The 57,671-nt window shown below is 42.0% G+C and carries 48 protein-coding genes (1 of these 48 only partly in view); 24 read left to right on the top strand and 24 right to left on the bottom strand.

The features are described from left to right. The 3 genes from rlmD to cysM all read right to left on the bottom strand — a co-directional run. Nucleotides 1-31 carry the beginning of a 23S rRNA (uracil(1939)-C(5))-methyltransferase RlmD gene (gene rlmD, locus ACP7AE_RS07765; protein WP_426242309.1) on the bottom strand. The gene continues 1,511 nt to the left of window position 1, outside the view, so the window shows 31 of its 1,542 coding nt (coding positions 1-31); its start codon is at nt 29-31; its stop codon lies beyond the left edge, outside the window. Between the two features lie 88 nt (nt 32-119). Next, nucleotides 120-944 (bottom strand): 3'-5' exonuclease, encoded by an 825-nt coding sequence (locus ACP7AE_RS07760; RefSeq protein WP_426242307.1) that lies wholly within the window; start codon nt 942-944, stop codon nt 120-122. Nucleotides 945-991: 47 nt separating this feature from the next. Beyond that, a complete protein-coding gene (gene cysM, locus ACP7AE_RS07755) occupies nt 992-1,975 on the bottom strand; it encodes a cysteine synthase CysM (RefSeq protein ID WP_426242305.1) in 984 nt (327 codons plus the stop codon). A gap of 487 nt (nt 1,976-2,462) precedes the next feature. On the opposite strand from cysM, the gene ACP7AE_RS07750 reads away from it, so the two are divergent. The 10 genes from ACP7AE_RS07750 to tsf all read left to right on the top strand — a co-directional run bounded on the left by ACP7AE_RS07750 (nt 2,463) and on the right by tsf (nt 15,856). Then, a complete protein-coding gene (locus ACP7AE_RS07750) occupies nt 2,463-5,996 on the top strand; it encodes an ATP-binding protein (RefSeq protein WP_426242303.1) in 3,534 nt (1,177 codons plus the stop codon). 161 nt (nt 5,997-6,157) lie between these two features. After that, a complete protein-coding gene (locus ACP7AE_RS07745; RefSeq protein WP_201501991.1) occupies nt 6,158-6,970 on the top strand; it encodes a crotonase/enoyl-CoA hydratase family protein in 813 nt (270 codons plus the stop codon). A 317-nt stretch (nt 6,971-7,287) separates the two neighbouring features. Further along, a complete protein-coding gene (locus tag ACP7AE_RS07740; RefSeq protein WP_426242300.1) occupies nt 7,288-8,547 on the top strand; it encodes a multidrug effflux MFS transporter in 1,260 nt (419 codons plus the stop codon). A gap of 363 nt (nt 8,548-8,910) precedes the next feature. Further along, nucleotides 8,911-9,798 (top strand): substrate-binding periplasmic protein, encoded by an 888-nt coding sequence (locus tag ACP7AE_RS07735; protein WP_426242298.1) that lies wholly within the window; start codon nt 8,911-8,913, stop codon nt 9,796-9,798. A 68-nt stretch (nt 9,799-9,866) separates the two neighbouring features. After that, a complete protein-coding gene (locus ACP7AE_RS07730) occupies nt 9,867-12,080 on the top strand; it encodes an ATP-binding protein (protein WP_201539773.1) in 2,214 nt (737 codons plus the stop codon). A 62-nt stretch (nt 12,081-12,142) separates the two neighbouring features. Further along, entirely contained in the window at nt 12,143-12,505 is a 363-nt protein-coding gene (locus ACP7AE_RS07725) for a response regulator (protein ID WP_045443633.1), read from the top strand. 29 nt (nt 12,506-12,534) lie between these two features. After that, nucleotides 12,535-12,984 carry a chemotaxis protein CheX gene (locus tag ACP7AE_RS07720; protein ID WP_045443636.1) on the top strand — a complete coding sequence of 150 codons (450 nt, stop codon included), beginning with the start codon at nt 12,535-12,537 and terminating at the stop codon, nt 12,982-12,984. A gap of 41 nt (nt 12,985-13,025) precedes the next feature. Next, nucleotides 13,026-13,475, top strand: a complete 450-nt coding sequence (locus tag ACP7AE_RS07715) for a chemotaxis protein CheX (protein WP_045443639.1) — start codon at nt 13,026-13,028, stop codon at nt 13,473-13,475. A 352-nt stretch (nt 13,476-13,827) separates the two neighbouring features. Then, a complete protein-coding gene (gene rpsB, locus ACP7AE_RS07710) occupies nt 13,828-14,625 on the top strand; it encodes a 30S ribosomal protein S2 (RefSeq protein ID WP_045443642.1) in 798 nt (265 codons plus the stop codon). Nucleotides 14,626-14,971: 346 nt separating this feature from the next. After that, complete coding sequence (gene tsf / locus ACP7AE_RS07705) at nt 14,972-15,856, top strand: translation elongation factor Ts (protein WP_045443645.1); 885 nt, start codon at nt 14,972-14,974, stop codon at nt 15,854-15,856. Between the two features lie 212 nt (nt 15,857-16,068). Here the strand turns inward: tsf and ACP7AE_RS07700 are convergent, their stop codons facing one another. The 4 genes from ACP7AE_RS07700 to hflX form a co-directional block, all read right to left on the bottom strand. Then, nucleotides 16,069-16,881, bottom strand: coding sequence for a lytic transglycosylase domain-containing protein (locus tag ACP7AE_RS07700; RefSeq protein ID WP_045453808.1), 813 nt, complete (start codon nt 16,879-16,881; stop codon nt 16,069-16,071). Nucleotides 16,882-17,287: 406 nt separating this feature from the next. Next, on the bottom strand, nt 17,288-17,977 hold the full coding sequence (locus tag ACP7AE_RS07695) for an LrgB family protein (protein WP_201539772.1): 690 nt from the start codon (nt 17,975-17,977) through the stop codon (nt 17,288-17,290). A gap of 22 nt (nt 17,978-17,999) precedes the next feature. Beyond that, nucleotides 18,000-18,434, bottom strand: a complete 435-nt coding sequence (locus tag ACP7AE_RS07690) for a hypothetical protein (RefSeq protein ID WP_045443651.1) — start codon at nt 18,432-18,434, stop codon at nt 18,000-18,002. 386 nt (nt 18,435-18,820) lie between these two features. Next, nucleotides 18,821-20,284: a ribosome rescue GTPase HflX gene (hflX, locus tag ACP7AE_RS07685; protein WP_426242294.1), complete on the bottom strand. Its 1,464-nt coding sequence runs from the start codon at nt 20,282-20,284 to the stop codon at nt 18,821-18,823. 304 nt (nt 20,285-20,588) lie between these two features. Here hflX and ACP7AE_RS07680 point away from each other — a divergent pair, with 304 nt between their 5' ends. Continuing rightward, nucleotides 20,589-21,389 carry a lysophospholipid acyltransferase family protein gene (locus ACP7AE_RS07680; protein WP_060490440.1) on the top strand — a complete coding sequence of 267 codons (801 nt, stop codon included), beginning with the start codon at nt 20,589-20,591 and terminating at the stop codon, nt 21,387-21,389. Between the two features lie 170 nt (nt 21,390-21,559). On the opposite strand, the gene ACP7AE_RS07675 is transcribed toward ACP7AE_RS07680, so the two are convergent. Beyond that, nucleotides 21,560-22,600, bottom strand: a complete 1,041-nt coding sequence (locus tag ACP7AE_RS07675) for an aldo/keto reductase (protein WP_426242292.1) — start codon at nt 22,598-22,600, stop codon at nt 21,560-21,562. 50 nt (nt 22,601-22,650) lie between these two features. Then, nucleotides 22,651-23,148: an FKBP-type peptidyl-prolyl cis-trans isomerase gene (locus ACP7AE_RS07670; RefSeq protein WP_201615432.1), complete on the bottom strand. Its 498-nt coding sequence runs from the start codon at nt 23,146-23,148 to the stop codon at nt 22,651-22,653. Nucleotides 23,149-23,296: 148 nt separating this feature from the next. Between ACP7AE_RS07670 and ACP7AE_RS07665 the strand changes: the two genes are divergently transcribed. Together ACP7AE_RS07665 and ACP7AE_RS07660 are read left to right on the top strand one after the other, a co-directional pair. Continuing rightward, nucleotides 23,297-23,968, top strand: a complete 672-nt coding sequence (locus tag ACP7AE_RS07665) for a DUF1294 domain-containing protein (RefSeq protein WP_426242290.1) — start codon at nt 23,297-23,299, stop codon at nt 23,966-23,968. Between the two features lie 216 nt (nt 23,969-24,184). After that, nucleotides 24,185-24,796: a glutathione S-transferase family protein gene (locus ACP7AE_RS07660; protein WP_426242288.1), complete on the top strand. Its 612-nt coding sequence runs from the start codon at nt 24,185-24,187 to the stop codon at nt 24,794-24,796. Between the two features lie 160 nt (nt 24,797-24,956). Here ACP7AE_RS07660 and lspA read toward each other — a convergent pair whose 3' ends face one another. The 4 genes from lspA to ACP7AE_RS07640 all read right to left on the bottom strand — a co-directional run bounded on the left by lspA (nt 24,957) and on the right by ACP7AE_RS07640 (nt 31,209). Further along, on the bottom strand, nt 24,957-25,604 hold the full coding sequence (lspA, locus tag ACP7AE_RS07655; protein ID WP_426242286.1) for a signal peptidase II: 648 nt from the start codon (nt 25,602-25,604) through the stop codon (nt 24,957-24,959). After that, nucleotides 25,597-28,443 carry an isoleucine--tRNA ligase gene (gene ileS / locus ACP7AE_RS07650; protein ID WP_426242284.1) on the bottom strand — a complete coding sequence of 949 codons (2,847 nt, stop codon included), beginning with the start codon at nt 28,441-28,443 and terminating at the stop codon, nt 25,597-25,599. The genes lspA and ileS overlap by 8 nt, the downstream gene beginning before the upstream one ends. A gap of 425 nt (nt 28,444-28,868) precedes the next feature. Then, nucleotides 28,869-29,426 (bottom strand): protein disulfide oxidoreductase, encoded by a 558-nt coding sequence (locus ACP7AE_RS07645; protein WP_426242349.1) that lies wholly within the window; start codon nt 29,424-29,426, stop codon nt 28,869-28,871. A 145-nt stretch (nt 29,427-29,571) separates the two neighbouring features. After that, on the bottom strand, nt 29,572-31,209 hold the full coding sequence (locus ACP7AE_RS07640; RefSeq protein ID WP_045443666.1) for a carbon-nitrogen hydrolase family protein: 1,638 nt from the start codon (nt 31,207-31,209) through the stop codon (nt 29,572-29,574). A 629-nt stretch (nt 31,210-31,838) separates the two neighbouring features. On the opposite strand from ACP7AE_RS07640, the gene ACP7AE_RS07635 reads away from it, so the two are divergent. Beyond that, nucleotides 31,839-32,468: a BLUF domain-containing protein gene (locus ACP7AE_RS07635; RefSeq protein ID WP_426242282.1), complete on the top strand. Its 630-nt coding sequence runs from the start codon at nt 31,839-31,841 to the stop codon at nt 32,466-32,468. Between the two features lie 95 nt (nt 32,469-32,563). Here the strand turns inward: ACP7AE_RS07635 and ACP7AE_RS07630 are convergent, their stop codons facing one another. Beyond that, the gene (locus ACP7AE_RS07630) at nt 32,564-33,934 is read right to left on the bottom strand and encodes an FAD-binding oxidoreductase (protein WP_426242347.1); all 1,371 of its coding nucleotides are present in this window, start codon (nt 33,932-33,934) and stop codon (nt 32,564-32,566) included. 553 nt (nt 33,935-34,487) lie between these two features. Between ACP7AE_RS07630 and serA the strand changes: the two genes are divergently transcribed. Together serA and uraH are read left to right on the top strand one after the other, a co-directional pair. After that, nucleotides 34,488-35,714, top strand: coding sequence for a phosphoglycerate dehydrogenase (gene serA, locus ACP7AE_RS07625; protein ID WP_426242280.1), 1,227 nt, complete (start codon nt 34,488-34,490; stop codon nt 35,712-35,714). 408 nt (nt 35,715-36,122) lie between these two features. Beyond that, nucleotides 36,123-36,554 carry a hydroxyisourate hydrolase gene (uraH, locus tag ACP7AE_RS07620; protein WP_426242278.1) on the top strand — a complete coding sequence of 144 codons (432 nt, stop codon included), beginning with the start codon at nt 36,123-36,125 and terminating at the stop codon, nt 36,552-36,554. A 109-nt stretch (nt 36,555-36,663) separates the two neighbouring features. Here uraH and ACP7AE_RS07615 read toward each other — a convergent pair whose 3' ends face one another. Next, nucleotides 36,664-37,749, bottom strand: coding sequence for a rhodanese-related sulfurtransferase (locus ACP7AE_RS07615; protein ID WP_426242276.1), 1,086 nt, complete (start codon nt 37,747-37,749; stop codon nt 36,664-36,666). Between the two features lie 319 nt (nt 37,750-38,068). Here ACP7AE_RS07615 and ACP7AE_RS07610 point away from each other — a divergent pair, with 319 nt between their 5' ends. Next, nucleotides 38,069-38,260 (top strand): hypothetical protein, encoded by a 192-nt coding sequence (locus ACP7AE_RS07610; RefSeq protein ID WP_193007888.1) that lies wholly within the window; start codon nt 38,069-38,071, stop codon nt 38,258-38,260. Nucleotides 38,261-38,324: 64 nt separating this feature from the next. Continuing rightward, nucleotides 38,325-39,044: a PmeII family type II restriction endonuclease gene (locus tag ACP7AE_RS07605; protein WP_426242274.1), complete on the top strand. Its 720-nt coding sequence runs from the start codon at nt 38,325-38,327 to the stop codon at nt 39,042-39,044. On the opposite strand, the gene dcm is transcribed toward ACP7AE_RS07605, so the two are convergent. The 4 genes from dcm to metX form a co-directional block, all read right to left on the bottom strand. Further along, complete coding sequence (dcm, locus tag ACP7AE_RS07600) at nt 38,990-40,264, bottom strand: DNA (cytosine-5-)-methyltransferase (protein ID WP_426242272.1); 1,275 nt, start codon at nt 40,262-40,264, stop codon at nt 38,990-38,992. The two genes, ACP7AE_RS07605 and dcm, sit on opposite strands and share 55 nt — an antisense overlap. A gap of 346 nt (nt 40,265-40,610) precedes the next feature. Beyond that, complete coding sequence (locus tag ACP7AE_RS07595; RefSeq protein WP_045443681.1) at nt 40,611-41,192, bottom strand: tetratricopeptide repeat protein; 582 nt, start codon at nt 41,190-41,192, stop codon at nt 40,611-40,613. A gap of 560 nt (nt 41,193-41,752) precedes the next feature. Continuing rightward, a complete protein-coding gene (gene metW / locus ACP7AE_RS07590; protein WP_045443684.1) occupies nt 41,753-42,370 on the bottom strand; it encodes a methionine biosynthesis protein MetW in 618 nt (205 codons plus the stop codon). Next, nucleotides 42,367-43,797 carry a homoserine O-acetyltransferase MetX gene (gene metX, locus ACP7AE_RS07585; protein WP_426242345.1) on the bottom strand — a complete coding sequence of 477 codons (1,431 nt, stop codon included), beginning with the start codon at nt 43,795-43,797 and terminating at the stop codon, nt 42,367-42,369. The genes metW and metX overlap by 4 nt, the downstream gene beginning before the upstream one ends. A gap of 488 nt (nt 43,798-44,285) precedes the next feature. Here metX and hemH point away from each other — a divergent pair, with 488 nt between their 5' ends. Both hemH and ACP7AE_RS07575 read left to right on the top strand, forming a co-directional pair. Then, nucleotides 44,286-45,305: a ferrochelatase gene (gene hemH / locus ACP7AE_RS07580; protein ID WP_426242270.1), complete on the top strand. Its 1,020-nt coding sequence runs from the start codon at nt 44,286-44,288 to the stop codon at nt 45,303-45,305. A 193-nt stretch (nt 45,306-45,498) separates the two neighbouring features. Continuing rightward, nucleotides 45,499-46,314 carry a BPSS1780 family membrane protein gene (locus ACP7AE_RS07575; RefSeq protein WP_426242268.1) on the top strand — a complete coding sequence of 272 codons (816 nt, stop codon included), beginning with the start codon at nt 45,499-45,501 and terminating at the stop codon, nt 46,312-46,314. A 90-nt stretch (nt 46,315-46,404) separates the two neighbouring features. Here ACP7AE_RS07575 and ACP7AE_RS07570 read toward each other — a convergent pair whose 3' ends face one another. Further along, entirely contained in the window at nt 46,405-46,737 is a 333-nt protein-coding gene (locus ACP7AE_RS07570) for a hypothetical protein (protein ID WP_426242266.1), read from the bottom strand. Between the two features lie 162 nt (nt 46,738-46,899). Between ACP7AE_RS07570 and ACP7AE_RS07565 the strand changes: the two genes are divergently transcribed. Next, nucleotides 46,900-48,204 carry a right-handed parallel beta-helix repeat-containing protein gene (locus tag ACP7AE_RS07565; RefSeq protein ID WP_426242264.1) on the top strand — a complete coding sequence of 435 codons (1,305 nt, stop codon included), beginning with the start codon at nt 46,900-46,902 and terminating at the stop codon, nt 48,202-48,204. Nucleotides 48,205-48,269: 65 nt separating this feature from the next. Here the strand turns inward: ACP7AE_RS07565 and ACP7AE_RS07560 are convergent, their stop codons facing one another. The 3 genes from ACP7AE_RS07560 to ACP7AE_RS07550 form a co-directional block, all read right to left on the bottom strand. Then, nucleotides 48,270-49,055: an SDR family NAD(P)-dependent oxidoreductase gene (locus ACP7AE_RS07560; RefSeq protein WP_426242262.1), complete on the bottom strand. Its 786-nt coding sequence runs from the start codon at nt 49,053-49,055 to the stop codon at nt 48,270-48,272. 294 nt (nt 49,056-49,349) lie between these two features. Continuing rightward, nucleotides 49,350-49,898 (bottom strand): hypothetical protein, encoded by a 549-nt coding sequence (locus tag ACP7AE_RS07555; RefSeq protein WP_426242260.1) that lies wholly within the window; start codon nt 49,896-49,898, stop codon nt 49,350-49,352. Between the two features lie 251 nt (nt 49,899-50,149). After that, nucleotides 50,150-51,310, bottom strand: a complete 1,161-nt coding sequence (locus ACP7AE_RS07550) for a hypothetical protein (RefSeq protein ID WP_426242258.1) — start codon at nt 51,308-51,310, stop codon at nt 50,150-50,152. Nucleotides 51,311-51,402: 92 nt separating this feature from the next. Here ACP7AE_RS07550 and ACP7AE_RS07545 point away from each other — a divergent pair, with 92 nt between their 5' ends. The 3 genes from ACP7AE_RS07545 (at nt 51,403) to ACP7AE_RS07535 (ending at nt 54,503) form a co-directional block, all read left to right on the top strand. Beyond that, nucleotides 51,403-52,176: a hypothetical protein gene (locus tag ACP7AE_RS07545; RefSeq protein WP_426242256.1), complete on the top strand. Its 774-nt coding sequence runs from the start codon at nt 51,403-51,405 to the stop codon at nt 52,174-52,176. A 72-nt stretch (nt 52,177-52,248) separates the two neighbouring features. Continuing rightward, a complete protein-coding gene (locus ACP7AE_RS07540; RefSeq protein WP_426242254.1) occupies nt 52,249-53,340 on the top strand; it encodes a restriction endonuclease in 1,092 nt (363 codons plus the stop codon). Then, nucleotides 53,337-54,503, top strand: coding sequence for a hypothetical protein (locus ACP7AE_RS07535; RefSeq protein ID WP_426242252.1), 1,167 nt, complete (start codon nt 53,337-53,339; stop codon nt 54,501-54,503). The genes ACP7AE_RS07540 and ACP7AE_RS07535 overlap by 4 nt, the downstream gene beginning before the upstream one ends. A 100-nt stretch (nt 54,504-54,603) precedes the next feature. On the opposite strand, the gene polA is transcribed toward ACP7AE_RS07535, so the two are convergent. Next, entirely contained in the window at nt 54,604-57,594 is a 2,991-nt protein-coding gene (gene polA, locus ACP7AE_RS07530; protein WP_426242250.1) for a DNA polymerase I, read from the bottom strand. Between the last annotated feature and the right edge of the window lie 77 nt (nt 57,595-57,671).

The following is a 57,671-nucleotide window of genomic DNA, read 5'->3' as shown; positions in this document are numbered from 1 at the left end:
TTGTAGACGTTTTTGAATCGGTGGGTTGCATAAACCTGCCTTAATAATAAATGATAAATAACTAAAAAAATGAGGATAAACGCGATGTCTTATAACGCGCCTTCATATAACTTCACTTGTTATGATGTGGGCGCAGATGACCAATCAGCGATGAAGTCTTGATGGCGAGCATGACCATCCGCTTGGGTATATTTTACTAAATAGTCATAGCTCTGCTGCTGCCAAGCGTCAAAATCTTGTGAGGATAACTGTCCAGTTAAACGCAACCAGCGCAAATAGATTAGCCATGTATTCATGACATCAGACTCGCAATAAATAGACAGCGTTTGCCAGTCATTAGTGCTGACAAGCTCACCAACCATACTACCGTCGACAGCTGTTTTACCCGGTAGACCATATAAGCTTGCGACAATATCCATGGCTTCGCGGCGGCTGGCACCGTACTGGCTAAATCTGTCCATTAAATCAAGGTGACGCGTGTGGAAGCGATTGACGTAATTATCAAAGCGCATGTTTTTGATGCGCTCGCCTTCTTCAAATAACCATGGCGCTGATAAATCGTATTGCATAGCCCGATATATCAGTACAGGAATATCAAAACCTGAGCCGTTCCAACTAATAAGCTGAGGCAGTTTTTCAAGGTCACTAAATGCCCGAAAAAATTTGGCAAGGATGTCTTTTTCACTAAATTTATCAGCGGTCAATGAGAACAACGAAAAATTGCCATCTTTGATATATAACGCTGAGATACAGACGATACGCTGCAGTGGCAAGCGCATAAAATCATGCCCAGCTTCTTGTATTCGAAGCGCTGTGAGTGCGCTCAATGCATCTGCATCATTCAACTCTGCCAATTGCGGATAGATACGGCGCGCCGCATCGGTATCAGCGACAGTTTCGATATCAAAGACCAATATAGGGTCGGATGGTAGAGCTTGTGACATAAGAAATCCTGATTGAATCAACTAAACTTAGCAGCGTTGTCTGTGCGTTAATTAACTTCTATATTGTTATCGACATTGCTGGCGTCAATATTGTCGTCGTGAATATTGTATAAACCCGTCGACAAATAACGATCGCCGCGATCACAGACAATAAAGGCGATGACAGCATCAGGGTTTTCTTTAGCGACTTGTACGGCAGCCCATGCTGCAGCACCTGATGAAACGCCCGCGAAAATACCTTCGGTTTTGGCCAGTTTGCGCATATAAACTTCTGCGATACGCTGATCCACATCCATGATTTCATCAACCAAATCTGCGTTAAAGATACCCGGCATGTAAGCTGCAGGCCAGCGGCGAATACCAGCAATCGAAGCTTCTTCATCAGGCTGTAGTCCAATGATTTTGATATCTGTATTTTGTTCTTTGAGGTATTGCGATACACCAGTAATGGTACCAGTGGTGCCCATTGAGCTAATAAAATGAGTGATTTTTCCTGCCGTTTGCGCCCACAGTTCAGGCCCTGTGGTCAGGTAATGGGCATGACTGTTATCAGGGTTATTAAACTGATCTAATACGATGCCTTTGCCATCTGCTTGCATTTGCAGCGCCAAATCGCGTGCGGCTTCCATGCCTTCATCCACCTCGATTAACGTCGCACCATACGCAATCATAGCGTCTTTGCGCTCTTGAGTTGAATTGGTTGGCATCAGTAGCGTTATCGGATAGCCACGCATCGCCGCGACCATGGCTAAAGCGATACCAGTGTTGCCACTCGTGGCTTCAATCAGCATGTCGCCCGCTTTGATATCACCGCGCTGTTCTGCTTGATAAATCATATTAAATGCAGGACGATCTTTAACAGAGCCCGCTGGATTGTTACCTTCAAGCTTGGCCAGTAACGCAGCACCATTGGTCAGCTGCTCTTGCTCAGGTAAGCGCTGTAATTTAACCAATGGCGTCTGACCGACGCAATCGGCAAGCTTGGTGACTTGAGTAATGAAATTAGGGTTGGAGATAGCCGTTGCGGACATAAAGTATCCTTGTTAATTTTTAAAATTGATTTTTAATTACCGTTTATTTTTTAATTGTCATTTTGATTTTTGAATAAATATCTTGATACGGCTGCTATTGAGTGAAGTGATTGTTAATGACATTTCTGTCGCTTTAACCAAATAGCAATAAATGAAAAGTTGCGTCATTATATCATTTTGTTTTTGGCTACGCTGAAGGCATCAAGAGATTTTGGTAAATGAGTGGTGTTTAAAAAGGGCTGGACAGTTAAAATGCCTTTGCGTCATAGCCACTCACCATGATCGATGAAATGCGTTATAGTTATGGCAATATATAGGTACGGCAATAACAAGAACCATTAAATTTTATCATGGGTAGGCAGTTATTATTTTTAAAATGACGATAGCTTTGAAATGAGAATAGCCCCTAAAAAAATTATGATTGGCTAACACCGCTTACCGCCGCTATTGATTCATAGTGCAATTTTCTGTAGAGAGTAAAGCTAGCATGGCATACAAAAAACGTTTTGATACTAGCAGTGCGTATGGCCAGTTGATTATATTGGTGTTTTTACCCATTTGTATCTTGGCAGCGGTGGGCGGTATTTTGGTCTTTTATGAGACCATGCGTGCCAGCAATTCCGAACAAGAAGTATTGGCGGAGGCGGTGCTGATTCGTTATACCCCAGCGATTGCAGAGCTAATCCCTGAGCTGTTAGCGCAAGATCGCCAGCAAGCAGACGGCGAACCCAATGCGGATGGCGAAGTCAGAGCAAATGATGCCACTCAAACGACCATCACGAAGCTTGAGGAAATCCAAGATAAACTGGGTCGTATGCAGTCCGAGCAACATGTACAGCGTATTGCGATCATCAATGAAAGCAATCAAGTGCTCGCCGCAGTCGGCTATGGACTGAACGAAGCATGGCCTGTAATAGACACAACAGAGAAGTTTTTATCGCAGCAACCAACACCTATTGGAACCGCTTATGGCAGTGTGTTAGGGGAGTTTGAAGGACAAAAACTGTGGCTGCTCGTCGATATGGACAATGAACCACTCTATATCGCCCGCTACCGTATCGCCATGGCATTAGTGATTACTGGCTTGTTCACTATTTTGATTTTATTGCTGAGTTTAAATATTTATTCAAAGCGCTGGATAGCACCAATTTATGAGCTACGTTTGCAGTTGCAGCGTACCCATGTTGACAATCTGTATCAGCCTATTCCCGTTGAGTCAGATGGTGAGCTGAACTTATTACAGCAAGATTTGGTCAAAACGCTACGCCGCTTGCATAGGAGCTTTCAGGAATTAAAAGACCATGCCGAGCAAACCGAGGATGATTTGCGCCTTGCTTTTGATGAGATGGAAATGCAAAACATCTCTATTCGTAATGCACGTGATGCGGCAATTTCAACCAGCCAAGCCAAATCGGCATTTTTGGCCAATATTAGCCACGAGCTGCGCACGCCATTAAACAGTATCGATGGCTTTATCAATTTGCTGGCAAGGCATGGCGAATTGAACCCTGAACAAGATTTGTACGTGCAAACCATACGTAAGTCATCAGCACACTTGCTTGCCTTGGTTAACGATGTTTTGGATTTCTCTAAGATTGAAGCGGGCAAGCTGGTACTTGATCGTCATGAGTTTGACCTTTATGACACCATTTATGACGTGGTCGATATGCTTTCGCCTGTATCCGCAGAAAAAGGTCTGCGCATGGCGGTGCTGTTTTATAATGATGTACCGATGCGTATTAATGGCGACGCCCTGCGCCTCAAGCAAGTATTGACCAATATCGTCGGCAATGCGATTAAATTTACCGACAGTGGTGATGTGGTAGTGCGTGTCAGCTTGGATGATCATCGTGATAATTATCTCATGATCAGTGTGCAAGACAGCGGTAAGGGCATCTCTTTAGCCGATCAAAAGATGCTGTTCCAAAGCTTTAGCCAAGGCGACCCTTCAATCACTCGTCAGTATGGCGGCACAGGGTTGGGGCTCGTTATCTCCAAGCAATTAACGCGGCTGATGGGCGGTGATATTGGCTTTCATGATAATGCTCAAGAGAATATTGCCAATCAGGGCGCAACGTTTTGGTTTCGGATGCCAGCACATGTCGATGTATTGGAAGCGGCTACAGGACAGACGATTGAGCTACCGGTCTTGGCTCCATTGGCGAGTGAGACCGATGAGTTTAATGTATTGGTATGGATCAATCATACCGCCTCTATCCAAGTGCTCAAAGCCAGCTTGCAATATTTGCCGATTAAATTGACCCAAGCCAACTCCTTACCGGGCGTACTTGAGTCATTAAAAGAGCATGGTAATTATTGGGATTGGGTCATCGTCGATGATGATACCCAAGACGATATGATGGCATTACTCAAACAAATTCGTCTGCATTATCAAGGTAAGCTTGCGGTATTTGGCTATCAAGTTGCTGCCGATCAAGCATTATTAAATCGTTATCATGCCAATATTTTGTATGAGCCTTTAGACAAAAGACAGCTTTATGCCATGCTCGACACCCAAAACCGCAGTACCAAAAAAAGCGTGCAAGAACCGCGCTGGACAGGGGTGACGGTTCTGGCAGTCGACGATCATCTGCCTAATTTGTTGGTGCTCGATGCATTGCTCAGTGAGCTTGGTATTCAGGTCATCACAGCGAGTAATGGTTTTGACGCCATAGAAATTATCAGTAAACAACAAACCAAAAATATTAAAACCACAAAGAATGATAAGCAAAGTCTGTCGAATAAAACGCAAATCTCTAAAGCTGAAACGCACGATGAGGTAAACAAAAAATCAAATAGTACGCTTTATGAAGAGATGAATACCGACGATAAAGGCGCTACTCAGGATAAAGGCCATATTGATCTAATATTCATGGACATCCAAATGCCGCGTATGTCAGGGCATGAAGCCGCAAGACAAATTCGTAATATTGAAAATGATGATAGCCGTATCCCGATTATTGCATTGACTGCCCATGGTTTGGCTGATGAGCGAGACAAACTGATCGCCAGTGGCATTAATGACTATGTAGGTAAACCCATTAGCCAGCCTCAGTTGTTACAAGTGCTGCAAAAATGGCTTGGACGTACAACGACAATGCCGCAGTTAACAGCGTTGCCTGATACCAATATGGACAGTACTGATGTGCAGACCTTCGATTTATCAAAAGAGAATTCACACTCTACCAACTCACAAAATGGGGAGGCTGAAACGTATTCAACGTGGCCATCAGACTCTACAACTATTGCCTATCCTATGGTGAAAGGGGATGAAAATAACCGTCATAGCGGTTCTAATACAATCAATCAGCCAAAAATAACGCGTCCTTTATCATTGAAGAAAATTCGTGATAACTACTTGCGAGACAGCCAACCTCGTGAGGATTATAGACGCGAAACACCGCGTGACACCCAGCCACGCTATGAGAACTTGCGCTTACATAAACAAGGACAGTCGCCACTATTAAAGCCATCGGAAACACCGATAAATAGTGCTCACAACGGAGTAGCAACGCCTACAGATTCACACATATATGCGCAAGAAACAAAGAGTTGGGACAGCAGTCACCACCATTTAAGCCATCACTCTTTGGGGGCTAACGAAGGTGATGGGTTTGCTATTTTAGATTGGCAAGACGCGTTGACCCGCTCAGCGAATAAGCCCGACTTGGCAGCCAAGCTTATCATTATGATGCTTGATACGATCAATGATGAAAAGCAGGCACTGACGCAAGCGTGGGACGCCCGTGATCGCAGTATGCTAGCGCAAATTGCCCATCGCATCTTAGGCGGCAGTCGTTATACTGGTGTGCCGCAATTACGTCAGGCCAGTCAAGATCTAGAAGATAAGTGCTTGTTGAATGTCCAACACACCACACCTGCGCAGTTTGCCATGCTTGAGCCATATTATGCTGCATTAATAACAGCGTTAAATAATTTGCAGGCGCTAGATTTGTCAGCCTATCCTCAGCTCAATTATCATCGTTTGAGTGAAAATGATATGACGTGGAAAATGATTTAGAAATGATGGTTTTATGACATTAACGGTGAATCGAATCGTTGCAGTCAGTTATTGATGAGGTAGCGTCGTAACAAGGCTGTTAATATTGTTGCCATCAGCTTTAGACGTATCGGCATCGTATTTAGATGCCATTTCTATTTTATTCATGAATAAGGATTGTTATGAACGCGATTGCCACTTACCAATATGAAACCTTACAAGTTAGTATGACCGACAATATACTCACGGTAACCTTAAATCGCCCACACAAAAAAAATGCCATGAGCTTTAAAGTGGTGAAAGAATTGATTGCCGTTGCAGAACGCATTGGTAAAGATAAAACGATACGTGCGGTGATCCTAAATGGTGCTGAAGGCACGTTTTGTGCGGGCATCGACTTGGGTGATTTAAATCATCCAAAAAATCAAGCGTTCGCCGTTTGGGAGCTGATAAAGCCATGGCAGAGTTCATTCCAGCGTGTTTGTCTGGTATGGCGCGATGTGCCTGTACCGGTCATTGCCGTACTAGAAGGCTATTGTATTGGTGCAGGTCTTCAGCTAGCGCTGGCTTGCGATGTGCGTATCAGTCATCCAGATTGCAAACTGTCTATTATGGAAGCTAAGTGGGGGCTTGTACCAGACATGGGTTTGACGCAATCGGCGTTTGGCGTGGTACGTGAAGATGTGCTAAAAGAGCTTGCCATGAGTGCGCGTATCGTAACTGCCAGTGAGGGCAAAGCATTGGGTCTTGTCAGCCATTGCAATGAAGCGCCACTTGAGCAGGCGCAAAAGCTCGCTGCTGAATTTGCAGAGCGCTCTCCTGATGCGGTGTTGGCGAGTAAGCGTGTGGTCAATGCTATGTTCCAGCAGCCAGCCACTACTTTATACAAAGAAAAAGTATGGCAGCTTAAAATGATGCTCGGTCGTAATCGCAAGCTTGCGTTAAGAAAAGCCAAGCAAGCCAGTACGGCATTTGGCAAGCGCCAGTTCCGCTAAATATCTTTTACTAATTATGCCGCTATGCTAACGCTCAGACCTATTTTGACAAATTATTGTGATTGTTTTTAGTTGTTATTGTTTGTTTTATTCACATCATACCTCTATTGAAATGTGAGCGGATAGTACGATATATCACTATCCACTTGCGCGGCTGTATGCAAATGTGCACTAATGGTGGCAATGACCCTTGTTTTCAGTATTGAGTAAAGACTAAATATTAAAGACAATGGAAGCCTGAGTAATACAATAACAATCACTAGAGTGTATTGAACCTTTATAAAAATTCAATACACTCTATATAAAATGGTCTGAATATGTCTGCTCCAAAATCCTCTCTACCCAATCGACCCGTTGCTTCTGAGCGTGTACGCTCTGCTGATTTGCCTGTTGCATGGATTATGATGCTTGGACTTATCGTGGCAGTGGGGCCATTATCTATTGATATGTATCTGCCTGCATTACCATCTATGGCAGATGACTTTGGCGTATCCACAGCCTTTATGGCCAACTCTGTTCCTGCCTATTTTTTAGGCTTGGTATTTGGTCAGTTATTTTATGGACCATTTAGTGATCGTGTTGGTCGCGTTAAGCCTTTATATATCGGTATGACGCTATATGTCATCGCCTCCATTATTTGTGCGACTACTAATAACGAGTATGTATTGTTTGTTGGGCGGACGATGCAAGCGCTTGGTGCGTGTGTCGGCGCGGTGGTCACTCGTGCTGCGATTCGCGATCGATTGACTGCTAAGCAAACCGCAAAAGCCTTTTCTATTATGATTTTGGTGATGGGTTTAGCGCCGATATTAGCCCCATCGCTTGGTGCGCTATTTCTACAGTTTTTTAGCTGGCACTCTATTTTTTGGTTTTTGGCTGCTTTTGGCACGTTGAATTTATTGCTCACAAAGTTTTTCTTCTTTGAAACGTTGACTGAAGAAAATCGTAATGTACGTCCTGCAAGAGAAGTACTGAGTCAATACTGGGACTTATTAAAAGACCCGACGTTCAATTATCCAGCGATTGGTGGCGGCCTGCTGATGGGGGCGATGTTTGTTTATATCAGTTCAGCCTCTGAGCTGATTATGGATACCTATGGGGTATCCGCCACCCACTTCGCTTGGCTATTTGGGATGAATGCTGCTGGTTTTGTGGGTTTGACTCAGCTGAATCAGTGGCTTACCAATCGCTTTCGTATTTTGAGTATTTTGCGCTTTGGTGCAATGATGCAGGTTATTTCTGCAGGCGTGCTATTTGTAATAGGTCTATTTTTGGGTACTGATGCTTGGCTTCCACTGGTGCTGGCTTGTATTTTCTTCTGTATCGCAGGTTTAGGTCTTACCCAGCCAAATGCTTCTGCTATTGCGCTGGCCTTTCAAAAACGCCGAGCGGGCATGGCAAGTGCGCTACAAGGCTCGCTTATGTTTTCAGTCGGTATCTTTGGTGGGTTATTATTAAACCTATTTCCAGTTAATCCCGTACTCAAAATTGGTATTGCGATGTTCGCTTTAATGAGTCTTGGCTGTTTTTTAATTTGGCAGATAGATCGTAATTTAAATCTGGACGATGCGGAGTAAGCCATAGACTTTATAAGTCTTGCACTAGCATCTTAAAAGGCGTTCTTAAAAGGCATTCTTACATTGATTATGTAGGGATGCTTTTTTGTGCTTTTTATTTTATTTTCTGCCTAAAACTGTGCATAAAACAAGACCATATTACAAGTTTTTAGTCATATGGGTAGACTTATGTACGCCCTTAATATCCTTTATTTGCCATATATAACAAATTGTGGTTAATAACCAAACATAATTATTGCAATCGCAAAGGTAGGCAAGTATTATCCACGTAACTTTTTGTAAGTAAATATTGTGAAGATATTACCTAACCTTTCTAAATTGTCATTTATTGATATATATAACGTAAAGTTTAAAGGATGAATTATGAAGCAATTATATAAACTATTGCCAATTGTATTTAGTATAGGACTGTTTGGCTGCGGTAACTCTTCCACTCAAGAAAATGCCAATTCGACTGGGACGCCAGTAACAGAAAATAAAGATAATTTTGTCAGTGATTTGCCTGATACGGCACCAGTTATTAAGGTCGGTACCGAAGCAAATTACGCACCTTATGAATTTAAAGATGAATATGGAAATGTAATTGGATTCGATGTGGAACTCATGCAATATATTGGTGAAAACCAAGGGTTTAAAGTTGAAGTCTATAATGATACTTGGGAACAATTATTTGGTAATTTAGATAATAAAAGTCGGGATATGGTAGCAGCAGGTTTAACTTATAGCAGCGAGCGTGCCAATAAATATTTGCTTTCTGACGCCTATGCACCTCTTCCTACTAGCCTTGTATACTTAGAAGACTCATTAGATATTAAGTCGTTAAATGATCTTAGTAATTTAAGGGTTGGTGTATTGAGTAACTCAGAGCCTTATGAGTATTTTTTACAAGGTAAATACACTGTAGGTTCTTTAGAACAATATCCGACAACATTTGCAGCAGTGGAAGCTATGGCACAAGACAAGGTCGATACAGTTGTAGATGATTCGGGTGTACTCCGCTATACCTTAAATGACTTGCCAAGCCTAAAACCGCAATATTTCGATTACGAAAATATTAGAGCAGATGGTGCTCGCAAAGTTTTTCTTATTGATAAAAGCCAACCTGATTTGTTGAAAAAAGTAAACGCAGGACTGAATGAATTAAAAGAAAATGGTACTTATGCAAAACTAACTACTAAATGGTTCGGAACAGATTTAACTAAAGCGTCATTGCAGCAGCAACAGATATTGAAAAACACTCAAGGGCAGTAGTTATAGAACACATTATCTTTAAATAAACAGTAAATATTAATTTATCTATACATTAAAAGGAATATGCTATGACTGTTTCGACTCAAAACGCTAACTCCCGTTATCGTGGTTTGATTCTGTCGATTGCTGCCTTCTTGGCATTGATTGGGATACTGCTTGCCTTTACGTTTTATACTTCAAGTGTTCTCGAGCGAAATACTACGTTAGTAAATATATCTAATAAAACTGCTAATAATGCTCAGGCTATTATTAAGGATTTGTTCGACTTACAAAGTAGTGTAGGCGAGCATATCAATTCTCCTCATCAAAAGCGAGTGAGAGAAAGACTAGAGAGTAATACTCAAGAGATTAATCAATTGCTCACTAGTATGCGAGAAGGTTCAGAATATATTGATGATGCTGGTAATGCTTATCAGATCCCAAATATCACGACAGCGACTGAAGTTGCTGCTTTAGAAGAAGCGCAGCAAGACTGGGATAAACTAAAGCCACTTATCGCAACTTATCTTGAGGGCGCTAGTGATATTCGAGTAGATTCTTCGGATGAACTGGCATTGGCTTATGAACAAGCTAAAACATCTAGCCTACGTATGAATGATGCTTTAGATAGACTAACTAGTGAAGTTTATAGCGAAACCGAACGCCAAGCGACGACGATTCGTCTTATTCAGGTACTTGGTGTTGCCGCCATCTTTACCTACTTTCTAATCTTTGTATTCTTCTTTGTACGTCGTTTACGTGAAACCGATGCTGAAGCGTTCGCTGCTCGTCGCGAGACGCAAGAAATTATGGAAACGGTAAATACGGGTCTATTCTTGCTTGATAAAGACTTGAATATTGGTCAGCAGCATTCTCGCGCACTGAATGATATTATCGGTGAAGACAGATTGTCAGGAGAGAACTTTACCAACGTTTTACGTGGGCGTATTTCTGATAAAGATCTGAAAACCACACAGCAATTTATTGAGCAGCTTTACAATCCACGCGTTAAAGAAAAATTGGTAGATTCTCTCAATCCACTGCACAAAGTCATGCTACACAACAATGCTGGTGATAAAGCACAGAATAATCGCTTCTTAGACTTCAAGTTCTCACGTGTTTATGACAACAAAGACATTGCCCGTATTTTGGTCAACGTCAACGATGTATCGGATGCCGTATATTTAGAGCAGCGTCTAGAAAAAGAGCGTTCGCAAAATGATATGCAGATTGAGATGCTCACCACGATTCTAAATGTAAATCCAAAGATTATTAATGAGTTTATTGATAATACGCAGATGCATATTGAGAAGATGAACAATATTTTGAAAAATCCTGGTAGCTCACAATACGAGCTTGAGGGCAAACTAAAAGCCATCTATCGCGAAATGCATAGCTTAAAAGGTGAAGCTTCTGCGCTAAAACTGCATAGCTTTACCAAGATTGCCTCAGATGCGGAAGACAAACTGCACGCATTGCAAAACCAAGGTCAATTATCTGGTAACGATTTCTTGCCATTGGCCGTACATTTGGATGACTTATTAAGCCTATCAAATACCATCGCGACCTTGGGTGAGCGCATTAACCGTTCAGCACCAGCGACTGCACCAACTGCAAATGGGTTAGATGACAATAGTGCTCAAAACAGTATGTCAAAAACGGTGGCGACTGACAGTCAGACATCAAATCCTTCAACCAGTATCATAGATACTGATATCGGTCAGGATATCGACCTAGGTAATGAAGCACCTGATGATCATTTGTCTTTTTATAAAGCATTTGCAAAAGATATTGCCGCAAGACAAGGCAAGCAAGTAGAGCTAAAGAGTAATACGCTGATGCAAGCGGACATACCAGCACATCTAGTAAAGCCGATTAAAGAGATTAGCATTCAACTACTACGTAATGCCGTGGTGCATGGCATTGAAGCGCCAAGTGTTCGTCATTCGATTGGTAAGACTGCGGTTGGGACGATTGATTTAGAACTAAAAGACAACGGCTCAGATTTCATGCTGATGGTGCAAGACGATGGTCAAGGTATTGATTATGATAGCATTCGTGCCAAGTTAAGCAGTGACGGTCGTTTTAGTACAGAAGAAGCCAGTCAGCTCAGTCAAAGCGAGCTGCTCAAACAACTGTTTTCTTCGGGTTTCTCTACTAAAGAACATGCAGATGAAGATGGCGGACGCGGTGTCGGTCTCGATATCATTAAAGCAAAAGTAAAAGATTATGATGGCAAGCTTAACGTAAACAGCGAATTTGGTCAGATGACACGGTTTGTTATTACTTTACCAAAAGCTTAATTAGAAACAGCAGGTATATTGTCAAGGATGACAAGCACTTCATTAAAGGTAATAGATCAGTTATGCATAAGTTAATGATTGTTGATGATTCAAATATTATTAGAAATCGTATTCAACGCGCGTACGATTCAGGGCAGTTTATGTTGGTTGCGACGGCAACCAGTGGCGTCCAAGCCATTGAAAAGTTCAATGTCCATCGTCCTGATGTAATCACTATGGACTTGACCATGCCACAAATGGACGGACTTGAATGCATTGAGAAAATCATTGCGATTGACCCTGAAGTACGCATTTTAGTGGTGTCAGCACTGTCTGATAAAGCCACTGGCATTGAAGCATTGTCGTTGGGTGCCAGCGGATTTTTGTGCAAGCCTTTTTCAGAAGAAGAGCTTGTAGAGTCTTTGTATGAGCTAATGCAAGACTAAACCATTCAACGACTTAAGTAGATGTCATTATGAAAGAACAAAAGCTACAGATTTTTTTAAGTATTATTAGTAACTATTTTAATCAGTTTGGGGGCGAGGAGCTTGTCGCTGACACCCCATATCTGTTAGAGAACAAACAGCCAAAAGTCCATGATTATACGGGTGTGATCGGTATATCGGGTGGACAAAAGGGCGTGGTGTATTTTTCGGCAACCCGTCAGTTATTGTCCGCTATACTGGATAGCATGGGTGAAACGGATAAAAGCGATGAAAACTACATCGATTTGGCTGGTGAAGTGGCCAATACAATCGCTGGTAACGCGCGTAAAGAGTTTGGCTCAGAGTTCCATATTTCTGTGCCGTTTGTATTTAAAGGCTCTCCACAAAGTATTGTGTTGCCGAATGATGAGCGTTCTTTTATCATTCCCATCACTTGGAACTCGCAGATAGGCGAGATTGTGGTCTGTTTGCAGGATTAACGTTGCTGCCACCGCGTCATAAAGATGGATATTAATATGTTATGGTTAAAGTAGAAAAATTGGGTGTGTTTCTGAGCTCAATCAATGCATTTTTTGCACAAATTGATGGCTCGGAAGTATCCATTGATACCCCTTATTTAAATCATAACAAGAGTGCCGTTGGTTATGATTATAGCGGCGTTATCGAGATATCAGGGCCTCTTGAAGGCTGTGTGTATGTGAGTGCACCAAGCGTGATGTTACGAGAAGTCATAAAAGTGATGGGCGAGCCTGACTCATCGATCACGATGATGAAGGATCTGCTCGGTGAGATGGCGAACACTATCTCTGGCAATGCTCGTACTGAGTTTGGCTCAGAGTTTATTATCTCGCCGCCGCATATTGTTGAGAGCGCACCAAGCGTGTCTTATTTGCCAAAAGATCGCCAAAGTTACGTCACACCATTTACGTGGCGTGGGTATAAAGCGGTCATTGGTATCTGTATCGCTTAATCTACAGCTGCTCATTTATTCAGTATAAAGAACGACGTTAATGCGTCGTTTTTTTATGCGTTATCATCCACTTAAACAGCATAATAGCGCTAGCAGTCGCTAAGCATTATATGATAAAATACAGCCCAGCTATTTTTATCACATCGTATTTTTACGTTCAAATGATAGCTCAATTTTTTAAACCAACCAATGACACACACATCATGGCAAAAAATTGCTGGGTGTTTGGCGACTTGATTAATTTGCAAAAAGTTAGTGCTGCCACAATAAGCATTAACCGTTAGCAGATGCGTGTCGCTAGATAGGCAGTTTTTGTGATGTGGAGGCATAACCCAACCAATAGGAATTTCACATGTCTACAAAGAATCCAACCAAAATCGAAATGCGCGACTTACTACAAGCCGGCGCTCACTTTGGTCACCAAACACGTTTTTGGAATCCAAAAATGGGACCATACATCTTTGGTGCCCGTAACAAGATTCACATCATTAACTTAGAGCACACAGTAAAAGCGTTTAACGAAGCATTGACTTACGTTAACGGCTTAGCTGCTAAGAAAAACAAAGTATTGTTCGTAGGTACTAAACGCGCAGCAAGCGGTATCATCGCTGAGCAAGCAGCACGCGCTGGCATGCCATACGTTGACCATCGCTGGTTAGGTGGTATGTTGACTAACTGGAAAACACTTCGCCAGTCAATCAACCGTCTAAAAGAGCTAGAAAAGCAAGCAGAAGACGGTACTTTCGCCAAGCTTACTAAGCGTGAAGCGTTAGAGCGTACTCGCGATATGGAAAAACTTGAGCGTTCACTAGGCGGTATTAAAGATATGGGCGGCCTACCTGACGCAATCTTCGTTGTAGACGTAGATCATGAAGCGATTGCTATCAAAGAAGCTAAAAATCTAGGTATCCCAGTTATCGGTATCGTTGATACTAACTCTAGCCCAGATAACGTTGATTACATCATCCCAGCAAACGATGATGCTATCCGTGCTGTGACCTTGTATGTGACTTCTATGGCTGATGCGATTATCGCTGGTAAAGAATACGCACAGACTCAAGCGGGCGGCAAAGCTGAGCAAGAAGCACCTGCTACTGAGGAAGCACCAGTTGAAGCCAAAGCAGAAGAAGCGGCGACTCCAGCAGAATAATTGGCTGACCAAAAAGGTTTAACTTTGTAAGGATAGCTTGATAGTCACACTATCTGCATCCATATAACGTTATTAACAGCGTATAAGCTCACACGTATAAGCTCACAATAGGCATGATGTAGTTTTACTCGTCATGCCTTATTGTTGATGGAACACTCGTTAATAAGCGAGTATTATCGCTTATAGTTGACCTAGTGATGCACAATATCTGTCATTACAATGATGTCTGTTATCACGATCAACCATGAGTGCGTCCATTACTATAAGAGCGATATAGTACCAATAGATAGCAAAGATATATCTCATAGAAATTAAGCACTCCCATACATAATAAAAGGTAACTCTTATGTCAGAAGTAAAAGTATCTGCCAAAATGGTAAAAGAATTGCGTGACCGTACTGGTCTTGGCATGATGGAATGTAAAAAAGCGTTAGAAGAGTCAAACGGCGATGTAGAAACTGCCATTGATAACCTACGTAAATCTGGTCAAGCCAAAGCAGCTAAAAAAGCGGGTAACATTGCCGCTGATGGCGCTATCATCATCGCTCAAGGCGACAACAAAGCATTCTTGTTAGAAGTAAACTGCCAAACTGACTTCGTTGCAAAAGACGAAAACTTTACGGCATTTGCAGAAGCAGTAGCGAACATTGCATTAGAAAACAATGTGACTGACGTAGCTGCTATCGCTGAATTGCCATATGGCAATGGTCAGACTGTTGAAGAAGCTCGTGTATCTTTGGTACAAAAAATCGGCGAAAATATCCAAGTACGCCGCGTTGAAGTATTAGAAGGTAGCAACCTTGCTTCATACCGTCATGGTCTACGTATCGGTGTTGTGGTATCTTTTGAAGGCGGCAACGCAGATACTGGCAAAAACCTTGCCATGCATATCGCTGCGTTTAACCCAGTTGCGGTTGATGACGAAAGTGTAGATGCTGATTTATTAGCACGCGAAAAAGACATCATCGAAGCAAAAGCTCGTGAGTCTGGCAAGCCTGATAACATCGTTGAAAAAATGATCGAAGGTGGCCTACGTAAGTACCTAGAAGAAGTGACTTTACTACGTCAGCCATATGTTATGGACAACGAGAAAAAAGTTGGTGATGTACTAAAAGCTGAAGGCGTAAAAGTACTTGCTTTCAAACGTCTAGAAGTTGGTGAAGGCATCGAGAAAAAGCAAGAAGATTTCGCTGCTGAAGTTGCTGCAACACAAGCACTGGCTAACAAGTAATTTTTAAATTTTGCTAAGAAGAATGGTGAGTGCTAAGTTTTTTGGTTTGGTACTCACCGATCAGCTTTATTGTTAATCTTGTATCGAACTCAAAAAAATATGACAAGATAGATTATGAATGAATAGATAAAATCTCTTAGCACAAAAAAGCCCGTTAATTATATTAACGGGCTTTTTTACGTTTGGATTCAACGGTTCATGTAGTCTTCATTTTAGCGTAGCGCATCATATGCTGAATTGGCATAGCTGGCACTATTGCTATTACTGCTGGTACCATAGCTGACGTTTTGTAAGCCGCTACTGAGACTAGGATTGGCGATTTGATTACTAGCGTTCATGGTACTGCCTGATAGCCCTGAGTCGTTTTTATACAAGCTATGGTAACGGCTCATGACATTTTTGACATAGTTACGGGTTTCCTTAAAAGGCGGGATGCCGTTATATTTATCAACGTTACCTTCACCCGCATTGTAGCCCGCAACCGCAAATTCTACGTTGTTATTAAAACGCTTCATCAGCCATGCAATATATTTAGCAGAGCCTTCGATATTATCTGCAGGATTCCAAGGATTGCTAACTTTGAAGCGTCGCGCAGTCGCAGGCATTAGCTGCATCAAACCTTGTGCACCGACAGGTGAGCGTGCATTCGGGTTAAAGGCGGATTCGCTATGCATCATTGCTTTTATGAGCCCAGGATCTACGCCGTGACGCTGAGCTGAGGCGCGAATATAACTGTCGTATGAGTTGCGGCTTCCGCTACTGCTGGCAGAGCTACTACCATAGCTATCGCCACTGCCATCATACATTTTGGATTTTTTATAATGGGTAACTTTGACTGTTTTAGTAAACTTATTAAAGTTACCACTAGGTTCACTGCGATTGGTAAGTAGTATCTGACCGTCGTTACTTTTTTTAATATACATACTCTCCGCGTGAGCAGTAACAGAAAAGGCAAGTGAGCTAGTAATGACAGTTAATAGAAGAGGAGACAAGCAGCGAGTCACTAAGGTTGTAACATTTATCATAGGGTTATCACTTTTCATCGAGTAATAGCAAATTGCTTTGCCTATAGGCGCGTCGTTCTGCGCATTTAAGCGGTTATCGTGCTGGTAGGATTTTATCGCTGTAAACGATATAGCACCCTAGCAAAAACCACGTCTAACTAGAAACCACTCGCATTGGATACAAAAAATAATAGTTGCTTACTATAACATATAATAACTTTTCGACGCATACGATTATCAGTACAAAGTATAAAAGTCATTTTTAATTTGTAAAAAAATCAACACACTACCGTTTTTGAGTACGTTGATTGAGTATTGGCTTTATTATTTTTAGGCGTATGTGGTACGTGAATATTCTGGCTGTGGCAATGAATGAATCATGAGAAATAAAAGCTGTTCAAAGCACTGAAAACTGCTTTGAACAGGGTTATATAGAAAGTGCACTGATAAAAATAGGCACCCAAACGGCGGTGACCAGCCCGTTTACTGCCAATCCAAATGCCGCATAACGCCCAGCAGTGTGGCTAATTTGCCATGCTTCGACGGTACCAAAAGCATGTGCTGCCAACCCAAGTGCTAAGCCCTTGGCACGGTCATCATCGATACCGCGAAATAAAAAGCGCGCCAAAGTACCACCGATAAGCCCTGAGACAATAATAATTAAGTTAGCCATGGCAAGTGGTGCTTTAATTAAATCTGCGACACTCAGACCGATTGGTGTGGTCACTGAACGCGTTGCAAAAGCGAGTATGGTGTCGTGACTTAATGAAAATAAATAAGCCAATGACATCGGTAGCAATGCACCAACCACACTTGCAAGGATAACTATGAGAGTAAGCTTTTTGACTGGCAGACCTTTAAAGTTCATTGCTGCTAATGGTACTGCCAATAATACGGTGACATATCCCAATAGGTGATCAAACACAGGCTTGGCAACATCGTAATAATCGTTGTAATCCCATTGTAGGATAAACAAAAATAAGAGAACCAGCGCCAACGCCGTAATCACCATCGGCAGCCATGAGAGCTTACGTGCCAGTACACGAGCAGTCACATGAGCGATTAGCGTTAATAATATCGCCGCAAAGGTTGCCACAAACACGTTATCAAAAATCATTGCATTTCCTTGTTCATGCAGCTCATAGCTGTCCTTTGTGCTCTTCAACGGTGGTGCTATCGATGCTAACATCGTGATTGAGCGAACGGTTGGCAAGTATGGCAAGTCCCCAAAGCGGTATGAGTGTGCTAATAATCATCGTCAGCATAACGCCCCAAAGCTCATCACCTAAAGCAAATAGCAGTAAGCCTGCACCTGCAGACACGGGCAAAAAAGCAAAACCGCTATCCACCAATAAAGTGTTACTGGCTTGGGTGAGCCAACTGGGCAACCCTTTAAGTAGTCGCCATGCCATCAAAATAAAGAACATGGCGACCAATCCAACGATGTTGGCAGCCTTTTCTATTCCTGCTAATTGACAGATGATAACGGCTGATTCACGAACCACGATGACCATCGTGAGTGTCAGGACTAAGGCAAGCCATAGCGGCAAATGGGCGGAATGAGTAGATTTCATAAGAAATACTGGCCGATTTAGAAATAGATAGGATAGGAGCAACAAAATAGGTAACCGCACTCTAATAAGTGTGTTCTATCTATCAATGATATTAATATTGGTTGAACCTATAGTCGATGATTATATAGAGAGTAGGCAAACTAATAAAGCTTATAGCATATCGTCAGTGCGATTATAAATAGCAACAGCGTTAAGCTCGCTTACTATAATGAGTGTATCATTTGAGCTCGAATGCCTTGTGCTCACTTTGAACGACATCGACTCTGGTAGCGCGTTTTCGTGATCGGGTAACCTATAAAGTTTAATGCTATGTGCCAAAAAAAAGGATGATATCAATGGATATCATCCTTTTGTCTTTTATAAAGCTATTTTACAGATTCAGTCATTTATATCTTTGAGTAAGGAGTTTCCGCTTCTACTGCTAATTCCTCTGACTTAGCGGCTTCAGAATTCATCGCATCAAACTCATCAAACGCTTTTTCCTCTGCTTCGGTCATCGTCGGCTCTTCAACCTCATCAGGTTTTTCGAAGTCTTCAAGTACTGGCATCAATAATGTGGCTTGTGCTAATGGCAGTACATCTAAAGGCTCTAAATTGGCCTGACCCAGTAGCTGTCTTAGCGTATCGCTTGGCAAGCGAATTGTTAAGCACTCATGACCACTGTCATCGTAGCTCTCTTCCTGAATAACACCCAGCTCATATAAGGCGTTTTTTAACTGACCTGCATGATAAGGTAAAGTCAACTCAAAGGTGGTGAGTGTACCAGTCAGTAGCTGCTGGACGGCTAACGACAACTCTTCCATACCTAGATTTTCTCTAGAAGAAACATAGACACGATTGGGTTGTCCTTCGCTAGCATAACCAATATGTGCAGGCTCATCTGTCAAATCAATCTTGTTGTAAACATTGAGCACTGGTACATCATTGTCAATCTCTGCTAATACGTCTTTGACCGCTTGAATTTGCTCATGCATATCTTCACTAGAAGAATCGATAACGTGTAGCAATAAATCTGCTTCCAAGGTTTCTTCTAATGTCGCATGAAAGGATTCGACCAACTCATGCGGCAGATGACGGACAAAACCTACCGTATCGACTAAAACAACACGACCAACACCCTGCCAGTCTAAACGGCGTAGAGTGGGATCAAGCGTGGCAAATAGTTTATCCGCTGCATAGATATTCTCGTCGACCAAGCGGTTAAATAGCGTAGATTTTCCCGCATTGGTATAACCGACAAGCGAAATCGTCGGCACATCTGATTTTTGGCGACGGGCTCGACCTTGCGCACGTGTCTGTCTGACTTTCTCGATTCTGCTTTTAAGCTGATTCACGCGCACTTGTAGCAATCGACGATCGGTTTCAAGCTGGGTTTCGCCGGGTCCACGTAGACCAATACCGCCTTTTTGACGCTCCAAATGCGTCCAACCTCGTACCAAACGCGTCGATAAATGGTTGAGCTGCGCCAGCTCTACTTGTAGCTTACCTTCATAAGTACGGGCACGCTGCGCGAAAATATCCAATATCAAACCCGTACGATCCAGTACGCGACATTTGACCAAGGCTTCAATATTACGCTCTTGTGATGGCGATAAGCTATGGTTGAATAAGACGATGTCCGCATCATGTTCGCGTACCAATTCTGCTATTTCTTCTGCTTTACCGCTACCAACGAAGTATCTGGCGTCGGGTCTTTGGCGTGAGCCTGTGACTAAAGCCAAACGATCAGCCCCTGCTGAGTCTGCTAACAGCTCAAATTCACCTAAATCATCAGGATCTTGAATTTGACGGATGTCTAAATGTACTATAATGGCGCGCTCGCCACCTTCGTGTCTTTCAAAATAATCCAAAGAGTATCACCTATTTAATAAAGTAAATATATCGCTATTATCCATTCAGTAAACGTCGATATAGCGTTCATATGACCATATATATGTGGTCTCATCAATTAATATTAAAGCGTTATAGCACAATTAACGATAGTTTTATGTTACAGCGTAAATGAAAGCCATAGACAAATCAGTGAACGCAGCAGAACTGGTTGAATAAAAAGCAACTCAGTGAACAAATCGTCACTGACTGAATAAATTTTGTTATACTCATGGCGCTTGTTTACGATATATAATCATAAGTTTTTAACCACGAGGGACACAGATGAGCCAATCTAAGTCAGGCTTCTCACTCAGACAACAGTTGGGGCGCGGCAAACAAATTGCTGGCATGACCACCACTATCGCTGGTGGATTGCGCGCCGCTCAACGTATTGGGGCATTTAAGCAGCCACCACGCGAAAAATTGCCGCGCTATATTCAAGCCTTTTGCCGCAAAATGGCAGGCTCTTTTGGCGTCAAGGTTGTGGCAGTCGAGCGGGTAGAGCAGCATCACGGATTATGGGTATCCAATCATGTGTCATGGATGGATATCCCTGTGGTGGGGACACTGAGTCCTGCTTTTTTCTTATCCAAAGCCGAAATCGGTGAATGGCCTGTATTTGGTAAGCTGGCTCATGCAGCAGGCACGGTATTTATCGAGCGTGGTTCCGGTGATGCAGGGTCGGTCGCCGCCCAAATTGCCAGTTTTTTGACCAAAGGTTTCTCGGTCATATTCTTCCCTGAGGCGACCACCACCGATGGTAAGAAAATCAAGCGTATTCATGGCACGTTGCTACAAGCTGCCATAGATGCTGACGTGCCTGTACGCCCGCTGGTAATTGCTTACGTCAATAAAGACGGCACGTTAAGTGAAGAGTTGCCTTATTATGGCAAGCTGACGATGAAAGAGAGCCTAAAAAAGGTACTCGATACGAAAGATGTGACTGCCTATGTATTGCCACTTGAGCCAATAGATCCTAAAGGGTTGAGCAAAAGTGAGTTGACGGACTTGTTACAAGCCCGTATGCAAGAAGGTTTGGCCGAATTACATTCGCGAGTCTTAACGAAAGTCGCTAAAATATAAAGCGGTGACAGCATAATAGTTGTGAATATTTAACACGCTCTAATAAAAAAGGCGCAAATCGCTCAGTTCATAACTGCGATTTGCGCCTTTTTTTGTCGATTAAAAATACAGCAGCCTCAATGCGCCAAAGTCTGGTTCTCATCAGACCATGTTGTCACCTCAAGCTAAAATTAGGGTGATGGATTAGGATGCTGGGTATGCACCGCTTCAATCGCTTCCAATACTTCTGAGCTTAAGGTTAAATGGATACTATCGATGTTGGATTTTAGCTGCTCGATCGTAGTAGCGCCAATAATGTTACTGGTGACAAATGAGCGTGAGTTAACGAAAGCCAATGCCATCTGTGCCATATCTAAACCTGCATCTGCCGCTATTTTGGCGTATTGAGCAGTGGCTGATAGCGCTTCTTCATTGGTATAGCGCGCAAAGCGATCATACATCGTCAGACGCGCACCCGCTGGACGTTTTCCATCGAGATATTTACCAGATAAGACACCAAAGCCAAGCGGTGAATAAGCCAATAGACCCACATTCTCACGGTGCGTAATCTCGGCCATAGCGACTTCATATAAGCGATTGAGCAAACTATAAGGATTTTGCACCGTGATAGGGGCGATCAAACCATTTTTATCCGCTTCCCATAGATAGCGCATCAGTCCCCAAGCGGTGTCGTTCGATAGTCCATAAGCGCGAATACGCCCTTTTTTAATCTCATCATTTAACGCTTGAATGGTCTCTAGAAATGGTGTCAAATCATCTAATGGTTGCGATGCCATCTCTTCTGTATAGCCGCGCTGACTAAAAAAGTTCGCCTGACGTTCAGGCCAATGGAGCTGGTAAATATCAATATAATCGGTCTGCAAACGCTGAAGATTACCATCGATGGCGCTGCTAATATGTTCGGCATTAAAACGCGTTTGCCCATCACGCAAAAAATCCATCGGCGATATTTTGCTAGCAAGAATGACTTTATCCCGCTGTTGGGTTTTATTAAACCACGTGCCCATGAAACGTTCTGTATCACCTTGCTTGTCTTTATCTGGCGGCGATGGATACATCTCCGCCGTATCCCAAAAATTCACCCCTTCGCTTAGCGCCATGTCCATTTGTTCATGTGCTTGGATCTCGGTATTTTGCTGTCCCCATGTCATCGTGCCTAAACAAATCTTAGAAACTTTTTCATTGAGTTGTGGCAACATTTGATATTGCATATGAATGTCCTTTGTAAATGTATTTTTATAGCTGACAGTTTTTTAAGCGATTACATGAGCTTTATACCAGTGACACCAGGCGGGGTAACCTTAAAGATTTTTACTTTAAATAACAGGGATTGTCCGGCAAGGGGATGGTTAAAATCCACTTCGACTTGATCGTCATCGAGTGCACTAATCGTACCCGGCAGCGTGTTTTTGCCTTTGTCTTCGAATTCTACCATCATGCCGATTTCTGGATTATCAGCGATTAACGCAAACTGAGTACGGCTGAAATGTTGGATGTTGTCAGGATTCCAATCGCCAAATGCCTGCTCCGGCTCTAGGTGGGCAGAGCGCGTATCACCTGCGCGCAGGTTCATTAACACCTGCTCAAAGCCAGGTAACAAACTTTCATCACCGATGGTGAGCGTCACAGGCGCATCACGGCTAAAAGTAGAATCAATCATCGTACCGTTCTCTAGTGATACTTCAAAGTGCAGCTTTACAAGGCTGCCAAAAGTGATACGGGTGTCTTCATTGGGATTGATAAATTGTGAGTCGGTCATAGTCAACAGCCATTTATTAGGGGATTATGAATTGGTTTGGCAAATAATATAAGAAATGATAAGCCATCTTGGAGAGTATGTAAGCGTAAATAGTGTAACGCAAATAGTGTAATATATTTGGCAATTCTAAGAGCAGGCAGGGGTTTTTATGGTAAATAAACAACAAGGTCACATTAAAAAGTGGCAAGATGACAAAGGCTTTGGTTTTATCGAAACACAGAATGGTGATTCAATATTCTTTCATATCAATGAGTTTAAAGCGCGTCGTCGCCCTGAGGTCGGTGAGCCAGTTGTTTTTACGTTTGGGCAAGACAACCAAGGACGTATGCAAGCAAAAGATGTGCAAGAACTGAGCTTTGTGCAGCAAAAAATGGCGCAAAAGAATCAGAAAATCCGTCAGCGTAATCACAAACGTAGCAGGCAAGCAGACTTTGAAGCAGGACAAAAGAAACGTTTGTTCCTTGGTGTGGGCTTTTATGGCGTATTAATCTTGTTGGCTGCCATGAACAAGCTCAGCTGGCTGGTCGTGGGTTGGTATGTGGCCTTGGGTCTCATTACTTATATGATGTATGCCAAAGATAAAGCCGCTGCTCAGAATAATGATTGGCGCACACCTGAATCAACCTTGCATCTGCTAAGTGCGCTGGGCGGTTGGGTGGGCGCGATGGTTGCGCAAACGTATTTACGCCACAAGTCGCAAAAGCCTGAATTTCGAGTGGCGTATTATTTGACTGTTCTCATCAATATGGCGGGGTTATTGTTTATATTGACAGGAGGAAGCTTGAAATTTTTGCAAGGATTACTTGATTCTTTGGTATAAAAGCACTTGTTTATTTATCATAGTGAGCGGTGTAGTTTTGATATTTAATGCTTAAGTCTAAAATAAACGGCTGATGAAACATCAAAGTTTTATATTTTGAGTGGCTGGTTGCCGTACGCTGGTATTTTGTGCGAGTATGATGAATTGTACGCAATGAGCACGATTTTTCAGAATAAACCTTAAATGGATTTTATTAATAATAAAAGGCGAACGTAAGTGATTACTTTATACAAATATAGCCATCCAAGTCGCGCTGAAACGGTCATTTGGGCATTGCAGGAGCTGGGCTTAGAGTATGAGACTAAAGAAATAGATGGCAAAAAAGGGGAGCAGCGTAGTCCTGAGTTTTTAGCCGTTAACCCCTTTGGTAAAATCCCTACCATCACACATGAAGGCAAACACTTTACTGAGTCGTTGGCTATTATTGAATATCTCAATGAGTTACACCCTGACAAACCTTTGACACTAAATAAAGCAGATGAGAACTTCGCTGAGAAAAACTATAAACTTCGCCAAGTGATTTCATTTGGCATGATCGAGATTGAGAGTTATCTATGGATACTCACCAAAATCAAGGTATTAGACAATTATGAAAACTGGCCTGAGGGTACCGCTAACAACTGCATGAAGTGTATCCAAAAAGCCCTACCGATTGCTTATGCTTGGGTAGATGAGCAGGAGTATATAGCGGGGGACAGCTTTACGTTGGCAGACATTTATTATCAGCATTTGTTTTCATGGTTAAAGATGTTGGGCGTTGAGTTGCCTGAGCAGGTTCAAGATTATCTTAAAAAATTATCGAAGCGTGAGAAATTTCCTAAGAGATAATCAATCATGAATGTAAGCTGTTGAGAGTGGCGTATAGGCGCAATACTCTATGCTAACTAATAGCCTTTATCAGAAAAAATGATGAATAAAAAAGGTGGGTTACGACTACGTAACCCACCTTTTTTATTTGTAAATCTAACTGTATTAATGCGATTTAAAATTATGACCGCGGCATTTCACGCTTTTTTTCTAAAAACAGCATGTCAATGACAATCAACGCCACACCGATACTAATGCCCATATCCGCAATATTAAAGATAGGGTAATGCCAGACATCAGCGTTGTGTACATGGATAAAGTCGATGACGTGACCATGCAGCAAGCGGTCAATGAGATTGCCAACCGCACCGCCGAGCACTAGTGCTAGACCTGTCGATAGTAGCTTGGCTTGGCGCGGGGCTTTTATTAGGTAGCCAATTAAAAATAGCGACATCAACAACGCCAATCCTGAAAAAAACCACTTCTGCCAACCACCAGCATCTGCCAAAAAGCTAAATGCCGCGCCATAGTTGTATGCCAATGTCCAATTCAGAAAAGGCTCAATCACAGGCACTGGCTCATGAAAAGTCAGCTTAGTTTCAGCCAGCCACTTCGTCCATTGATCGATAATTAGCACGACCAACGATAGGAGATACCACGTAAACGCACGACGGCCATTCGCAATCATTTTTGGCGTCTTATTCAGGCGACTTTTCGGTGTCGTTGAGCTGCCTGTAGTTGCATGAGCTGGCTCAGGTGATTTATCGACTTCACTATATGGCGGCTTGTTGTCTGATGATTCTGTTGAGTTAGGCGTATGGTTAGGCATAGTGGCGCACCTCACCATCACCGCTGACGTTAGTCACGCAGCGTGCGCATAGTTCTGGATGTGCACTATCGGTACCGATATCATCACGGATATGCCAGCAGCGTACGCACTTGGTGCCAGTTGCGGCGCTCACATTGACCACTAAGTCTACTGATTCATCCGTGCTGGCGTCAGTTTGCTCATCTGTGTTTGTTTTATCGGCAGGAGCGTCGCTCATTGGTTTCAAAGTTGCGCTACTAGTGATTAGTACAAAGCGCAGCTCTTCACCCAGCTTGGCCAAGCTTTCATGCATTGCACCGTCAGCATACAGATTGACATCGGCAGACAAGTTAGCGTTGATGATTTTTTCACCACGTGCGGTCTCGATATGTTTATTGACCATATCCTTTGCCAACATGATACGTTGCCAGTCATCGTTGCTGATCGCGCTTAGCTCAAATTCTGGAAATTTATACCATTCTTCAGTAAATACATAACTGTCAGCGCCATGCAATACTTCCCACGCTTCTTGTGCCGTGAATGACAAAATCGGCGTAATCCAGCGAATGAGTGCCTGAACGATATGGTAAATCGCCGTTTGCGCAGAGCGACGCGGCTGTCCATCAGTCTGAGTCGTATATTGACGATCTTTGATAATATCTAAATAGAAACTGCCCAAATCTTGCGAACAGAACGCAGTAATATGCTGGGTGACTTGGTGAAAATCCATCGCATCATAAGCACTGATGATTTGTGCTTGCACGGTTTGCGCGCGCTCAATGATGAATTTATCAAGGCTGACCAGCTCATTGATATCGACGCTGTTGGTCGCTGGATCAAAATCGTCGGTATTGGCAAGTAAGAAACGCAGGGTATTACGGATACGGCGATACATATCGATTGCACCCTTAAATACCGTTTTACCTGCACTCATCTCATAACGATAGTCGCTTGAGGCAATCCACAAACGTAGCATGTCCGCGCCTGTTTTGTTGATCTCTTCCTGCGGCGTGATGATATTGCCAAGTGACTTACTCATCTTGCGACCGTTTTCATCAACCACAAAACCATGCGTCAGTACTTGCTTAAACGGTGGGCGCTCATACATGGCTTCTGACGTCAGTAGTGATGTCTGGAACCAGCCACGATGTTGGTCTGAGCCTTCTAGATAGATGTCTGCTGGATTGGTCAATTCATCACGCTGCTCAAGTACTGCAAAATGCGTCGTGCCTGAATCAAACCAAACGTCTAAGGTGTCGGTTGCTTTATCATAATCAGCCGCCTCGTTGCCTAAGAAATCTTCACAGCTGGCATCAAACCAAGCTTCTACACCGCCTTCATCAATTTTTTGTGCAGCGACTTCCATCAGCTCAAGCGTTTTTGGATGCAGCTCGCCTGTTTCTTTATGGGTAAAGAAAGTAATTGGCACGCCCCATGTACGCTGACGTGAGATACACCAATCTGGTCGACCCGTCATCATGGCTTCAATGCGGTTTTGTCCCCATGCTGGTGTCCAGCTTACTGCTGGGATATCTGCAAGCGCACGCTCACGCAGACCTTTGGTTTCCATATTGATAAACCACTGCGGCGTTGCGCGGAAAATAATCGGTGACTTATGACGCCAGCAATGCGGATAGCTGTGCTCAATCTTGGTATGACTGATTAGATGTCCATTGTCATGCAGTGCGGCGATGATTTTTGGATTGGCCTTATAAATATGCTCGCCCGCAAATACCGCCGCGCTGTCCAGATAAACGCCCGTACCACTGACTGGGTTTTCAACAGGTAAGTTATATTTAAGACCTACGATATAATCGTCAAGACCGTGACCGGGTGCTGTATGGACGAGGCCAGTACCACTATCAGTAGTCACATGCTCGCCTAAGATGAGCGGCACTTGACGGTCTGCAATCAGTGGGTGCTGGGCACGCAAGCCTTCAAGTTCGCGCCCAGATACGGTAGCTAACACACCCTGATTGCTAAGTTTGAGTTCCGTTAATGCTGTTTCAACCAAATCCGCGGCTAATAGCAAATTACCTTTTTCAGTCGCCACCACACTATAGTTGTGTTCAGGATGTACGGCGATGGCTTGGTTCGCTGGTAATGTCCAAGGTGTCGTCGTCCAAATAACAGCGGCGATATTACCCGCTACGTCAGCCAACGCCGCAACCTTATTGGTATCCAAAACATCGAAGCTCACATAGATAGCATCAGACACTTTATCTTGGTATTCCACTTCGGCCTCAGCCAGCGCAGAGCTACAGTCTAAGCACCAGTTGACTGGCTTCATACCGCGAGTCACATGACCATTGTCATAAATTTTGGCCAATGCGCGCACGATGTTGGCTTCTTGGTGGAAGTTCATCGTTAGATAAGGATTGTCCCAATCACCAAACACGCCCAGACGTTTAAAATCTGCCTTTTGCAATTCAATCTGGGTGCTCGCATATTCACGGCATAGACCGCGGAACTCAGTCGCCGATACTTTTTGACCGACCTTGCCAACTTTGGCTTCGACCTTTTGCTCGATAGGCAGACCATGACAGTCCCAACCAGGGACATAAGGCGCATCAAAGCCGGATAGTGTTTTTGACTTGACGATAATGTCTTTGAGTACTTTATTAACGGCGTGACCCAAGTGAATCTGACCGTTGGCGTAAGGAGGACCATCGTGCAAAATGTATTTGGTCGCCCCAGCACGTGCCTGACGAATTTTGCCGTATACATCATCCGCTTCCCAAGCAGCAAGCCAATCTGGCTCGCGCTTGGCAAGGTTTGCACGCATCGAAAATGGCGTATCGGCAAGGTTTAGCGTGTCTTTATAATCCTGGCTTGGCGTATCAGTACTTTTATCAGTCATAGAAGGTGTCTTTTTAGAAGATGGATTAAAAATCGATGTAAAGTCAGATGTGACATTTAGGGTAATGCTTAGCTGGCTGCTTAACCGTTGATGATCGCTTTCTCGCTTATAATATATCGCTATGCATCAACGTCATAAATATGCTCACGTCAATAATAAATGCTATCGAGACGAATGCAACATAAAATATGCTTATGGATAATAAAATACCGTGATAGCAATAAACTAAAAAGAGGCAATGAGATTGCCAGCTATTATATGACAAAAAAGCTAGGGTAAAAAGAGCTGGTCAGTATTGTCCTTATTTTAGCCAAAACCAATCATTTATATGAGTGATGCAGCATCTATTGAATCATACGGATGGCAAGTGCCATTGTCTATCGATTGGGCTCTAAATAATTGGACTCTAAACAGCAGGCTAAGCGTTAAAAAACTGATGATAACCATAAGCGCAATTTCAGCGACCATAAGGGTTGAATGCCCGTCAACCCTTGAGTCATCTCGCCATTCTTTAATATGACATACGAAGGCGTCACTTGTCCTTGCCAATCAGCGAAGATGCTGCCTTCTTGATCATTTATCGTCGTAAAGCGATAGCTGTTTTCATTAAGGTAGCGGTGCAGCTCTTGGTCAGTGCCTGATTTAATGGCAATCGTAACGACTGGATAATCATTTGCGGCGGCAAGTTTGTCTATGGTCGGCGAGGTGATACTACAAATGGGACACCACGTGCCCCAAAAATACACTAGCGTTGGTTGTTCATTGCTCAGCGCCGCTAAGTCAATGACTTGCCCTTGATAATCGGTCAGTTGCAATTGCGGGTTGGCTGGCATGATAGGCTGTCGCCACCAATTGATAGCGGTATAAATAACAGCAAATACCAAGCCATATATGAGGAGATTTTTAGCGATAGACAACCCCTTTTGCTTGGGTGTTTTCTTTGGCTTTTTAATGGGTTTTTCAGTATCAGTATCAGTCGTCATAATGGCTGCTTTTTTGCTATAGGTATTGTATAAATGGCTTTGATAAGTGGTTGTTGATAGATAAAAATAAACGGCTGAAATGTCAGCCGTATTATTCATAAATTTTATTAAACCGTGTTCAGTGTTGGTATTTTAAAAAGACTGATTAAGGTTTTTGCGCACGGTTTTGTAATGGGTCACCGAGCAGGACACTACCAGAGTTTTCGAGGCGCTCATCATCGCTTAGCTTACTGGCTGATACTTTAGATTTTCTCTTCCATTTCAAACTATACAAGTCATCACGGCGATCAAGCAGATTATGTACCGAGCCTTCGTTACGGACATGAATAAGCTTGTCTAAGTTCACATCTGAGAAGAATACCATCTCAGTGTTGGCGGTGGTTTCTGCCATGATCGCATCATGCGGGAAAGCAAAATCTGATGGCGAGAAGATAGAGGACTGCGCATATTGAATATCGAGACTTTCAACCTGTGGTAAGTTACCAACCGAACCACAAATCATCACATAGCATTCGTTTTCAATTGCACGTGCTTGGGCGCAGTGGCGCACGCGTAGATAGCCGTTTTGCGTATCAGTCCAAAATGGGACGAACAAGATGTCCATATCATCAAGTGCCATGAGGCGGGCAAGCTCAGGGAATTCAACGTCATAACAGACCAAAATACCGATACGACCGGCATCGGTATCAAACACCTTAACCTCGTCACCGCCTTCGATGACCCAAGCGCTACGTTCATGCGGGGTAATATGGATTTTGCGCTGCTCTTCGACCGTACCATCGCGGCGGCACAAGTAACTGACATTATATAACGTATCGTTCTCGTCCAAGTACGGCATCGAGCCTGTAATGACGTTGACGTTGTAGCTGACCGCTAAATGCGATATCTCATTTTTAAACCATTCGGTATAACCGGCTAAAAATCGAATAGCGACGTTTTGATCCGTCGATTCACACAGACCCATCAGCGGTGCGTTAAAGAACTCTGGTAAACAAGCAAAGTCAGAGTTGTAATCAGCCATAATATCGACAAAGAATTCGACTTGTTGCAGCAGCTCTTCAGGTGACTCGACTTCACGCATTTGCCATTGGATACCACCAATACGCACCTCAGACTTACGAGTGTTTGGCTTATAGTCTTGCGGCTCGTAATAAATATTTGCCCACTCAAGTAGAGTAGCAAAACCTTTAGATTGTTTATCATCAGGCAGATAAGCCGTTAAGATACGCTTGACGATAAAGCCATTTGAGAGTTGGAAAGACAATGCAGAATCATGAATTTCACGAGCCGCGACGGCTTCAATATATTCGCCAGGTGTGAGATCTTGATGGTTATGATAGTTCGGGATACGACCACCAGCCAAAATAGCTCGGAAGTTTAACTGGCGACACAGCTCTTTACGGGCATCGTATAATCGACGTCCTAGGCGATAACCACGGTATTCAGGGTCGATCAGCGCATCTAGACCGTAAATAGCATCGCCTTCAGGGTTGTCTCTGATAATCTCTTTATGACCAATCAAGTCGTCGTAGGTGTGCGGGTTAGAAAACGTGGCATAATCAACACGCATAGATAATACGATACCAATCAATTGATCATGATCAAATAAAGCGATCTGACCTTCAGGGAAGGCATCGATTAAGGTATTGATAGTGTTCTTTGACCATGCACCGCCCAAGTTGACATAGACACGATCCATCAGTGCTTTTAATTGTGGATAGTCTTTTTTCTTGATTTCAGCGATGGTTAGATGAAAGTCGTCTAGTTTTTCTATTTTGCTCATAATATTCCTGTTTTGGCTCTTTATTAATTTTAGTGATATCAAATAGCATGCGTTGCCACAATTCAGTTGGCAATTTTTTGTGTAAAAAAAGTGATAAAAATATTCCAATCATAAAATATTACCGTTACAATCAATTATCATTGTATTTACAATAAGTTATGAAGATAATTTATCTTATAACTTCTGTCAGCTTTGGCGTTACTGACGTGTTTTTTGAACCTCATATCATTTTAAAGTAGCTATAAATTTAAATTAAAGTGACTGTAAATTAAATTAGCTATGAATTAAAGTGACTATAAATTTAAATTGAAGTGACTATAAAATTTTTCATAATGTCCACAAACAGTCGTTGGGGTTAATACAAGCCAAGTGTTTGGTACAGCTTCTAACCTGAGGATGTCAGTATAGATCTTCTGTTAGCTTAACATTATTTTTAAATAGCATATCTTAGGGCGCTTCGTTTTGGTCTATTTGTTTTGCTGGTTATCATAACAAGCTACTCAAGTAATGACAGTTTAACGTGGTAACTATTTGCTACGTTTTTGTGAGTCGCTGTCTTTTTTCATTGGGGCATCGTTGTTTTTATTTTGTTTAGCCGTATTTAATCGGTTTTTTAGGATTGTTTTATTATGCCCTCAAGTCACAACGATAGAGTCAGTGAGTGGGATGAGATAGAAGACTCAGCGCTGGTTCAATTGGTGTATGTTAGTAGTTTGACGCTTGTCTCACGTTTAAGCGCCTCTATATTTGATGAAGTAGAATGTCATGCGCGTAACTATAATCAACAGCATGGCATTACAGGTACTCTATGTTATGGTAGTGGTCATTTTTTGCAATGCATCGAAGGTGAGAAAGCGCACGTATTTGCCTTAAAACAACGCATATTTGCGGATAAGCGCCATAAGAATACTGAAATATTGCTGTTGCAGACGATAGAACATCGCCGTTTTGCGGATTGGCGTATGCGCTTATTATTTTTAGAGCGTTGGTTATGGTCACCAGCGAGCAAAAAGCAAGCCGCACAGTTATCGCCATATTTGCCATTTGCGCCGCATAATTGGTCGCCTGATCGTACCGAGAATTTTTTACAAATCATCAAAACCTTTGATACGCCGCCACATATTAAAGCGGCTGGTATTACCTATAATGCACTGGGCAACATGTTTCGTCATATCGCCGCCCCGCATCAAGCATTTTTAATCGTCCAAGGTTTTTTAAGTGTGTTATTAGTGGTAGCGCTAGTGTTGTTATTTTTATAAAAAATCGCTTTGATAAGCCAAAAAAAGACGCTAAACCATCACGTTTAGCGTCTTTTTCATACTCTTATTTATTACTTTAATTATTAAATAAGCACTTACATATCAAAAATCTTGCCACGGTTCATAATGTTATTTGGATCAAAGACTTTTTTTACCTCTCGTAAGTACTCAATCTCAGTCTCGCTGCGGCTATATTGTAAATAAGGCTTTTTAGTCATACCGACGCCATGCTCAGCCGAAACCGAACCGCCATATTTTTGCACGGTCTCAAACACGTACTTATTAACAACCTGACATTCAGCAAAGAAATCATCTTTGCTCATGTTCTCAGGCTTTAAGATATTAAGATGCAAGTTACCATCGCCGATATGACCGAACCAGCAGACTTCAAAGTCAGGGTAGTTGCTACTGACGATGTGATCAATCTCGGTGATAAACTCAGGGACATAGCTTATCAGTACGGATACATCGTTCTTATAAGGGGTAAATACTGAGATGGTCTCAGAAATGTATTCACGCAGCTTCCACAGCTCTTCAGCCTGTGCCAAGCTCTGGCTCATGACACCATCGACGACCCAACCTTGTTCCATACAATGCTCAAATATCGCCATGGCTTTATCCATGATCGGCTCGTACGGCGCTTCGAACTCTAATAGCGTATAGAACTTGGTGCGCGACTCAAATGGCTCTTGTACTTGACCGTGTGCCATCAACTTATCAATAGCCACATCATCAAAGAATTCAAAAGCGGTCAAATCAATCTTCGCTTGAAAGGCTGATAGCACATTCATGACATCATTAAAGCTGTCCATGCCCAGCACCATGACATTTAAGTCTTGTGGCTGACGTTCAAGCTTGATTTGTGCATGGGTCACAAGCCCAAGTGTGCCTTCGCTACCGATAAACAATTGACGCAAGTCATAACCCGTAGCGTTTTTGACCATACCGCGATTGAGCTGCAAGATATCGCCTTTACCAGTGACCACTGTCAGCCCCATAATCCATTGACGAGTCATGCCGTAGCGTATGACTTTGATACCGCCTGCATTGGTGCCAATATTGCCACCGATTTGACTTGAGCCAGCTGAGGCAAAGTCAACAGGATAATAAAGGTCTTTCGATTCTGCGAATTGTTGCAACTGCTGCGTGATGACACCGGCTTCGACTTCAACTATTCGATCGGCAGGATAAAACTGTCCGATACGGTTCATCTTATCCATACTGACCACAATCTCGCCATTGGAAGCAACTGCGCCAGCAGACAAGCCAGTACGACCGCCACTTGGCGTTAGTACGACATTGTGTTCATTAGCGAGAAGCACAATCGCTTGTACTTGCTCAGTAGTCTTCGGAAAGACGATGGCAGCAGCAGCAGGGGCAAAGTGCTTGGTCCAATCTTTGCCCCAATGTTCTAAACTCTCAGGGTCGGTTTTGATTTGGCTGGCGTCAAACTGATGAACATCCATCAAAGTGTTCAAAATAGTTTGAACAGCAGCTGTATGGGTTGCAGAGGTGCTTTGGCTAGATAAAGAAGTCATGGTCAAATCTCGGTATAAACGTAAGCGCTATGCCTAAAGGGGATTATTATATCGCTAAATGGATATAAACATAGCCACATAGGTATGTTTATATAGTACGTATTTATATGATTATAAGTGAGCCAGTAAAGCAATGATAGAAAGATGTCATGCTGCGTGCTTATATGGAGGTAAATGATAAAAAATAGTTTAATAAACGTCGAACAGCGTGATTTACTATAGCATAAAAAGTTTTCAGGCTTGATAACCAATAATTCATCTAATCTGCTAACATCGTCGCCCAATTTTGTGTAAGATATCCAGACTGTTTTCGTTTCACCCACCCTATAGTTAAAGCATTGGTAAGTGGTTACGACGTTAACCTCATTTAATGTACTCAGTGTATGGTTTGCGCTTGGTTACTTTGTACCTACTTTAAACGGCTTCGACTACAGATTATCCCTCAGATAATTTTACAAGACAATTATAGGACAGTTCTCATATGGCGTTATCACTACAAAAAGACAAAATCCGGTTTTTATTGCTTGAAGGTCTACATGACAATGCTTTAAAAGTATTGGAAGCGGCTGGTTATCATAATATCGAAAATATCAGTCACGCATTAGATCAAGATGAGCTGATCGAAAAGATTAAAGACGCTCACTTTATCGGTATCCGTTCGCGTACGCAATTGACACGTGAAGTACTTGAGCACGCGCACAAGCTCATCGGTATTGGCTGCTTTTGTATCGGTACTAACCAAGTAGACTTAGACGCTGCACGTGATTTGGGTATTCCCGTCTTTAACGCGCCATACTCAAACACCCGCTCGGTGGCTGAATTGGTATTGGCCGAAGCCATCATGCTATATCGCGGCATTCCTGAAAAGAACGCGACCGTACATCGTGGCGGTTGGGGCAAGTCTGCGACCAATTCACATGAAGTACGTGGTAAGACTATCGGTATCGTCGGTTATGGTTCTATCGGCTCGCAATTGTCTGTCTTAGCAGAAAGCTTTGGTATGAAAGTCATTTATCATGATGCTGTGACCAAGTTGCCACTAGGTAATGCGGTACAAGTAGGTAGCTTAGAAGAGCTACTATCAACGGCTGACATCGTGACATTGCATGTACCTGATGTACCAAGCACCCGCTACATGATGAAAGCTGAGCAGTTCGCGCATATGAAAGACGGCAGTTACTTTATCAATGCCGCTCGTGGTACTTGCGTAGAGATTGATGATTTAGCCGCTGTGCTTGAATCTGGTAAAATTTTGGGCGCAGCGATTGACGTGTTCCCGAAAGAGCCAAAATCAGCTGATGAAGAGTTTGAATCACCACTGCGTAAATTTGATAACGTCATCTTGACGCCGCATATCGGTGGTTCAACTCAAGAAGCACAAGCCAATATCGGACTTGAAGTCGCTGATAAGTTTGTTAGATACTCTGACCAAGGTGACACAGCGACAGCCGTGAACTTCCCAGAAGTTTCTATTCCATTCAAAGAAAACTCACATCGTCTATTACATATCCATAGAAACGTGCCAGGCGTGCTGTCTCAGATCAACCGTCTGTTTGCAGAAGCAGGAATTAATATCCTAGCACAGAGCCTAATGACAGAAGGCGATGTCGGTTATTTGGTCATGGATGTTGATTATAATGATTCAACTGCCGCGCTAGATCAGTTAAAAGACGTAGAAGAGACGATTCGCGTGCGTATTTTGTTTTAAATAGTATTTGCACGCAAACATAATTTTTAGCCTAGCAATAGCAGACCATCATTCAGATAGTCTGCTATTCTTTTGTCTTAAATCAAGCAATTGCGACGTTCAATCATGGCATTGATGCTTTTTATTTATGAGTAACACGAATTATAGCGAATGTAAGTTTTACATTCACTATACTCATTTTTATATAAGTTAACATTATCTTAATTATAGGGTCTTATTAACAATATAAACTACACCAGTACATTAAGCCTATAATGATGAATATATTTTTAATGAACAACATGATTGATTATGTTTTTGAGGTAAATCACGGTTATGTTCTGCGGACAGGCATACTTAAAAATGGTAAATAGCTTGCTGAAGAAGATGATTCATTTAACACATACAATTGACTGAATAGGATGATTCATGAAAAACAACTTACTCAAGGCAGCTGCATTTGGTAGCGTATTAGCTATGACTGCAACGGCTACCCATGCTGCTGGTGATCAAGATAAATATCAATTATCTAGTCATATTTTAGATATTAGCACAGGCAAACCAGCACCAAACGTCAATGTAAAACTGATGATGCAAGAGAAAACTGGTAGCTGGAAATTGCTTAATGCGCAAAAGACTGATAATAATGGTCGTATCGGCAACTTCTTACCGAATCAAGACGGCGTTGAGCATGACGGTACTTATAAGTTGATTTTTGAGACGACTCCTTATTTCCGAAATCAAGGTCTAGAGTCTTTCTATCCGTATGTTGAAGTCAATTTCAATATCGAAGGCGATAACCATTACCATGTGCCAATCACTTTATCTCCATACGGCTATAGCACTTACCGCGGTAGCTAAGCCATATTACTTACTAAGTAAGTCATAAGTTAGTACTAATAAAGCAAAAAAGGACGCCCCAATCAAATATTTGATTGGGGCGTCCTTTTTGCTTTTATCAAGCTTAAATTTATTCAGCGTTAGCTTTATTGGCTTCTTCTGCTTGACGACGTGCTTCAATTTTAGCGGCTTTGCGTTTCTCAATCACATCAATCACATCACTACCAATATGCGCTTCGCCACGTTTCTTCGCCAGCTGCATTTGATGCTCACGTTCGCGAAATCTGGCTTTTTGCTCGTCGGTCGCTTTATCAATGCAGTGTGGGCATGACTCGCCTTTGATGTAAGCAAGGCTTTGCATGTCATCGACAGTAATGGGCATACGGCAGGCGAAGCATTGCTCATAGTTGCCTTTTTCTAAGTTATGATTGACCGACACGCGGTTATCAAAAACGAAGCAATCGCCTTGCCACATAGAGTCGCTGGCTGGGATTTCTTCTAGATATTTTAAGATGCCGCCCTCTAAATGATACACCTCTTCAAAGCCTTGCTCACGCATATAAGCAGTCGACTTCTCACAGCGTATACCACCAGTACAGAACATCGCGACTTTTTTATGTTTGGCTGGATCCATCTCTTTTGCGACGTATTCTGGGAACTCGCGGAACGTTTCGGTATTTGGATTGACGGCATTTTGGAACGTACCGATTTTAACTTCATAGTCATTACGGGTGTCGATAAGAATGACGTCAGGGTCTGAAATTAATGCATTCCATTCGCTTGGTTTTACATAGCGTCCAACTGATTGCAATGGGTCGATATTTTCAACGCCCATGGTGACGATTTCTTTTTTGAGCTTCACTTTAGTACGATAAAAAGGCTGAGCATCGGTATAAGATTCTTTAAAGGTAAAGCTGCCAATCGCTTCGATACTGCGCAGATACTCAAGGACGTTATCGATACCTTGGCGTGTGCCAGAAATCGTACCATTAATGCCTTCATTGGCAATCAATAACGTGCCTTTGACATCATTATCGAGCATATTATTTAAAATTGGCTCGCGGTATTGCTCAAAATCAGCAAAACGCGTGAACTTATATAGAGCGGCAACGACGATGTTATTGGTGACGCTATCGTAGGCTGGGGCTGATTTGTTGTCGATGACAGTGTTGTTTTGGATATTGCTATCTGTATTGTGGTCTTGAATGGTACTCATTTTTTTCTCCTGCTGGCTAGGTCGCAAACCTAGTGCGTTGGGTTTAAGGTGCTTTTTAAAATTAACGGTTGAAACTAATTGGTAATGCTATAACACTAGCGCAATTGTGGAATTGGCTAATGCGGGCGTAGTGTAGCAAATTTTAGGGAAGTTTTGAATACTTTAATAGCGAATGGTATCGCTAAAGCAATGCCGACTCACTAAAGAAATCTTATCTGAGTGATTATCAATTTTAGGCATTTATCCGATGAGTAGAGCTTGCTATAGTAGACGTTTGCTCATCGTTTGGTTCTATTTATTTCATTATTAAGGCGCTCGTATGTCTCTGTTTCAATCTATCGTCATCGAAAAGTATGTCCGCGAACTTGATAGCACTCAGCTAGAGACGGCTTGGCAGACTTATAGCCATTGTTTTCTAGACCTATCAAAGCAGGACAACATCCGCCTAAGTAAAGAAAAAGATTATCAAGAAAGTTGTTTGTTGGGTTTCAGTAAAGTATTAATAAATTAGTACTCTACTGAAGTGTGTGTATAATTGATGCTTCAAATTTACTAGAAATACCATGTAGGAAACTATGGACAATAAAAGTGAACAAGAACTATTGGATATAATAGCCAAATATTTTCAAGAAAAGATATTCGACAATCATAGAATAAATGTGATCAAAACACATTCAAAGCTAAAGTCGTATAAGATAAATCCAATTCTTGTTAAGTACTTATCTAAGATTTTAGAAGATGATTTCACACCTCTTGGTATAGCTAAAGCCTTATATTATCCACGGGTTTTAGGAACTTCAATAAACACATCTTTCGGAACTCGTATTCAGAATATGTTTGTGGAATTGGATTTAGCCCAAGGTTCATTAATAAAAGGCATGGATATTGAGTTTGAAGATAAAGTTGATGGTCGGAAGAAATGGTGTCAATTAAAATCAGGACCAAACACCATAAATTCAGAGGATGTCAATCCACTTCTAGCTAAATTTACAACAGTAACAAATCTAGCTAGAACCAATGCCATAAATCTAAATAACTCAGATTTGATACTAGGTGTTTTATACGGCGATGAAAGCCAATTAAGCCAACACTATAAGGAAATTGATAAGCAGTTTCCTGTTGTTATTGGCAATGATTTTTGGCATAGACTGACAGGGTACTCTGGATTTTACGAAAAGCTGGTTGGGAAATTGGATAATATGATTCTTAATATGTACTCACATGATTTCTTTAAACAAGGCTATATAGCATTGGCAAAAGAAATTGAAGAATCCTCACTGTTTGATTTCTCATAATAAGCATTTAAAAATTTCACTAAAGAGTATCCGACTTCCTTACCTAGATTGCAAGGGACGGCATTACCAATTTGTTTATATTGTTGAGAGGTTGAACCAATAAATTTCCAATCATCCGGGAAGGTTTGGATGCGTGCGTACTCTCTCACTGTAAACGGACGAGTTTCATCAGGATGACAACGTTCAGTTTGTTTCTGAGCAGGGCTACAAGTCAGAGTAAGGCTAGGCTCATCCCATCCTATCCGTCTAGCCATTCCAGTTTTACCGCCACCTAAATAAAAGCTTTTACCCATATATTCCTTTTGAATATCGAGAGGTAAATCCCGCCAATAGCCTTTAGGTGGTACTAAGTCAAGAACTTCTTTTTTATGTATGGGGTATTTTGCACCATCTGATTTCGGAACGTCTGTTTGATATAGCATCCCTTTTTTTAGAGCATCTCTCAAATTATAAACTCTATTTGATGGTTTGGGGTATTGATAATTTATATCAATGTCTTTACGTATACCAATAATAAATAAGCGTTCTCGCTTTTGAGGTACATTATAGTGAATAGCTTTTAATACCTGCACTGGAACAACTCGATATCCAATTTCATCAAGAACGGAAATCATACCTTCTAAAGTTTTACCCTTTTCATGCGACATTAAACCTCTGACATTTTCCCCAACACAAATCAATGGTCGAACCTCATTAACTGCTCGTGCAAAATCATAAAATAATGTACCACGTGTATCTTCAAGCCCAAGCTTTCTACCTGCATAGCTAAAAGCCTGACAAGGAAAACCACCTGTCACGATATCGACTTGGTCTTTGTATTCTGAAAAATCGAACGACTTAATATCACCTTCTAGTACGTTCCAGTTAGGACGGTTGTGTCGTAGCGTTTGACAAGCCCATTTATCTATTTCATTGAGTGCTACACATTCAATGCCAGACTGCTCAAGTCCTAAGGCGAGTCCACCTGCACCTGCAAACAATTCAAGGACAGTATATTTTTTATGAGGTTTGACAAAATTAATTATTGGATCGGTTAACAAAGTAGGCTGTAAAATAGCGTTGATATCCTTTTTTCTATAAACTCGATAATTACTTATGGGTTCGCGAAAGGCAGTTAACTTACCTTTATTATCCCATCTACGTAGAGTTTGTTTGCATTTTCCAAGAATAATGGAAGCTTCGGCAATCGTATAAAATTTTCTCATTGAAACATTATACATGGTTATACAGTGGTTACATAATATCTAATGCATTAAATTATCTTTTTACTCTCTAGTGCTTTCATACTATTTTCAAAAATTAAAGTAATGTGGAAAACTTGAGCACACACTACATATATTATGCTTAGCAATTTTGACTAAGCTAATCTTACTTTTTGGGTTTAGGGCTATACGAGTATCTACTCATTGAGAATATAAGCCTTTAAATTCATGATTAGTCTACGTCAAAGAATGTATAGATAACTCTCTATAAGAAAAAAGTAAAATGTGAGCGAAACAGACAACAAAAAATCCAGCTCAAAGGCTGGATTTTTTTTATATTCACTGCGTAAAGCAAAATTAGAGTTTACTTACTCTGGAACCAAGTATCGGCTTTGCTACGAGCGCTAGCGATGTCTGAGCTTGATAAGTTCAATGCCAATTGTCCGATTTTACCGCGTGCCTTATTACGTACTTTTTCATCAAGCATACCATCACGGGCAGCCAAATCGTACCATTTATAAGCATCGACTAGATTTTTTTGCTTTTCATCGAGCAATGCAAGGGTATAGCTGGCACGGTTATCGCCGCGCATTGCCGCTTTTTCTAACCAAACTTTCGCTTGTTGCAAGTTAGGCTGCACACCTTCACCTCGCAAGTACATGATGGCAAGATTCAACTGAGCAGGGGCAACGCCTTGTTGAGCCGCTTTGGTATACCACTGAATAGCTTGCTGGGTATTCTTTGCAATGCCTTCACCTTTCTGTAAGCGCTTGGCTAAATAAAACTGAGCATGATCGTTACCTTGGGCAGCGCGGTTAGACAGTTCACTGACTGGCATTAGCTCAAAACGTGACGTATCAAGTGGCACGTTTGATATTAACTCAGCGTTTGCTAGACCTGCACAAGAAAATAAGGCAGTAAACAACGCAGCTTTTAATAATTTCATAGCAGCTCCAAAATTAGGCAGTTAATAAGCAAAAAAAGTTGCACCGCTAAAAGGGTTTAGACGGCGATAACAATTAGGTGAAATCTTGCGATACCAACTTACCTAATCATTAGCAATATAATTAATCGATGTGTTATGGCAAATTCCTTTAATCGAACCGATAAACGGTCAGAATCAGGGTGCGATTGACACTATTTTGCTAGCTTAACACCCAAACTTACGAAACTCAAATACTAATTACATGATTTAATGCTTATTCATACCTCATTGTCCTCAATAAAATCATAGAGTTACTTAAGCGTAAGAATAAATTAACCAGCTATTGAGGTTAAAATTTGTAATTATGAGCCATGCTATTGCTTTCAACCAATGCTAGGGCGTGTCTTCAATTCAATCGATTATCTTCTAAATGGGCAAAAATGGTTAAATTTTGCCAAACATCGTCAAATAGCTTAGCAATATCTCGATATTATTTGCGCTACTATCCTTGTTTGACGGCAATTTATCTCATTTTTATCACCATTTTTAAAATGAAGATACGCCCTAAGTAGACAAACCTATTATTCGGGTTTTTGTTTGGTGACACGATAGATAGCGACGTCTGCCAATAGGTTGGGTGCTTGGCGTATCAATGCTTTCATAAGTGGCGTATGACCTTTTTCAGAATCGCTGACGGCAAAGCGGTTGACGATATGAATATCATGCTGCGCACAAAGCTGCTCAAAATCCTTAAACGTACACAGATGAATGTTTGGGGTGTTATACCACTCATAAGGCAATGCCTCTGAGACAGGCATCATCCCTTTAAGCCCTAAATGAATGCGGTTTTGCCAATGGGCAAAATTGGGGAAGGTGATGACGGCTTCGCGGGCAACACGTAGCATGTCAAGTAAGAGCACATCAGGCGATTTGACCGCTTGCAGCGCTCGTGCCATGACGACGGTGTCAAAACTGTTATCAGCAAAACGTGCCAGACCATCATTCAGATCTTGCTCGATGATAGATAAGCCTTTGGCGATACCATCGTTGATTTTTTCTTCGTCAATCTCAAGTCCGTAGCCAGTGACGCCGCGATTTTGTTGTAAATGCGCGAGTAGCTCACCATTACCGCAGCCCAAGTCCAGTACATGTGAGTGCGGCGCAATCCAGCGCTCAGCCAATTGATGATCCATTCTCATGAGCGTGCTCCTGATTTTTGCTGGCTGCTTTGATTTGTGATTTTTGCTGGCTGCTTTGATTTGCTATCGGTGATAAATGGCGCAGTCAAAAATCCTCGGACGGCACCCATGTAACGGGGAATATCAAATAAGAAAGAATCATGACCATGCGGCGCATCGACATTGATGTAGCTAACTGGTTTGCCAGTCGCCATCAGCGCATCGACAATCTCTTGTGAGCGCTCCGGTGCAAAGCGCCAATCCGTGGTAAATGAGACCACTAGGTATTGGCATTGCGTATGGGCAAAGGCGGCTTTGAGCGCAGACAGCTCTTGCTGGCGATTCTGTTCACTTTCATCTATCGTTGCCACTGTACCTTCTAACGCAGGTTGCGTGCTTTGTTTACTAGATTCCACTGATGTGGCAATCGAGTCCTTAAGCTGTGCTGCTGATTTTGTCGAATCTGTTGCCATGGCTGATGGATAATCACGTGTTGGATCAAAATAATCTAAGGCTTTTGTCATGAGCAAATAAGTATTGGCATCGAAGTTTTCGCTAAAGCGCTCGCCTTGATAGCGTAGATAACTTTCCACTTGAAACTCAACATCGTAGCCATACATAAATTTGCCAGATTTTAAATCACGACCAAATTTCGCCTTCATCGCATCATCGGTCAAATAGGTGATATGGCCAACCATCCGAGCCAATATTAGCCCGCGACGAGGGTAGGTGCCTGCTTGTAAGTAACGTCCCTCTTTAAAATCAGGGTCGGATAAAATGGACTGCCGCGCCACTTCGTTAAAGGCGATATTCTGTGCTGAGAGCTTTGGCGTGCTGGCAATGACCACGCAGCGTTTTAACCGATTTGGATAATCAACTGACCATTGAAGCGCCTGCATACCACCCATTGAGCCACCAACAATGGCGTGCCAAACGTCAATACCGAGACGATCTGACAGCATCGCTTGGGTTTTTACCCAGTCCTTAATAGTGACGAGCGGAAAGTCAGGGCCATAAACTTGCGGTTCACTGGCTGGATTGTTTTTGTTTAAACTTTCTTTGTCTAAACTATTTTTGTTTACATTATTCTGGTCTGAATCGATACTGTCAGGATTAATGGTCGTTGGACCGGTAGAGCCGAAACAGCTGCCGATGTTGTTGACACATACGACATAAAACCGATTGGTGTCGATCGCTTTATTAGGGCCAATCATATTGTCCCACCAGCCGGCTTTTTTATCATCATCGCTATGAAAACCGGCGGCGTGATGACTGCCTGATAGCGCATGGCAAATGAGTACCGCGTTTGATTTATCACTATTTAGCGTGCCATAAGTTTCGATGATTAAATCAAACGATGGCAAAGTACGATTACATTCTAACGTCAACGGCTCAGCGAAATGAAAAATCTGAGGCGTGATAATGCCGACTGAACCTACTGAGTCCATGGGATTAACTAAGCTCGCCGAATGAAGCGTATCTGTTGGGGACTGGTCACTGGTATTATTAGGGCGTGCGTTCAAAGCTACCTCGCAAGACAACAATCATCAATAAAATAAAAAGGGCAAACTGTCGATAGGCAGTGTTGCCAATACTGCTTTGCCGACACTGTTTTCTAAATGTTTTTCTTACAATGTGCTTGCCTATTGTATGGTGATGCGCGTAGGAGTACAACCGTCGAGCGAGTCTTTTGAGCATAGTCTTTTAAGCATAGTTTTTAGGGACGATGGGTGGTAGGCAGAGAAGGGTTGGGGTGAATCAATGATTGATGACTATCCATAAATAGCAACTAAGTATCAAATTGTATAAGGGTGCTTTTACTATGCGTTATTAATGGATAAAATGCTACACTAATAAAGCATTTAATCAATCATGACTTAATAATCTTTTATCGCATATTCTTCTTTAATTAACCTAATAATAAAATAGTGCTGCTATGAAACCTGAACTGCCTCCCCGTATTGCCGTCCTATTAGTGAACTTAGGTACGCCAGATGAGCCAACAGCGCCTGCCGTACGTCGTTACTTAAAACAGTTTTTGTCTGACCCCCGTGTCATCGAGATTCCGAAATTCTTGTGGGCGATTATTCTCAATTTATTTGTATTGCCAAGCCGCCCTAAACGTGTGGCAAAAGCCTATGCCAGTATTTGGGAAGGCGACTCACCGATTCGTGAGATACTAAAGAGCCAAGTGGAGCTATTGGAACCACGGCTTGCAAATAGTGCCGCACCATTTCGGGTTTCTGTCCATCCGGCGATGAGCTATGGCAATCCTGGTTTGCCTGATGTGATGGATACCTTGCGCGGTGAAGGCGTTGATCACTTTGTTATCTTGCCATTATTTCCACAGTATTCCGCTTCCTCTGGTGGTGCTGTTTATGATGCGTTGACAAAGTGGACGCTCAAGCAGCGCAATTTGCCGAACTATACCATCGTCAAAGATTACTTTGCGCATCCGCTGTACATCCAAGCATTGGCCGATTCGATTCGCCGTTTTCAAGCAGAGCATGGCAAGCCTGACAAGCTGATGTTTAGCTTCCACGGTATCCCGCAGCCTTATGCTGATAAAGGCGATCCGTATCCTAAGCGTTGTAAATGTACCGCTGCACAAGTGGCTCATGCGCTTGGTCTAAAGGATGATGAATGGATTATCAGTTTTCAATCACGCTTTGGTAAGCAAGAATGGGTCAAGCCCTATACCGATGTTGTACTAGAAGATTGGGGCAAGTCAGGTGTGCGCTCGGTACAAGTCATTAGTCCGGCTTTTTCTGCTGATTGTCTGGAAACGCTAGAAGAGCTTGCCATCGAAAATCGTGAAAACTTTCTCCACGCGGGTGGACAAGAATATCACTATATTCCTGCATTGAACTTGGATGAGGCGCACATTGATTTGCTTGAGGCGCTTAGTGCGCCATTGGTCAAAGGCTGGGCGGGAACGCTAGATGGTTGGGCTTAATTGACTGTATTTGTAAATCATAAAAAATACCGGACATCATGTTCGGTATTTTTTTGGCTAGATGATTTTAATGAATTTGATTAAAATAGAATAAAGTTGGGATTTTTTGTGACTGATATGTAAAACTATCCCAAATAAACTTTTGTGTCATTGTCAATTTTACGTTTGCTTAACTTTATTTTTGAGGATAAACATGTCCAGCTCTAATTATTCACAACCCTCTGTGTCTCTACAAAAACCTAACGGTCAACCACCGAACTTACCGCCCACTGACGAGTATGGCTGCCTATTACCGCAGTTATTGGTAGAACCTCGAATGTGCCAAGCAGGATGGGGTATAAGTTGGATTACCAAAGCATTTGCAATATTTAAAGATCAATTTTTATTATGGTTAGCTATTGGTGTTGTTTATTTAATCATTGCTATGATTGGTAGTAGCGTACCCGTGATAAATTTCATTTTCCCCTTTCTTTCCTTTGTATTTGTTGGTGGAATAATAAAAGGTTGTGCCGATCAAGCTGTAGGCAACGAGCTGAGATTTGACCATCTTTTTTCAGCCTTTTATACGCATCTCAAGCCATTAGTTATTTTATTCGTCTTGTATTTAGTGGCTGTTATTGTTGCAATGATACCTATGCTGATTATATTCGGTGGTATGGCTTTGTCTTTAGCTCAGGAGTCAAGTGACGTTGCGATTGCAGGTATGGTATTGAGTGTTTTATTGGTTTTTGTACTACTATTTCCTGTACTTATGGCTATCTGGTTTGCACCTGCTTTAATTGTGCTTCACAACATTGAGCCTGTTCAGGCAATGAAAATGAGTTTTAAAGGGTGTTTAAAAAATATCTTACCATTTTTCGTTTTTTGGTTAATTGCTCCTATAATAATGATATTGATGGTGGTTTTTACACTAGGGCTAGGTATGTTAGCACTGCTTCCAATAGGTATGATTACCTACTACACCAGTTACCGAGATGTTTGGACTGACCAGCCGTTGTCAGTAATGTAACCAATATTTTATAGTACAAAAAAAGCACGCTCGATATAACGGGCGTGCTTTTTTATTGTGCCAAAGCTTTTTTATCATGAAAGAGCGTGGTTAAAAATCGTCATCATTACTACGTTCCGCCGCGTCTCTACCAGCGATATCGACAATATCTGGATAATCGCTGTCATCCAAATTATCGTCCACTAATACTTCATCGATTCGCGATTCGTCTATATTTTGATGATGGATAGGGGTGAGCCCTTGAATTGCATCACTTCCGGCTTGCGAGTTGTCGAATCCTGCGCTATTGTCAATGACATCATCATTATCAATGGTATGCAACATAGGGTCAGCCAAATCAATTTCTTGGCTGTTATTATTGACGTCCGTATCACCTTCAATGTGATCCATTGCTTCTGGTAATGGGCTTTTTGAATGGTCCATTATGGCTTCCTTATTATCGATAGTTATTATTAATGGATGTGACTGATTTTATTTATTAAAAACATTGTGACGTGTTATGACGCTTGCTAATAGTAGCAAGGTGTCACAGGATGTTCAAAAAATGTAAGACAAGTACAAGATAGACATAAAAATAGGAAATATATGATGGTATCAAGTAGTAGGTTGTTCGTCACAATATCCTTAATCAGTGCCACAATAGGTTTGACGGCTTGTGAAGGTGTACCTTTTTCTGGTAGCAGCGCCCATAGCAGCTTGGATAATGCTGATTTAAAACAGCCGTTAATTATCGATGCCAAGCTGCCAAAAGCCACGACAACCATAGACTGCGCACAATTAACACCGAAGCAAATAGTTAAGGTAAAAGGTCACAGCGTACTCAGTGCAAGCTGTGATTTAACAGCCAAGTCGATACGCTTTGAGTTGAATGATTCACACAGCTCTTTTGACTGTCAGGGCGCTTTGCTCAGTACTCGCGTTGATGATGCATCAACGGCCAGCGCCATTATGATTAAGCCCAAAACAGATAGCGCTATCGAAGATATTACCGTTGCCAATTGTCATGTGGATGGCTATGGTCATGCGCTACATATTCGCCAATATAGCCAGCCCAACCAGCGTTATGCGCGCGGCTTGATAGACCCTGCTGCCAATCGTGCGCTTGCACCAAGCGATATTCGTGTGATTAATGTGAGTAGTCAAAACAGTATCAATAGTGGCATGTTTGTCGGTGATCATGTGCATGGCGTGAGCTTTGATAAAGTCCGTATTCAAAATGCAGGCACTGTGGGGCTATATCTGGAATTTGGTAGCCGCGATAATGTGATTCAAAATTCGGTGTTTGTCGGTAATGGTTTCCGTACCTTTAAGCCCAGTCGTGAGGCTATTGCCGTGGATTCGTCGAGCAATAACCGTATCGAAAACAATCAATTTATCCATAATGGGGCAGGCAGTATTTTGCTGTATCGCAATTGCTTTGAGCATGCCGATGACAGTACGCGGGGCAATCATTTTAAGCGTACCGAGTCGAGCCGTGACAATATGATTCGTGGCAATACTTTTAACGACGAGCCAGTCGGGGTTTGGGTAGCGTCAAGACAGTCGCGCAATCTCAAAGGTTTTGAATGCGGTGCTTATTTACTGAAACAAACGCCATTTGCCAGCTATCATTTAGACAGTGCTAAGGACAATCAGATCATCGATAATCGTTTTGAGCAAGTCGAGCAGGGCATTATCGTGGAGGACGATGGCACGCTAATAGCTGGTAATCAATTCGCTGCTGATGTGAATTTACCGATTAGCGTTGGTTCTGAGATTCGAGAAGAAAGTGCGGCAGGGGCAATAAAAAATACCGTTATTAAAAACAATATTTTTACTGGTAAAACTGTTGAGCAAGCGATAAAGGTTCGAGCGGCAAGCAAAACGGCCACTCATATTGAGCAGCCGTAAGTGTGGCTTTATATTAAATAAGCGTTATCGGTAAACAACAGTATAACGAATAGGTGATATTGCTATTAAGCACCAACCTTGGTATTGACCCAGCGGATTACAGAATCTGGCGTGACTTGTGAGACTGCTTGAAAGAGTTTTGCTGGCATGCCCACAGAGTAATGCGTACTTTTGAGTTTACGATTGGGACTGGTCGTCAATTTACACAATGTTTTGGCGACATCGTTGACCGTTAGATGGATGCCCAAGCGATCCATACTGGTCACTTCGATATCGGCAGTCATGTCAGATTTGACCCACAGCGGCATCACATCGATAACCTTGATACCCAATTCTTCGTACTCAATATTAAGGCCTTCTGTGAGACCTCGCACAAAAAACTTACTGGCCGCATAAGTCGCAACTTCGGGTTGACCATAGATAGCAGAGGCAGAGGACACATTAATAATTTTGCCGTCTTTGCTATCAGCCAGATAAGGCGCCAGTTTATGACAGCCAATCAAAACACCTTTACAGTTGACGTCAATTAAAGCCAGTTGCTCATCTAGATTGGTCGTTGGTAATGCGCCACTGACCAGCACCCCAGCATTATTAATGAGTGCATCAATACCACCGAAATGTTCAATCATTTGATTGATCGCATTGTCCCACGAGTCAGGCTGGGTGACATCCAGCTGACCTGTAATAATACGCTGTTGTTTGACGGCTTTCTTAAAAGATTTGTCTTTAATGGCGCTTTCAAGTGTGGCAGTATTGGTCGCAAATAACCCAATATTGTGGCCTTTTTCCGCCAGCTTTTTGGCGGTGGCCAAGCCGACACCACGTGATGCGCCTGTAATCAATATATTCATAATAAGTGACTTAATCGTTATTAATCATGAGTAAATCGAGGTCGTATATTAGGATGCTTATCCCTCGGACTTATTATTATAGTCATTCCACTATAATAATATTACTGCGTTAGCCTCGCTTGAAGTATTAAATATACATCTACACTCGGTTGCTTTGTACTGTTTTTAAATTGAACCGACTATAGTATAACAAATTCGTCTAAATGTATTTTGCTAGAGAGTATAACTATTGATGTAGAGCGCATGGTAATTAATATAATGAGCAGTTATCACTGTTAGCAGAGACACTCTGCGTTAGTGTGAAGCCGTTTGACAATGCAGCTCGCTCGTCTCTTCTGCTTGACAGTCGTACTCGTTTAAGTTTAAGCGCCACAAATAAATCAAGGCAATGCCATAAATAGCAGTCTCTGACAGCTCTTCTGTGATGACGCCAAAAGCTTCGGGAATCATAATGGCGTTTTCGCCCATATATTCTAATAATGCCAAGGCGGCGACGCTAAAATACAAAGAAACAGGTACTTTTTTTAATATTGTCCAAAGATAGCGCCATGAATAAGCCAATAAACCAACGATCAGCACATAAACGATGGTCAGGACGAGGTCTTCCCACCAGTCATAAGAATGGCTGAACAACACAAAGTCAGTGGGAACCAATAAGTCTGGTAGATAATTTAACTCACGGCGTATCACAGCAAAGAATACTAGCACCGCTGCCAACCAAAAAGCTCGAATCTGTTTAAACGTATTTGTGGCAGAGCTCTGTAGTAAATACTGCACGCAACGTAGCAGACAGGCGAATAAAATAATAATGCCAGGGATTTCGATGATGCCATCTGAACTCAAAATAAAAACCTTCTGATTTTTTAAAATAAAAAAAGTGAGCACAAAGGCTCACTTTAGACCGAAATTTATTTAATTACAGGTAACGTAATAGACCGCTATTATAACGCCAATGTCAGCGCTATAACGTTATTTAATATAACTAATGAGTCATATGTTATTGTTAATTCAAGCAAACAAATGCTCTTTATTGTGCACATTGCTATCGGCTATTTATACCTATGATGATACAACCAATTCAATAGATAGCAGGGTTAAAATAACGCTTCCATCCGCAATAATGCCGACGGATAGTGGTCCTTATTTGCTGTTTTATCATTATAATAATTTAGCTCTGTTTGTACATAAAGCCACTCTCGCCAAACGGGTTGGCGGTAGCTTATAGCAGGGCCATAGCTGTTTAATGTTGATTTATCATGGTCAAAGTAACCGCCAGTAGAGACACCATAAGCCAGCTGTTTTTCATTGCCCAAGTAGTGTACTTGTCTGAGATCGTTGCTCCAGTCTGTGCTTTCTTCATTGTCTTGATTGCGATAACGGATGGCGGTGCGATTATTGATGAACCGCTCAGCATTTGTGCCATATTGCAGATTTAGCCCGCCTTTTGCATAGTGCTCACTATCGAGTCCATAACGATAGTAACTATCACTAGTGACAGTCCATTTTTTGTTGTCATACCAGTCTTTAACGACGCTCATTTTTACGTATAAGTCATCGAGCGAGCGAACCCCGACATCGATATCTGTTTTGACCCCTAACTGCTGCTCAACCTCATGACTAAAACGTGACCAACGAAGGGCGATAGAACCATTGTCTTCTCGCGTTTTTCTCCTGTTGACGAGTCCATCTTGGTTACTGGTATTTGCTTGGTAGGTATCGCCCTTCACATTCTGTTTTAAGAAAGTATCTTCATCCAAATCCTCATCACCGATAATCAGGCTCAATCTTTTTTCTAACACTGGCAATCGTAAGCGGCCGCGAATTCTAGGTTCAACGCTCACGTCACTGCCTGATTGTGGATCGTTGACCCAGCGGGTATCTAGTACAACTCGTAAACTGGCTTTGGCGGGTTTTTTGGGATCCGGTTCGCCGAACCAACCGTCCATTTTGTGTGCCCATTCATGCAGCTGCTCTTGGACATCTTCACGGCGTTCGTCCGTCCAATTTTGTGCTCCTTGTACTGATGAAGCGGACTGCTCGGCAGATGTTTCGGTAGGTTGAGGTAGATAGCCAAATTGATTGAGGTTTTCATCACGATTAGAGTTAGCATCATGAGATAACGAAGCCGTGTCAGATTTTAGCGGTTCGACTTTCGGCTCTGTGGTGGGCGTAGTATCCGCCCATGCTTGCGTGCATAAACTTAAGCTGGCAAGTGTGTAAAGGGTAATGGTGTTGAGATTTGCTGGTTTAATCATGGAGAGCGTCAATTACTTTGGGTGGCTAAAAAGGATAAACAAAAGTATTATGCCATAGGTCGTTAAGCACATACATATAGAGGCGCTGTTATATGAAAGTTTTAATCATTGTAAGCTTGTTTTTGATGGTCTTGCCTTCAGCACATGCTGAAATATCTCTTGATGTCAGGCAAGCTGTTGAAAAAATTATGAGTGTTTATTACAGTTCAAGCTATGATAAGTTGCGTGGTTGTACCTTATATGATGATGGCTCAGAAACCTATTGCCTTGCTCCTAAGCATTATGAATTTAAAAACATCGAGGGAGTAGATACTTTATATGTTTTGGTTTCTGGTGATACAGTTGAAGATGGTGCACGAGTGACACCAGGACTTGGTGGATTATTCATGCTTTATAAATTAGGCAATTCTTGGGTCGTCTCTGCAAGCAGTCCTTATATAAAAAATGGCGGAGCGGGTAGAAGTCAGCTGATAGATTTTGATTTAAGAGAAGTGGGTGATGATAAATACGGGTGGGTAGGGAGTCATTGTGGATCAGGGGCAGGAGGGCAAACTAATTGTTTTTGGGAAATGTACGCGCCTGTAGCTAGCGGAGAGATTGAACAAGTCGCACAGCTGCCTTCAGATTACTCATATGAATTTATGAGTGCTCCGGGATATACTAAAATCGAAGGTAGTGTCCATATCGAGAGTTATCAGCCGATGACCGCAGGATTTTATCCATTGACCATGACGCATGATAGTGAAAGCGGAGAGTATGATGAAAACTATGAGTTAATACCTAACAGCGTAAAAAAGAGCGAAGAGCGTTATACCGTCAGCTTTGACCAAAACACACACACTTTTATCGCGCCTAAAGATTTTTAGAGTTTTTTAAAAGATTTAATATATTAACATCAAAATTTAATATTCTATACAACCGTAATGGATGCTAGGTCTATGACTGACTACACTTTTGAAACTCTTAACGATAAAGAGTTTGAAGTTCTAACGGTTGATTTGCTATCTAAAGAATTTAACACTCATATAGAACGGTTTAAATCAGGTAGGGATGGTGGAATCGATGGACGTTTTTTTGAAGGAAGTGTTGAAAACGGTGTTGTCATCATTCAATGCAAACATTGGCTAAAATCAGGTATCAAAGCATTAGTAGCAGAATGTCAAAAGCATGAAGCCAAAAAAGTTATAAAATTGAATCCTAGTAGATATATTTTTGTCACTTCATTAGCACTATCCGCTCAAAACAAAAAAGACATTTCAGATGCTTTTAGCCCTTATATTAAAAATGAATCTGACATCATTGGTAATGAAGATATAAACAGTTTATTAGCCAAACATCCTGATGTAGAGCGCCAACATTACAAGCTATGGCTAGCAGGTACTAACGTTTTACAGTCAATTTTATCTAACGATGTACTGGGAAGAAGTAGTTTTCAGTTGGAAGAAATTCAAGAGTTTCTACCTAAGTATGTGCGAACCGAGAATCATAAAAAAGCGTTCGAAAAGTTAGAAGAACTTGGCAGTATCATTATCAACGGCGAACCTGGTATTGGCAAAACCACTTTAGCGGAACAGATGTGCTTTGAGTATGCTGCTCAAGGTTATCAGTTAGTTGTAGTGCATGAGTCCATTATAGAAGCGGAAAAAATATATAACCCTGAATGGCAACAAATTTTTTATTTTGATGATTTTTTAGGAAGTAACTTCCTATTCGCAATAGATGCAAAGCAGGACTCACATATTGTGAGCTTTATGAAAAGAGTTAGTAAGGACAGCTCAAAACGATTTATTCTAACGACTCGCTCGAACATATTGAATCAAGGGAAAAGATTGTCAGAAAAATTTGAACAAGGTAACCTTGATAGGAATGAATATGAGATAAAAATTCAGTCTCTGACAGAGTTTGATAGAGCACAAATTCTTTATAACCACATCTATTTAGTGATTTATCAGAAGACTTCATTCAGCAAATATATATTGATAAGCGCTATAGAAGCATTATCTCACACAAAAATTTCAATCCGCGGTTGATTGAGTTTATTAATGATGCTATCAAAGTTGAGAAAGAAGCAAGTCCTGAGGGTTATTGGGATTATATTCAAAAGTCTCTTGATAACCCAAAGGATATTTGGCGTGGCATGATAGAGACGCAGATAAGTGATTTGGATAGGCATATAGTAATCGCCATCGTCTTAAACGGCAGTCCCGTTAGCGAAGAGCAGGTAGTTGCATTATTAATCAATCTGAAGGAGTCAGGATTAGATCCAACATCGGAGTATCCTACCATTGGCAATATCATGCGGGGGTTAGTAGGGTCTGTTTTAAACAGGAATATAAATAAAGATGGTCAGGTGACTTACAGTTTATTTAATCCTTCGATTGCTGACTTTGTGATCTCGGAACATCTCAATAGAGTTGATTATCTAGAAAAATTGATGAGTTGCTTGAGAACAAAGAATGCACTAGATAATATTGATAGGTTGATTAAATCCAATAAAAAAATACTAGACTTTGACACATTACTAATTAGGTTGTTTCAGTCTGAGCTATATTCAGAGCTAACGCCTGACTTGTATTCGATTCAATTAATAGAATTAACAGAGAAACTTGAGTGTGATATTCCAAAAATGGTGAAAAAATTAGTAGACTCGTACTCTAATAATTTATTTAAACAACTTGGATTACCTTCTATAAAAATATTAAAAATGGCTATAGATTGTGGTCTTATTGCTTCTAGTGATGTTTATATGAAAGAAGTAGTTAACAAAGCATTAGAAGGTGCATATTTTGATGATTTGAAAGAAATTGCTAAACTAATCCATCTTATATCTGGAGCAGATCAGCTTATAAAAGCTTACAAAAAGAAAGTTGTTAACTTTCTTCAAAATAATATAACTGATTGGGCTATGGATCATCAAATATTCGAAGATTCGTACGCTGAATCTGATGGATCCATAGCTTATGATGAAAACCAACATTACTATGTTGTAGATACTTTAAACGAGTTAGATTGTGGGTTTGATTTTACAAGATCTGAAGTTCAATCTATTGAAGATAGTATAGATATAGACCGTATTATTGACTTTAATAATGAAAGAGAGTCTCAAGCTGATCGAGCATATGATGAATATAAGGATGCGATGTATGATCGTGATTTTTCTTCGGATTCTATTGATGATCTATTCAATCGATAATAACCCAACACATTAGGTTTTCTGACCACATCATCCATTAAAAAAAGGCTGGGAAAAATCTCCAGCCTTATACAGGACAATTAATTAATTTATTTCGTGATTAATGGGCCTCATCCCAGTTCTCGCCAGCACCCGTCTCAACCAATAACGGCACAGCAAAGTCCACATTCCAGCCTTTTTCAACAGCAGTGGTCGTTAAGACGTCTTGCATTGCATTAGTAATGAGTTGGCTAATCTCATCTACCTTGTCACTATCCACTTCAAACACCAGTTCATCATGGACTTGTAGCAGCATTTTGGCTTGCGATTTTGGCAGTACTTTATCGACGGCAATCATAGCCAGCTTAATTAAATCAGCCGCTGAGCCTTGTAGTGGCGCATTAATCGCAGCACGTTCAGCGCCTTGCTTGACCATACGGTTGCTATGAGTGATATCAGGCGTGTAGAGCTTACGACCCAATATCGTCTCGACATAGCCTTGCTCGTGAGCACTGGCGCGAGTATTAATCATATAGTTTTTGACACCCGGATAGCGATCAAAGTACATATCGATATAATCTTGTGCCTCATTGCGGCTCATTTGCAATTGCTTGGCAAGTCCAAAGGCGCTCATACCGTATAGTAGACCAAAATTAATGGCTTTGGCATTACGGCGCTCGATCGAGGTTACGTCAGCAACATCCTTGCCAAGTACTTCAGCGGCAGTCGCAGCGTGAATATCTAACCCTTCATTAAAGGCGTCAGTTAAGTTTTTATCGCCTGAGAAATGCGCCATGAGACGCAATTCAATTTGTGAATAATCCGCCGCCAAAATAACGCGACCTTCTGGTGCGATAAAGGCTTGACGAATCAAGCGACCAGTCGCGGTACGAATCGGAATATTTTGTAAATTGGGATCAGTTGAAGACAAACGCCCAGTACTGGTCAATGCTTGATGATAGCTGGTATGTACGCGATCAGTCTCAGAATCTGCGACATTATCAAGCGCATCGGTATAAGTGCTTTTGAGCTTAGATAGACCGCGATATTCTAAGGTAATATCGACCAATGGATGATCGATTTTTGACAGTACGGCTTCACCAGTAGAGTATTGACCTGATTTGGTCTTTTTGCCACCCGGAACGCCGAGTTTTTCAAATAGCATCTCACCGAGCTGCTTCGGTGAGCCTAAGTTAAACTCTTCACCAGCGACTTCATAAGCGCGTTTTTCTAGCGCGATAATTTCTTCATCGAAGCGCTTTGATAACTCGTTTAAAAATGGGCGTTTGATTAAAATGCCGTTTGCTTCCATTTGACAGAGGATTTCGGCGGTTGGGATTTCTAGCTCATTGAGCAATTTGGTATTATTGTCATCATTGGCTAGCTCAACGCTGAACACCTCAAATAGCTGATAAGTAATGTCAGCATCTTCACAAGCATAGTCGCTAGCGATATCGATGGCGACTTGATCAAAGGTAACTTGCTTAGCGCCTTTACCAGCGACATCTTCATAGCTGATGGTTTGGGTTTGTAGATAATGGCGTGCCAAATCATCCATGCCATGACGGGTAATCGCAGCATTAATCACATAGCTGGCAAGCATGGTATCCATCGCCCAATTATTGGGACGAGCATGAATATTACCCAATAAATCGATATCATAATGGCTGAGAATATGGGCGTCGTACTTTAAATGCTGACCGATTTTACCGATATTTGGGTTTTCTAAAATAGGTTTTAGACGTGTTAAAACGCTATCGCGGTCGAGCTGTTTAGCCGTCAGCTCGTCACCCTCTAGCGCATGTGTCAGTGGTATGTAATAGGCTTCATGCGCTTGTACCGCAAAAGACAAACCGACGATTTGTGCTTGACGCCAATGGACGCTAGTGGTTTCGGTATCAATGACAAAGTGTGGCGCAGACTCTAATAATTCAATCAAACTGTCAAACGCATGCTCATCTAAAACAGTGTGCCACGCTCTATCATGCTGTTTGCCGTTTTGGACATTCTCAATACTGCTTGATTGTAGCGATTTAGCGATTTGTGCTTGTGATTCAGCATCTGCTTGGCTACTTGCAACACTTTGTACGCCGTTCCCATTAGCATTGGCTGGATGGTTTGGGTGGTCAAGAGAAGCAAGCTCATTTCTAAACTCAAGCTCGCTATATAGCTCGCGCAGTTCATCTATATGAGCACAAGGATTGGTATTGATTTTTAAATCATTCCAGTCTTGACCGATATCTAAGTCTGTGACGATAGTGGCCAGTTTGGCATTGAATGGAATTTCCTCTGCATGCTCAATCAAGCCTTTAGCGCCGCGTCCTTTAATAAAACCGATGTGCTTTAACATATTGTCGATATCACCGTATTCAACGAGCAAGTCTTTCGCCGTCTTTTTACCGATACCGGGCACGCCTTTAATACCGTCAGAAGCATCACCCATTAAGGTCAAAAAATCAATCATTTGGTTTGGATTAATACCGAATTTTTCGATGACCGCTTGGGTGTCCGTTACTTTACCCGTGAAGCTATCTTCCAATATGACACAGTCATTAACCAGTTGCATCATGTCTTTATCGCCGGTTGAGATAACCACATGATGACCTTGCTCGACCGCACGGTGCGCCAGTGTGCCGATAATGTCATCTGCTTCTGCACCTTCGATGCGTAACAGTGGAATGCCCAAAGCGGTTACCAAGCGATGGATATAAGGAATTTGCTCCACCAGCTCTATGTCGATGGGCGGACGCGCCGCCTTATAATCAGCAGACATATGATGGCGAAAAGTAGGTGACTTGGTATCAAAACAGACCGCCATATGGGTGGGATGATATCGACGCATCAGTTTTAGTAGCGCATTGAGCGTGCCACGGATGGCATTCGTTATTAGCCCTTGCGAGTTTTGCATGGTTTTTGGCAAGGCGTGATAAGTGCGAAACAGGTAATAAGAGCCATCAACCAAAATAAAAGGTGGCTGATTTTTGTCCACGTGACTGGTGTCCATAGTCGCTACGTTGGGCATGGTATCAAAATTTGGTAAGGCTTTAGGGTCAAGCGCTTGATGCGAGTTGTGGTTATTGTCTGCGGAGGATTCGGTCATATGGTCAGTCATAAAGGTCACTTATTATTAGGTATCAGATAGAGTAAATATCAGATAAAACGATGCTTCCATTATAACGATAAAATCAG

The organism is Psychrobacter sp. TWP2-1-2, from assembly GCF_049896785.1.
Lineage (GTDB): Bacteria > Pseudomonadota > Gammaproteobacteria > Pseudomonadales > Moraxellaceae > Psychrobacter.
Note: the sequence above shows the minus strand (reverse complement) of the source record. Positions and strands in the feature narration are given on the sequence as shown.

Bases quoted from the DNA above. Each gene is read 5' to 3' on its own strand.
- ACP7AE_RS07760 (WP_426242307.1), bottom strand. From the start codon at position 944: ATGTCACAAGCTCTACCATCCGACCCTATATTGGTCTTTGATATCGAA.
- cysM (WP_426242305.1), bottom strand. From the start codon at position 1,975: ATGTCCGCAACGGCTATCTCCAACCCTAATTTCATTACTCAAGTCACC.
- ACP7AE_RS07750 (WP_426242303.1), top strand. From the start codon at position 2,463: ATGGCATACAAAAAACGTTTTGATACTAGCAGTGCGTATGGCCAGTTG.
- ACP7AE_RS07745 (WP_201501991.1), top strand. From the start codon at position 6,158: ATGAACGCGATTGCCACTTACCAATATGAAACCTTACAAGTTAGTATG.
- ACP7AE_RS07740 (WP_426242300.1), top strand. From the start codon at position 7,288: ATGTCTGCTCCAAAATCCTCTCTACCCAATCGACCCGTTGCTTCTGAG.
- ACP7AE_RS07735 (WP_426242298.1), top strand. From the start codon at position 8,911: ATGAAGCAATTATATAAACTATTGCCAATTGTATTTAGTATAGGACTG.
- ACP7AE_RS07730 (WP_201539773.1), top strand. From the start codon at position 9,867: ATGACTGTTTCGACTCAAAACGCTAACTCCCGTTATCGTGGTTTGATT.
- ACP7AE_RS07725 (WP_045443633.1), top strand. From the start codon at position 12,143: ATGCATAAGTTAATGATTGTTGATGATTCAAATATTATTAGAAATCGT.
- ACP7AE_RS07720 (WP_045443636.1), top strand. From the start codon at position 12,535: ATGAAAGAACAAAAGCTACAGATTTTTTTAAGTATTATTAGTAACTAT.
- ACP7AE_RS07715 (WP_045443639.1), top strand. From the start codon at position 13,026: ATGGTTAAAGTAGAAAAATTGGGTGTGTTTCTGAGCTCAATCAATGCA.
- rpsB (WP_045443642.1), top strand. From the start codon at position 13,828: ATGTCTACAAAGAATCCAACCAAAATCGAAATGCGCGACTTACTACAA.
- tsf (WP_045443645.1), top strand. From the start codon at position 14,972: ATGTCAGAAGTAAAAGTATCTGCCAAAATGGTAAAAGAATTGCGTGAC.
- ACP7AE_RS07700 (WP_045453808.1), bottom strand. From the start codon at position 16,881: ATGATAAATGTTACAACCTTAGTGACTCGCTGCTTGTCTCCTCTTCTA.
- ACP7AE_RS07695 (WP_201539772.1), bottom strand. From the start codon at position 17,977: ATGATTTTTGATAACGTGTTTGTGGCAACCTTTGCGGCGATATTATTA.
- ACP7AE_RS07690 (WP_045443651.1), bottom strand. From the start codon at position 18,434: ATGAAATCTACTCATTCCGCCCATTTGCCGCTATGGCTTGCCTTAGTC.
- ACP7AE_RS07680 (WP_060490440.1), top strand. From the start codon at position 20,589: ATGAGCCAATCTAAGTCAGGCTTCTCACTCAGACAACAGTTGGGGCGC.
- ACP7AE_RS07675 (WP_426242292.1), bottom strand. From the start codon at position 22,600: ATGCAATATCAAATGTTGCCACAACTCAATGAAAAAGTTTCTAAGATT.
- ACP7AE_RS07670 (WP_201615432.1), bottom strand. From the start codon at position 23,148: ATGACCGACTCACAATTTATCAATCCCAATGAAGACACCCGTATCACT.
- ACP7AE_RS07665 (WP_426242290.1), top strand. From the start codon at position 23,297: ATGGTAAATAAACAACAAGGTCACATTAAAAAGTGGCAAGATGACAAA.
- lspA (WP_426242286.1), bottom strand. From the start codon at position 25,604: ATGCCTAACCATACGCCTAACTCAACAGAATCATCAGACAACAAGCCG.
- ileS (WP_426242284.1), bottom strand. From the start codon at position 28,443: ATGACTGATAAAAGTACTGATACGCCAAGCCAGGATTATAAAGACACG.
- ACP7AE_RS07645 (WP_426242349.1), bottom strand. From the start codon at position 29,426: ATGACGACTGATACTGATACTGAAAAACCCATTAAAAAGCCAAAGAAA.
- ACP7AE_RS07640 (WP_045443666.1), bottom strand. From the start codon at position 31,209: ATGAGCAAAATAGAAAAACTAGACGACTTTCATCTAACCATCGCTGAA.
- ACP7AE_RS07635 (WP_426242282.1), top strand. From the start codon at position 31,839: ATGCCCTCAAGTCACAACGATAGAGTCAGTGAGTGGGATGAGATAGAA.
- ACP7AE_RS07630 (WP_426242347.1), bottom strand. From the start codon at position 33,934: ATGGATGTTCATCAGTTTGACGCCAGCCAAATCAAAACCGACCCTGAG.
- serA (WP_426242280.1), top strand. From the start codon at position 34,488: ATGGCGTTATCACTACAAAAAGACAAAATCCGGTTTTTATTGCTTGAA.
- uraH (WP_426242278.1), top strand. From the start codon at position 36,123: ATGAAAAACAACTTACTCAAGGCAGCTGCATTTGGTAGCGTATTAGCT.
- ACP7AE_RS07615 (WP_426242276.1), bottom strand. From the start codon at position 37,749: ATGAGTACCATTCAAGACCACAATACAGATAGCAATATCCAAAACAAC.
- ACP7AE_RS07610 (WP_193007888.1), top strand. From the start codon at position 38,069: ATGTCTCTGTTTCAATCTATCGTCATCGAAAAGTATGTCCGCGAACTT.
- ACP7AE_RS07605 (WP_426242274.1), top strand. From the start codon at position 38,325: ATGGACAATAAAAGTGAACAAGAACTATTGGATATAATAGCCAAATAT.
- dcm (WP_426242272.1), bottom strand. From the start codon at position 40,264: ATGTATAATGTTTCAATGAGAAAATTTTATACGATTGCCGAAGCTTCC.
- ACP7AE_RS07595 (WP_045443681.1), bottom strand. From the start codon at position 41,192: ATGAAATTATTAAAAGCTGCGTTGTTTACTGCCTTATTTTCTTGTGCA.
- metW (WP_045443684.1), bottom strand. From the start codon at position 42,370: ATGAGAATGGATCATCAATTGGCTGAGCGCTGGATTGCGCCGCACTCA.
- metX (WP_426242345.1), bottom strand. From the start codon at position 43,797: ATGGACTCAGTAGGTTCAGTCGGCATTATCACGCCTCAGATTTTTCAT.
- hemH (WP_426242270.1), top strand. From the start codon at position 44,286: ATGAAACCTGAACTGCCTCCCCGTATTGCCGTCCTATTAGTGAACTTA.
- ACP7AE_RS07575 (WP_426242268.1), top strand. From the start codon at position 45,499: ATGTCCAGCTCTAATTATTCACAACCCTCTGTGTCTCTACAAAAACCT.
- ACP7AE_RS07570 (WP_426242266.1), bottom strand. From the start codon at position 46,737: ATGGACCATTCAAAAAGCCCATTACCAGAAGCAATGGATCACATTGAA.
- ACP7AE_RS07565 (WP_426242264.1), top strand. From the start codon at position 46,900: ATGATGGTATCAAGTAGTAGGTTGTTCGTCACAATATCCTTAATCAGT.
- ACP7AE_RS07560 (WP_426242262.1), bottom strand. From the start codon at position 49,055: ATGAATATATTGATTACAGGCGCATCACGTGGTGTCGGCTTGGCCACC.
- ACP7AE_RS07550 (WP_426242258.1), bottom strand. From the start codon at position 51,310: ATGATTAAACCAGCAAATCTCAACACCATTACCCTTTACACACTTGCC.
- ACP7AE_RS07545 (WP_426242256.1), top strand. From the start codon at position 51,403: ATGAAAGTTTTAATCATTGTAAGCTTGTTTTTGATGGTCTTGCCTTCA.
- ACP7AE_RS07540 (WP_426242254.1), top strand. From the start codon at position 52,249: ATGACTGACTACACTTTTGAAACTCTTAACGATAAAGAGTTTGAAGTT.
- polA (WP_426242250.1), bottom strand. From the start codon at position 57,594: ATGACTGACCATATGACCGAATCCTCCGCAGACAATAACCACAACTCG.